At 39.1% G+C, this 57671-nt stretch carries 34 protein-coding genes and 1 tRNA gene (1 of these 35 running past the window's edge); 27 read left to right on the forward strand and 8 right to left on the reverse strand.

Annotation, left to right across the window (positions count from 1 at the left end; translation table 11 throughout):
* The first annotated feature begins 288 nt into the window (after positions 1-288).
* The 17 genes from ACTJKN_RS08545 to ACTJKN_RS08625 all read left to right on the forward strand — a co-directional run bounded on the left by ACTJKN_RS08545 (position 289) and on the right by ACTJKN_RS08625 (position 26198).
* A complete protein-coding gene (locus ACTJKN_RS08545) occupies positions 289-1584 on the forward strand; it encodes an esterase-like activity of phytase family protein (protein WP_440824078.1) in 1296 nt (431 codons plus the stop codon).
* 81 nt (positions 1585-1665) lie between these two features.
* On the forward strand, positions 1666-2154 hold the full coding sequence (locus tag ACTJKN_RS08550; RefSeq protein WP_440824080.1) for a LytR/AlgR family response regulator transcription factor: 489 nt from the start codon (positions 1666-1668) through the stop codon (positions 2152-2154).
* Positions 2151-2618, forward strand: a complete 468-nt coding sequence (locus tag ACTJKN_RS08555) for a hypothetical protein (protein ID WP_440824081.1) — start codon at positions 2151-2153, stop codon at positions 2616-2618. Before ACTJKN_RS08550 ends, ACTJKN_RS08555 begins: the two co-directional genes overlap by 4 nt.
* A gap of 150 nt (positions 2619-2768) precedes the next feature.
* The gene (locus ACTJKN_RS08560; RefSeq protein WP_440824083.1) at positions 2769-4544 is read left to right on the forward strand and encodes an aminopeptidase P family protein; all 1776 of its coding nucleotides are present in this window, start codon (positions 2769-2771) and stop codon (positions 4542-4544) included.
* Positions 4545-5273: 729 nt separating this feature from the next.
* Positions 5274-8039 (forward strand): DUF5695 domain-containing protein, encoded by a 2766-nt coding sequence (locus ACTJKN_RS08565; protein ID WP_440824085.1) that lies wholly within the window; start codon positions 5274-5276, stop codon positions 8037-8039.
* Between the two features lie 784 nt (positions 8040-8823).
* Positions 8824-10221, forward strand: coding sequence for an aminopeptidase P family protein (locus ACTJKN_RS08570; protein WP_440824086.1), 1398 nt, complete (start codon positions 8824-8826; stop codon positions 10219-10221).
* A 300-nt stretch (positions 10222-10521) separates the two neighbouring features.
* Positions 10522-12192: a M1 family metallopeptidase gene (locus ACTJKN_RS08575; RefSeq protein WP_440824088.1), complete on the forward strand. Its 1671-nt coding sequence runs from the start codon at positions 10522-10524 to the stop codon at positions 12190-12192.
* 331 nt (positions 12193-12523) lie between these two features.
* On the forward strand, positions 12524-13441 hold the full coding sequence (locus ACTJKN_RS08580; RefSeq protein WP_440824090.1) for a dihydrodipicolinate synthase family protein: 918 nt from the start codon (positions 12524-12526) through the stop codon (positions 13439-13441).
* Between the two features lie 14 nt (positions 13442-13455).
* Positions 13456-15042 (forward strand): aldehyde dehydrogenase (NADP(+)), encoded by a 1587-nt coding sequence (locus tag ACTJKN_RS08585; RefSeq protein WP_440824092.1) that lies wholly within the window; start codon positions 13456-13458, stop codon positions 15040-15042.
* Positions 15035-16036, forward strand: coding sequence for a 4-hydroxyproline epimerase (locus tag ACTJKN_RS08590; RefSeq protein WP_440824094.1), 1002 nt, complete (start codon positions 15035-15037; stop codon positions 16034-16036). The genes ACTJKN_RS08585 and ACTJKN_RS08590 overlap by 8 nt, the downstream gene beginning before the upstream one ends.
* 40 nt (positions 16037-16076) lie before the next feature.
* A complete protein-coding gene (locus tag ACTJKN_RS08595) occupies positions 16077-17318 on the forward strand; it encodes an NAD(P)/FAD-dependent oxidoreductase (RefSeq protein ID WP_440824096.1) in 1242 nt (413 codons plus the stop codon).
* Between the two features lie 786 nt (positions 17319-18104).
* Positions 18105-19007, forward strand: a complete 903-nt coding sequence (locus ACTJKN_RS08600) for an AraC family transcriptional regulator (protein ID WP_440824098.1) — start codon at positions 18105-18107, stop codon at positions 19005-19007.
* An 85-nt stretch (positions 19008-19092) separates the two neighbouring features.
* Positions 19093-20874 (forward strand): DUF885 family protein, encoded by a 1782-nt coding sequence (locus tag ACTJKN_RS08605; RefSeq protein ID WP_440824100.1) that lies wholly within the window; start codon positions 19093-19095, stop codon positions 20872-20874.
* Between the two features lie 42 nt (positions 20875-20916).
* Positions 20917-22365, forward strand: a complete 1449-nt coding sequence (locus ACTJKN_RS08610) for an APC family permease (RefSeq protein WP_440824102.1) — start codon at positions 20917-20919, stop codon at positions 22363-22365.
* Between the two features lie 76 nt (positions 22366-22441).
* Complete coding sequence (locus tag ACTJKN_RS08615; RefSeq protein WP_440824103.1) at positions 22442-24736, forward strand: DPP IV N-terminal domain-containing protein; 2295 nt, start codon at positions 22442-22444, stop codon at positions 24734-24736.
* 148 nt (positions 24737-24884) lie between these two features.
* Positions 24885-25376 carry a DUF6265 family protein gene (locus ACTJKN_RS08620; RefSeq protein WP_440824105.1) on the forward strand — a complete coding sequence of 164 codons (492 nt, stop codon included), beginning with the start codon at positions 24885-24887 and terminating at the stop codon, positions 25374-25376.
* A gap of 33 nt (positions 25377-25409) precedes the next feature.
* Positions 25410-26198: an NIPSNAP family protein gene (locus ACTJKN_RS08625; protein WP_440824107.1), complete on the forward strand. Its 789-nt coding sequence runs from the start codon at positions 25410-25412 to the stop codon at positions 26196-26198.
* A 422-nt stretch (positions 26199-26620) separates the two neighbouring features.
* Here ACTJKN_RS08625 and ACTJKN_RS08630 read toward each other — a convergent pair whose 3' ends face one another.
* Positions 26621-27019 (reverse strand): LytR/AlgR family response regulator transcription factor, encoded by a 399-nt coding sequence (locus tag ACTJKN_RS08630; RefSeq protein WP_440824109.1) that lies wholly within the window; start codon positions 27017-27019, stop codon positions 26621-26623.
* A gap of 560 nt (positions 27020-27579) precedes the next feature.
* On the opposite strand from ACTJKN_RS08630, the gene ACTJKN_RS08635 reads away from it, so the two are divergent.
* The 7 genes from ACTJKN_RS08635 (at position 27580) to ACTJKN_RS08665 (ending at position 45518) form a co-directional block, all read left to right on the forward strand.
* Entirely contained in the window at positions 27580-31470 is a 3891-nt protein-coding gene (locus ACTJKN_RS08635) for a TIM-barrel domain-containing protein (protein ID WP_440824111.1), read from the forward strand.
* Positions 31471-31651: 181 nt separating this feature from the next.
* The gene (locus ACTJKN_RS08640) at positions 31652-35776 is read left to right on the forward strand and encodes a hybrid sensor histidine kinase/response regulator transcription factor (protein ID WP_440824113.1); all 4125 of its coding nucleotides are present in this window, start codon (positions 31652-31654) and stop codon (positions 35774-35776) included.
* A gap of 226 nt (positions 35777-36002) precedes the next feature.
* The gene (locus ACTJKN_RS08645) at positions 36003-39179 is read left to right on the forward strand and encodes a SusC/RagA family TonB-linked outer membrane protein (RefSeq protein ID WP_440824115.1); all 3177 of its coding nucleotides are present in this window, start codon (positions 36003-36005) and stop codon (positions 39177-39179) included.
* Between the two features lie 5 nt (positions 39180-39184).
* On the forward strand, positions 39185-40891 hold the full coding sequence (locus ACTJKN_RS08650) for a RagB/SusD family nutrient uptake outer membrane protein (RefSeq protein ID WP_440824117.1): 1707 nt from the start codon (positions 39185-39187) through the stop codon (positions 40889-40891).
* Positions 40892-40906: 15 nt separating this feature from the next.
* Positions 40907-42430: a glycoside hydrolase gene (locus ACTJKN_RS08655; RefSeq protein ID WP_440824119.1), complete on the forward strand. Its 1524-nt coding sequence runs from the start codon at positions 40907-40909 to the stop codon at positions 42428-42430.
* Positions 42431-42562: 132 nt separating this feature from the next.
* A complete protein-coding gene (locus ACTJKN_RS08660) occupies positions 42563-44401 on the forward strand; it encodes a glycoside hydrolase family 35 protein (RefSeq protein WP_440824121.1) in 1839 nt (612 codons plus the stop codon).
* Between the two features lie 58 nt (positions 44402-44459).
* Entirely contained in the window at positions 44460-45518 is a 1059-nt protein-coding gene (locus ACTJKN_RS08665) for a cellulase family glycosylhydrolase (RefSeq protein ID WP_440824123.1), read from the forward strand.
* A 290-nt stretch (positions 45519-45808) separates the two neighbouring features.
* On the opposite strand, the gene ACTJKN_RS08670 is transcribed toward ACTJKN_RS08665, so the two are convergent.
* From ACTJKN_RS08670 to ACTJKN_RS08695, 6 genes are all read right to left on the reverse strand, one after another.
* Complete coding sequence (locus ACTJKN_RS08670) at positions 45809-46438, reverse strand: Crp/Fnr family transcriptional regulator (RefSeq protein ID WP_440824125.1); 630 nt, start codon at positions 46436-46438, stop codon at positions 45809-45811.
* Positions 46439-46825: 387 nt separating this feature from the next.
* Entirely contained in the window at positions 46826-49552 is a 2727-nt protein-coding gene (locus ACTJKN_RS08675; protein ID WP_440824127.1) for an MSCRAMM family protein, read from the reverse strand.
* 68 nt (positions 49553-49620) lie between these two features.
* Positions 49621-50634 (reverse strand): hypothetical protein, encoded by a 1014-nt coding sequence (locus ACTJKN_RS08680; RefSeq protein ID WP_440824129.1) that lies wholly within the window; start codon positions 50632-50634, stop codon positions 49621-49623.
* Complete coding sequence (locus tag ACTJKN_RS08685; protein ID WP_440824131.1) at positions 50627-51421, reverse strand: fimbrial biogenesis chaperone; 795 nt, start codon at positions 51419-51421, stop codon at positions 50627-50629. The genes ACTJKN_RS08680 and ACTJKN_RS08685 overlap by 8 nt, the downstream gene beginning before the upstream one ends.
* 91 nt (positions 51422-51512) lie before the next feature.
* Complete coding sequence (locus ACTJKN_RS08690; RefSeq protein WP_426328870.1) at positions 51513-52049, reverse strand: hypothetical protein; 537 nt, start codon at positions 52047-52049, stop codon at positions 51513-51515.
* Positions 52050-52484: 435 nt separating this feature from the next.
* A complete protein-coding gene (locus ACTJKN_RS08695; protein WP_440824133.1) occupies positions 52485-53363 on the reverse strand; it encodes a helix-turn-helix domain-containing protein in 879 nt (292 codons plus the stop codon).
* Positions 53364-54022: 659 nt separating this feature from the next.
* Here ACTJKN_RS08695 and ACTJKN_RS08700 point away from each other — a divergent pair.
* The 3 genes from ACTJKN_RS08700 to ACTJKN_RS08710 all read left to right on the forward strand — a co-directional run bounded on the left by ACTJKN_RS08700 (position 54023) and on the right by ACTJKN_RS08710 (position 57105).
* Positions 54023-54095, forward strand: a tRNA-Lys gene (locus tag ACTJKN_RS08700).
* A 1150-nt stretch (positions 54096-55245) separates the two neighbouring features.
* Entirely contained in the window at positions 55246-56268 is a 1023-nt protein-coding gene (locus ACTJKN_RS08705; RefSeq protein ID WP_440824135.1) for an SDR family NAD(P)-dependent oxidoreductase, read from the forward strand.
* A gap of 30 nt (positions 56269-56298) precedes the next feature.
* Positions 56299-57105, forward strand: coding sequence for an AraC family transcriptional regulator (locus tag ACTJKN_RS08710; protein WP_440824137.1), 807 nt, complete (start codon positions 56299-56301; stop codon positions 57103-57105).
* A 41-nt stretch (positions 57106-57146) separates the two neighbouring features.
* Here the strand turns inward: ACTJKN_RS08710 and ACTJKN_RS08715 are convergent, their stop codons facing one another.
* Positions 57147-57671, reverse strand: partial view of a GlxA family transcriptional regulator gene (locus ACTJKN_RS08715; RefSeq protein WP_440824138.1) — the 3' portion only. 456 nt of this gene lie beyond the right edge of the window; only the last 525 of its 981 coding nucleotides appear in the window; the start codon falls outside the window, past its right edge — the gene reads right to left on this strand; its stop codon occupies positions 57147-57149.

A 57671-nucleotide genomic window follows, 5' to 3' on the forward strand; every position in this document is an offset into this window, starting at 1 on the left:
TAAAAACCTTGACGAACTTTAATGTGCCGCTACCGTTTTAGGTAATCTGATTTATAATGTAAGCAAAGTAAATACTTGGTATCATTAAATAAAATATCAAAACAAATCTAAAGGACGACCTTTCTATAAGATTCTGCTGTTGGTAATTTTTTCAGAATGACAATCGAATTAACGCTATGCACTGCTCCTCTTAGAATGCTGAATTATTATTTGCAGCCTTAAAACTATTATTGTTATTGCCTTAACACAGGCTTCATATCTAGATCCTTGCTTTGTTCAAAAAAATAAATGAAGAAAAAATTACTCACGCTAACAGTAGCCATATCTATCGGTATGGTATCATGCAAGAAAAGCCATGAAGAAACCCCTGTAGAATTTAGTTATCCTGCCGTTGCAGAAGTTTCCGATCCTTCGGTGCTTTTCACAACTGCTGCTGGCATAAAAGTGTACAACGGAGGTTTTGGATCAGCAGTTGCCTCCGATCCCAGCTCGCCGGATGTTTTTTATATGCTAACCGATAGGGGGTCGAACGTGGCCGGACAGCTCGCAAACTCCATCATCATCGGAAAACCGGATTTTGATCCACAGATCGGAAAATTCAGATTGAAAGATGGTAAATTGGTGCTCGAACAAACCATCGAACTTAAAAATGCATCCGGTAACAAATTAAACGGACTTCCAAATCCTGCGGGAATGGGGGCTTCTGGTGAAACCGCTTATGACTTAAACGGACAAATAATTGCTCCAAGTGCCGATGGAATCGACTCAGAAGGCTTGGTAAGAGCAGCTGACGGGTCATTTTGGATCAGTGACGAATATGGTCCACATATTGCACACTTCGATGCCTCAGGTAAAACAATAGAGCGCATTAACCCATTTGGAACAGGAACAGGTGGGCGTACTATTCCAGCTGTATTTGCCAATAGAAGAGCAAACCGCGGCATGGAAGGTTTGGCCATTACCCCAGATGGAAAAACGCTGGTAGGCATAATGCAGTCGCCAATGTACAACCCGTCTAAAGCTGCAGTTGCCAATTCGGTGGTATTAAGAATTTTGACTTTTGATATCGCAAGCGGAGCAACCAAGCAATACGCTTACCTGATGGATAACACTACTTTAACAGGCGTGAGTGATATTGTTGCCGTTAACAGCACTACTTTCCTAACCATCGAGCGTGATGGATTGTATGGCGGCGCAGCAAGCAACCCGGCAACATTTAAAAAAGTTTTTAAGATAGACCTGAGTGGTGCTACTGATATTTCTGATTCCGGCAATGGTGCAACAGGCAAACTTTATGGCGGCAAAACCGTAGAGGAACTGAACAATGCAGCAGGTTTAAGCACAGCGGGAATTACCCCGGTAAGCAAAACCGTTGTTTTAGACCTGTTGAAAGATCTACCTTCCATTTATCCGCACGATAAAGCAGAAGGTTTAGCCTTACTGCCTGGTAATATCCTCGTAATTTCTAATGACGATGATTTTGGTGTGGTGGATAATGGTGCAAGTGGCTTTGCACAAAAAATACTGCCTTTAACAAATTCGGTCGATAGAAACCGTTTATACTTTGTTAAAATTAAACTTTAAAGCAATTAGCCGTGTGTCAATTGACTCATGGCTAATTTATATCATGAAATAAAGTGCAAGTTGATATATTGTCTCATTAATATGCCCATTACTACCGTACTTTTACCCTTTTTATGCCTGGCTATAGGAATTGAGGTGTACATTGTTAAGCTTTGTACAGCCTATCTTAATTTGCCTATGTATTACAGCTGTGCAATTGTTGATGATGAACAGCACGCGATTGACGTACTCCACGATTATATTGAAGGTATCCGTTTTCTAAAACTGTTCAGCGCCTTTAATAATCCCTTTGATGCCTTAAAAACAATTAGCGCGGGAGATAAAATTGATTTTCTTTTTTTAGATATAGATATGGATGGAATGAAGGGAACTGAATTATCTCAGCATCTCCGCTCAAAAGCCAGATTTGTGATCTACGCATCCGCCCACCTCGAAAATGAGGTAAGAAATATAGACTCTAGCTTTGAATGTTATCTTGGCAAACCGATCTCAATGAAACGTTTTGCTGGTACCATTGATAAACTGATACGACTTAATAATCTGCCGATAAAAAATGAAAATAGCTTATGATCGAACTTAATTACCTTTTTGAACAGGAATTTTTAGAAGATGTATCCTATCAGTTAATGCGGTCAGGCATGGAAGATCCATGGTTGGTGCTGTCTGGATGTAAAGTGTTGGGTATTATTGATGAAGTTGAAGGAGTCTGGACCCAGATTGTAGGTGCGGATATTCCGACAAACGCAGTTGAAGGGATGGGGGATTTGATTAACACACAACAGTTTAGCTGGTTGCCTAACCTGATTAAAAAACAGTGGCCAAAGTATGTGCTTGATGTGGTCGTAGAAAATGTAGAGCGTTATGAAATAATTTGCCATAAAGAGGCCTGTCCCAAACGTTTTAAACAACGTTTTACATTAGGTATCCATGCGCTGGCACAGAGAGAATCTGCGCTTGTTTTTAAAGTACGGTGCTTTCAGAAATCAGATTGTTATGAGGTGCTCAAAGCGCCTGCAATTGATCGGTACGTTTAATATTTGTCCTGAATATTTTTAAAAGTAAACACAGGTTCTAATGCAACCGAAATCTGCTGTGTTTTCAAAATTTACATTAATTGTTGTTTGTTTTGAGTGCTGATGTGAATGTAATATTTAAATTTGGCCCTACAAAAACTCTTCCTCAACATGACCTTTGTAGAAAAATTGCAGGCCTTACGCCAGTTAATGGCTGCTCAAAAAGTAGATGCTTATATTATAACTGCGGCAGATCCTCACATCAGTGAGTATTTACCAGCACATTATAAAGCTATTCCTTTTGCTTGTGGATTTACAGGGTCGGCTGGCACGTTGGTCATTACTCAGGATTTTGCTGGTTTGTGGACTGATTCGCGATATTTTACACAGGCAGTAACACAATTAAACGATACTGGTTACGAATTGGTAAAGTTGAAAATACCACATACGCCCGAATACATCGATTGGTTACTCCAGGTTTTGCCAAAAGGTGCAAAAGTAGGTTTTAACCACCAGCTTATTACGGTAGGTTTAGCCCTCGGGATGCAAAACAGTTTGACCCTGTGTGGAATTGAGATAACCGACGTTGATTTTATCAGCTCGATTTGGATCGATAGGGTAGGATTGCCAGAAGAAAATGCCTTTTTAATTGGCGAAGAAGCTGCGGGTCTTACCATTTCGGCTAAAATAAACAAGGTTAGAGCGGCTTTAAAAATAAAAGGGGCAGATTATCATTTTATTTCATCGCTTGATGACATTGCCTGGCTTTTTAACCTAAGGGGAAAAGATGTAGATTATAATCCTGTAACTTTAAGTTTTGCTTTAATTGCTCCTGCAGCGGTAAAACTCTTTATCGACAAACAAAAATTGTCGCAAACAGATATCGATACTTTAAATCAGCAGGGTGTAACTTTGCATCCCTATGGTGAGGTGGCTGAGGCATTAAAAAATCTACCAGAAGACACGCAGGTTTTTATTGACCCTAAGCGTACTTGTTTTGGCTTGTACCAGTGCTTGCCTTCTAGTACCAAAATTGTTTCAGGCATTAATCCAAGTACACATCTAAAAAGTTTAAAGAATAATACCGAGATTAACCACATTCGTAAAGCAATGCTAAATGATGGGGTGGCTTTAACCAGGTTCTTCAAATGGATGGAAGATCATTTAGGGAAAGAAAAGATTACAGAGTGGTCTGCAGCAGAGAAACTGGCCGGGTTTAGGGCAGAACAAACATCTTTCGTAGGTTTAAGTTTTAATACCATAGCTGGTTACAATGCCAACGGGGCTTTGCCGCATTATAGTGTAACAGAAGAAAGCAATCAGGAGATTTTAGCCGATGGTTTGTTTCTAGTCGATTCGGGAGGCCAGTATTTGTATGGTACAACCGATATTACAAGGGTAATGCCTATTGGTAATTGCTCATCAACCCAGGCCGATGATTATACCTTGGTGCTAAAAGGCCTGATTGAAGGTTCTAAACTGATTTTTCCAGAAGGTACCAAAGGTTATCAGATCGATTCCATCTGTAGAAAACCACTCTGGGAACATGCCATAAATTTTGGTCATGGAACGGGCCACGGTATTGGCTTTTTTCTAAATGTACACGAAGGACCTCAGAACATTAGTCCAGCCAATGTAGATGTTGCCTTTAAGCCTGGAATGGTAACCTCCATTGAACCTGGAATTTATCGGCCAGGAAAGCATGGTGTACGCATCGAAAACCTTGTTTTATGTATTTCTCAAGGAAAGAGTGAATTTGGCGATTTTCTCACTTTCGAAACCTTAACCTTATGTTTTATCGATACCGTAATTATCAATAAAACACTTTTGGCACCAGATCAAATCGAGTGGTTAAATCAATATAATCAAATGGTGTTTGAGAAGCTTCAGCCCCTTTTATCTGATGAAGAAGCTGAATGGTTGAAAGTGAAATGTCAGCCTGTTTAATAACTTTCTCAGGATTTCGTCATTGCGAGAAGGCTTTTTCAGCCGACGAAGCAATCTTTATAGCAGGGATCACTAGCATGAAAGATTGCTTCGTCGTTCCTCCTCGCAATGACGATCAATTTATTGAATGTACCATTAATCTTAGAGTTTGAAGATAGTAGCCCTCATTTCTATCGGGGATGCCGGTACAATCGCGTTTAGGCACCTAATGTAGTGCTAATGGGTTAGGTTTCCCCTCATGTGTTATTAATCTGCGTGCTTTGCGTAATCTGCGGGAAATAAATAGGTGGGGCTTCAACATAATAGTTGTCAGTCTGAGCTTGTCGGAGACCTTGTGCTATATTAGTAAAATAATCGCTTAAATGATCTTATATCTCTTATATGGCTATAATTTGATATAGGAAAGCAATTCCTGCATTTCAGTCCACGTCAGTCGCGCTTTCCGCTGTAGCCCTCATTTCATTCGGGGCTGCCGCTGCAATCACGTTTAGTTACCTAATGTAGTGTTAATGGGTTGGGTTTCCCCTCATGTGTTAACAATCTGCGTGCTTTTCGTAATCTGCGGGAACCTATTTTGTTCAGCATGCTTCCCGCCATCCGCTTCCCGCCCGACTCCCCATAAATACACCAATTCTTTACCGATTTTGCGCTATTTTTAAGTTCGGTGCCTGCTTTATCTTTTAAATTTTAATTTTGATTTAACCATATTCCTAAATTTCCTTTGTCATCATGATTATCAAACTAAAAAAGAAGAGAGTCTTATTCATAATAACTTTTAAAGCAATATTTTGCTGTGTTTTATCTTTTCTAAATATTGAGGTAGTTCTGGCCCAATCGCCTTGGATTGCTTTAGGCAAAAAGCCATCTACGTTGGGCCTGGAAAATGGATTTTCGACTTACAATGCCGGAGCATTCAATCTAAAGCTTGTCAAGTCATCGCAAACAGTAGCGGGCCTACAGCCTAAAATGGTAAAAGATTTCGATTTTGTACCCAGCGACAGCTTAAAAGTGCGTAGTTCTAATGGTTTATATCACCTGGGCGATATTAACCTGAAGTTACGTTATGTTGGCGAAGAAGCCTGGAAAAGCTACAGCACGGCCGCAAAAAGAAGCCCGGTGAAAAATATTGCTATGGGTAAAAACGTACTCGCTGCTGCCGATCTTGCTGCAACACTTCCGGCTGATATCCCGCTGCAGGTTAAACGGATCTGGGAAATGCTTAATGGAAAGCTTGTACTCCGCTTCGAACTAAAAAACAAGAGCAATAAAAACGTAGAAATCGGGGCTCTGGGTATTCCAATGATTTTCGACAATATTCTCGAAGGCAGAACATTGGAGCAAACCCATGCGAAAAATGTTTTTTACGATCCATACATCGGAAAAGATGCCGGTTACCTTCAGGTTACCAGATTAAGTGGTCATGCACCTTCTTTGCTTGTTACGCCGTTGGGGCATACACCATTTGAGGCTTACAACCCGCTTAATGACGACCGGACACCAAGAGGAATAGCTTTTGAAGGTTTTTACGAATGGATGGTTTATAGTAAAGCCTATGCCGAAAATGAATGGAAAAATGCCGAGCAGTGGAACACACCAACTTCAACCTCTTTAAAGCCAGGCGAAAGCCGAAGTTATGCCCTTCAGTTTATTCTTTCTGGAGCAGCAAAAGATACCGAAAGCAAACTGATCGAAAATAAACGGCCAGTAGCGATCTCAGTTCCGGGTTATGTTCTGCCTAAAAATGTGGAAGGGAAATTATTTATTAACTACCCTAAAAAGATTAAAGCTATTCAGGTTCAACCTGAAAATGCCTTAAAGGTAAGTGCATTAGGCTCGACCAAAAATGGCTGGAAAAGTTATACTGTAAAGGGAAATAGCTGGGGAAGAGCAAGATTGTCTATCACCTATGAGGATGGCTTAGAGCAAAGTATAAATTATAAGGTAATTGAAGCCGAAAGTGATGTGATTGCTAGTTATGGCAATTTTTTAACAACCAGGCAATGGTTTAATCAACCCGATCCTATTTTTAAAAGAAGTCCTTCAGCTATTACGTACGATAATGAAAAGCAACAGCAGGTAACGCAAGACAATAGGGCATGGATTGCGGGTTTAAGCGATGAAGGTGGTGCAGGTTCATGGTTAGGGGCAATAATGAAACAATTGGTACAACCCAAAAAGGAAGAGGTTGATAAACTCAAACAATTTGTAGATAGTGTAATGTTTGGAAGGATACAGCTTAAAAACGGTCCTCAGAAATATGGTGTAAAAAAGAGCTTGTTCTACTATGCGCCAGATTCGCTCCCTAAAGATACTTATGCTGCAAATATCAATTTTAAAACATGGTCTGCGTGGCCAAAAAAAGAAGCTGATAACCTGGGCCGGTCTTATAACTATCCGCATGTTGCAGCAGCCCATTGGGTAATGTATCGGTTGGCCCGTAATTATAGTGGCCTGGTGGAGGAGCAGAGCTGGAAACAACACCTTATCGATGCTGCTGAAACAGGCATGGCGATGGTTAATATTGCGCCTTATTACGCTCAGTTCGGTCAAATGGAAGGCACAGTTTTCTATCTCATCCTAAACGACCTCAAAAACGAAGGACTAACAGGTGAAGCAACCAGGTTAGAAAATGAAATGAAGAAAAGAGCCAACCACTGGCGTTCGCTACAATATCCCTTTGGTAGTGAAATGCCTTGGGACTCTACAGGTCAAGAAGAAGTTTATGTATGGTCGAGCTATTTTGGCTATCAGGATAAAGCAAGTGTAACGCTTGATGCTATATTAGCCTATATGCCTGTGGTGCCGCATTGGGCCTACAATGGTAATGCCCGTCGGTACTGGGATTTTCTTTATGGAGGCAAACTTTCGCGTATCGAAAGGATGATCCATCATTACGGTTCAGCACTCAATGCTATTCCTGTATTAATGGATTACCGTAAAAATCCCGGCGATTTCTATCTTTTGCGTGCTGGTTACGGTGGGTTATTGGGTTCAATTTCCAATATCACTCAGGAAGGTTTTGCACCTGCAGCATTTCATGCTTATCCTTCAACCTTAAAGAATGATGGCATTACCGGCGATTACGGATCTGGATTTTTTGGCTATGCGGTTAATACTTCATCGTATATCTTACAGCATCCTGAGTTTGGTTGGTTGGCTTTCGGTGGCAATCTGAACAAAACAGGTAATAACATCAATGTTAAATTAACTACGGCAGCAAAATCATCAGTTTACATTGCTTCTGTAGGGCTTTGGATCAGCCTTGATGCGGGTACCATTGATGAGGTAAATTATAATACCGTAAATGGCGAAATTCGCTTAAAACTGAGCGAAGCAAATGAATATACACCTAATGCCATCTTGAGGTTGTTACAGCCTGCAAAAATTAATGGCGTAGGTTCTTATGCTGTAAAAGGCAGTGTCGTTAAGAAGAGGGGAGGATACGAGTTTCCACTTTCAAAAGCGCATACCACTGAAATCATTCTTCAAAGATAATATCAATTCATCTACTGTCTCCGCCCCGTAAAGTAAAATTTATGGGGCTTTTTTGTTATTGTTTCATATTGATAATCAATTAAATAGAAGTCTTATCAATATTGTAAATAGATATAAGATATTTATATGATTTGTATTTCAGATTATTAAAGTTAAATATTGAATTAATTGGCGTGTTTTATAGATGGAAAATCATTGATTTTGTTTTGATTTATAGCTGAATAATTACTTCATATTAATTAGTTCAAAGTTTTGTACCTCAAAAAAATATATAATTTAATAATAATATAGTCCATTAAAATTGTTTAGATGAACTTCGCTGTCACAAATTTATTCCTCTGGAATAACGAGGATGGTGTGAGAAAGGCGATTTTTTATGAAATAAATTAAGCTTGTCATTGATAGATCCCTATAGAAAGTCGTCATTGCTGAGGTACGAAGCAATCTTACAACGATCGCTAACTGCGTGCGCATTAAGATTGCTTCGTCGGCTGAAAAAGCCTTCTGGCAATGACGATTCCTCACAGCTATCACTGCAATAAAAACACGCCGTGCCATCTATATCTCTGTAGCTAAAAATTGTTACTGCTATTATAAACTTTCATTAATCACCCCTACTTTGTGCAGATTTTACCCTTATTTTTCGCTAACCTGAAATTTATTGTGATTTTTGTGCCATAACCATAGCTTATAATTTGCAGATACCTCCCATATTTTAGCCATTCATTTCAATTCTGATGTAATGAATATAGCTTTTTTGGATATTTGCCTAACAATTGATAATATGTTTGAAAAGAAAGTTTACCTCCAAAGAAGAGCAGCATTAAAATCAAAGATAAATTCGGGAATATTACTCTTTTTGGGTAATGAAGAAAGTCCGATGAATTATAAAGATAATACCTACCATTTTAGGCAGGATAGTACCTTTTTATACTATTTTGGGATAAGTGAGCCATCGTTGGGCGCTATCATCGACCTTGATGAAGATCAGGTAATCCTTTTCGGTGATGAAATGGGAATTGACGATATCGTATGGATGGGCAGGCAGAAAACATTGGAAGAAAAAAGTTTGGATGCCGGCTTGACCAAAGTTCTGCCTCTAGCGCAACTGGATACTTATCTTAAACAATATCAAGACAAAAAGCGAAAGGTTCATTTCTTACCCCCTTACCGCTCAGAGAATAAGATTAAATTGTCCAGCTGGCTTAATTTGCCTGTCGATCAGCTTAAAGAAAAAGCATCGCTTAGCTTTATTAAAGCCGTTGTGGCACAACGATCGATTAAATCGGTCGAAGAAATTGAAGAGTTAGACCGTGCAGCAGCAATATCGGCCGATATTCATTTAATGGTTATGCAACAGGCAAAACCGGGCATGTACGAACGCGAACTTGCCGCAAAAATTCAAGGTGCCGCATTGGCTTCGGGCGGTAATCTGGCTTATCCGGTTATTTTAACTGTTCGTGGCGAAATTTTGCATAACCATTATCATGGTAATCAGCTTCAAGACGGACAACTGGTTTTGAATGACTCTGGTGTAGAAACAACTCTAGGTTATGCGGGCGATCTTACGCGTACTTTTCCGGTAGGCAAAAAGTTTAGTGCGGAGCAAAAAGATGTGTATGATATTGTACTGAATGCTTACACACATGGCAAAAATATGTTGGCGCCGGGTGTAAGGTATTTAGATGTGCATTTGGCTTCGTGTAAAATGCTGGTGCAGGGCTTAAAAGATATTGGCCTGATGAAAGGTAATATCGACGATGCAGTGCATGCTGGTGCGCATGCGATGTTCTTTCAATGTGGAACAGGGCATATGATGGGCTTAGATGTGCACGATATGGAAGATTTAGGCGAGCAATATGTAGGTTATACCGATGAACTGACTAAAAATACCACTCAGTTTGGATTGAAATCGTTAAGGTTGGGCAAAGCGCTCGAGGCGGGATATGTGTTAACGGTAGAGCCAGGTGTTTATATTATTCCCGAACTTATAGACCGTTGGAAAGCCGCCAACCAGTTTGCCGAATTTATTAATTACGATAAATTGGAGCAGTTCAGAAACTTTAGTGGCATTAGGGTTGAAGACGATTTTCTGGTTACCGAAAACGGAAGCCGGATGTTGGGTAAACATTTGGCCTTAACCACAGATGAAATAGAAGCGATTAGAAGTGAAGCTTATTAGCAAGGACGGTTATTTGGAATAATTTCTGTATTTTTTTTGGAGCGCAGGGCTTTCCGGTTTTTTAAAGGATAGTCCTGCCATCCGCTTTATCCCGATGAAAAAATCGGGATGCCCGCTCCTGTCAGGGCTAGAAAACTAGGATAGAAGCACAGAACCAGAGTTAAATAAACCTGATAGAACGGATGCTCCCGATCCTTTATCGGAGCAGGAGGGATAGCAGGACTGAACGAACCGATAAGTACTGCAATTGCTTTTCAAATTAATAATACGCTATTACAACATGATAACCAGCAAAAACATATGAAAAAATTAACCTTCCTAACCGCACTTTTCTTAACGTTTAGTGCCATGCTTTTTGCACAGTCACCCAAAAAGGTTTACACTTTGGCCGATACCCTAAGGGGAAGCTTAAATACCGAACGTACCTGGTGGGATGTGCAGCGTTACGAACTTTCTGTTAAGCCCGATTATAATGATAAAAGTATAGCAGGCTCGAATAAAATCGTATACAAAGTAGTGCAGCAAAATAATGGTAGTACGCGCATGCAGATCGATTTGCAGGAGCCGTTAATTATTGATAGTGTGCTGTACAACGGAGGTTCAAAGGTGAAATTCGAACATGTTGGCAGTGTTTGGTATGTGCATGTCCCGGCACAAAAAATATCAGCACAGAATAACGTACATATTTTTTACCACGGAAAGGTTCACCAGGCCAAAAGAGCACCCTGGGATGGTGGTTTTATCTTCACTACCGATTCGCTTTCGCGCCCATGGATGACGGTTGCCTGCCAGGGCTTAGGCGCTTCAGTTTGGTATCCGAATAAAGATCATCAAAGCGACGAGCCTGATCTGGGCGCTTCTTTAACGATGACGGTTCCCGATACTTTGGTAGCGGTAGGGAATGGGCGACTGGTATTCAAGAAGGATAACCACGATGGTACCACAACTTATCAGTACAATGTTAAAAATCCGATCAGTAATTATTGCATTATTCCTTACATAGGCAAATACGTAAATTTTAAGGAGAAATATGCAGGCGAAAAAGGTGCATTAGATGTGAATTATTGGGTACTTGATTACAATTATCCAAAAGCGAAAACTTATATGCCCGATCAGGTGCATAAAATGATGAAGAGCCTGGAGCATTGGTTTGGGCCATATCCTTTTTACGAAGATGGTTACCAGCTGATAGATGCTTCACATACCGGAATGGAACACCAATCGGCAGTATCTTATGGCAATGGTTATAAGTTTGGCTATAGAGGTAGAGACATGTCGGGCGATGGTTGGGGCTTGAAGTGGGATTTTATTATTATCCACGAAAGTGGTCACGAATGGTTCGGCAACAACATTACCACCAACGATCTGGCTGATATGTGGGTGCACGAAGGATTTACCAATTATAGCGAAACCCTTTTTGTAGATTACATTTTTGGCAATAAAGCGGGTAACGAATACAATTTTGGAATTAGAAAAGGTATCCGGAATGATAGTCCTATTATTCCCCCATATGGTGTAAATGCACAGGGCAGCGGCGATATGTATCCAAAAGGAGGAAACATGTTACACGCCATCAGGCATAGTTTAAATAACGACGAGCTTTTTAGATCGATATTGCGCGGGCTCAACCAAACCTTTTACCATAAAACAGTAACCACCGCTCAGATCGAAAATTATGTTTCTAAAAAGGCAGGTTACAATTTTTCAAAAGTTTTTGATCAGTACCTGCGCACGGTGCAAGTTCCTACATTCGAATATTACCTTAAAGGTGGTAAAGCTTTTTACCGTTACAGCAATTGCGTTAAAGGTTTCAATCTGCCTTTAAGCCTGAAAAAAGAAGGGATCAAAACGCTTAAAATTATTCCTTCGCAAAACTGGCAACAGGTTGCATTGGCTAAAGGTCAGGATGCGCTTTTTACAAAATCGGGTATCGAATTTATGTACTACCTGCAGGTGAAAAACACAAAGTAATTCATTGGAAGTGCTGTTGGATGTTGCCATCCGACAGGTTTTATCAAAGGTATTCTTTTTCGTAAGGATGCCTTTTTTGTTATATCTCATTTCTCCTACAAGAGCCTTAGCTTTTCCAAATCAATTCTGTCTGATTCAAATGGCGTATTTATAGCCAATATCGGTTAAAATCCAACAATATTACTGTTTAGCAATCACCTAACTTTGAATGTCGTTTAACGGATTTATTACCGATATTTAATTAAATGATAGTTTGCCCATTACCCGGCTTTTGAGTTAAACGGGCTGGATTAATTTTTTGAATCATAATTATTAAAAACATAATATTACAATGAGTATCAAATGGACTGGGGTTTTCCCTGCTGTAACTACAAAATTTACAGCAAACGATGAGTTAGATTTTCCGGCTTTCGATTTAAATATCGAAGCGCAATTAGAAGCAGGTGCTGAAGGGATTATTTTAGGCGGATCGCTTGGCGAAGCCAGTGTACTAACCGATGAAGAGAAGTTCGGTCTGTTATCGCATACCTTAACTGTGGTAAATGGCCGTGTACCAGTTTTATTGAACATTGCAGAGTCGACTACAAAAAAAGCAATCGAAGTAGCTAAAAAAGCCGAATCACTTGGCGCACAAGGTTTAATGTTGTTGCCGCCAATGCGCTATAATGCTGCTCCAGACGAAACTTTGGCTTTTTTTGGTGCCATTGCTGAAAGCACAAGCCTACCGATCATGATTTATAACAATCCTGTTGATTATAAAATCGAAGTAACCTTAGATATGTTTGAGGTTTTGACTAAATACGATAACATTCAGGCAATCAAAGAATCAACAAGAGATGTATCGAATGTAACCCGATTGATCAACCGCTTTGGCGACCGTTTCAAAATTTTCACCGGAGTAGATCCATTGGCGATGGAAAGTATTGTGATGGGTGCACATGGATGGGTTGCAGGTTTAGTAGATGCTTTCCCTAGAGAAACAGTTGCCATTTTCAGACTGGTTAAAGAAAACCGCATTGCTGAGGCGCTAACCATTTACCGTTGGTTTTTACCTGTACTTGAACTGGATATTCATGCGAAATTGGTACAGTACATTAAACTGGCTGAGGTAGCAACAGGATTAGGAACAGAAGCTGTTCGTGCACCGCGTTTACCAATAACTGGCGCAGAGAGAGAAAAAGTATTGAAAATTATTAACGATGCATTAGCTGTTCGTCCGGAACTACCTGCAGGTAGCTGGGGAAAATAGTTTAAAAACCAAATATGAACGGAAAAAATATTGTAGCAAGCACCTATATAGAAGTTAATGAAAAAAGCCTTAAAGCTGTTAATCCCGCAACGGGATTAACGCTTGATGGCGAATTTTTTAAAGCGAACGATAGTCTGGTTAATGATGCCTTAACGTCGGCAACATCGGCTTTCCAAAGCTATAGAAGCCTAAATAAAGATCTTAAAGCCGCTTTTTTAAATGCCATTGCCGATGAAATCGCTAATCTTGGCGGGGAGTTGGTAGAAAGGGCTTCAGCAGAAAGCGGCTTGCCTTTAGGTCGTTTACAGGGCGAACTGGGCAGAACAACAGGTCAGTTAAGGTTATTTGCAAATCTGGTTGCCGAAGGCTCCTGGGTTGATGCAATTATCGATACTGCACTGCCTGAAAGACAACCTTTGCCAAGGCCTGATATCAGACGAATGCTTATCCCAATCGGCCCGGTAGTAGTTTTCGGTGCAAGTAATTTTCCGCTTGCTTTTTCAGTTGCAGGTGGCGATACGGCATCAGCATTGGCTTCCGGTTGCCCTGTAATAGTTAAAGCACATCCTGCACATTACGGAACCAGTGCAATGGTAGGTGGCGCCATCATTAAAGCTGCCGAAAAAACGGGAATGCCTAAAGGTGTTTTCTCTTTGTTGTATGATGATGGTTATACCATTGGAGCTGGCTTGGTTCAGCATCCATTAACTAAAGCAGTAACATTTACGGGTTCGTTTAAAGGAGGAATGGCCCTGATTAATCTTGCACAACAGCGTGAACAACCTATTCCGGTTTTTGCCGAAATGGGAAGTATTAATCCGGTAATCTTTCTTCCAAAGGCCATAGAAAACCAGGCAGAAGACCTGGCTAAAAAATATGCTGCATCAATTACTTTGGGCGCTGGTCAGTTTTGTACCAACCCGGGTTTATTGTTAGCGGTTCAATCGCTGGCACTCGAAAATTTTAAAGCCGTTTTAAAAGAGGCAATTTCAACCGTCCCATCTGCAACTATGCTTACCGAAGGTATTGCCAATAATTATGGTAAACTTTCTGTTGAGGTCGTAAATGAAGGTGGTGTTGCGCTTTTATCGGCATCAACATTAAAAAATAGTGAACTTCAAAACCAATCAGAGGCGAAAATTGCTCAGGTAAGTGCTGCCGATTTTATCAAAAATCCAAAACTTCGTGAAGAAATTTTCGGCCCATATTCACTGTTGGTTGTTGCTCAGGATATTGCTGAACTCGAAAAAGCCATTGACGTGTTGGAAGGACAACTTACCGTAACCCTAATGGCTGAAAAACAAGAACTTCAGCATTATCAAACTTTGGTAAATAAGCTCACTGATAAAACAGGAAGGATTATTTTAAACGGTGTGCCTACAGGTGTAGAAGTTTGTGCAGCCATGCAACATGGCGGACCGTTTCCTGCCACTAACGATAGCCGTTTTACTTCAGTAGGTTCAACTGCAATCAACCGTTTTGCAAGGCCATTGGCTTATCAGGATTGGGAGCAGGAATTGTTGCCAGATGAATTGAAAGACGGGAATCCTTTAGGTATTTTCAGAACGGTTAACCAGATATTAACGAAATCTCATGAGTAAAACCTTTTTTTGTGTAGATGCACATACTTGCGGAAATCCGGTTAGGTTAGTTGCAGGCGGCGGCCCTCAGCTTATTGGCTCAAACATGAGCGAAAAGCGTCAGCATTTTTTGAAAGAATTCGATTGGATCAGAACAGGTTTAATGTTCGAACCACGCGGTCACGACATGATGTCGGGCAGTATTCTTTATCCGCCTCACGATCCAGCCAATGATGTAGCTGTGCTTTTTATCGAAACCAGTGGCTGCCTTCCAATGTGCGGCCATGGTACTATCGGTACCATTACCATTGCTATAGAGGAAGGATTGATTCAACCCAAAATACCAGGCGTGATTAGAATGGAAGCCCCGGCCGGATTAGTCTTAATTGAATATAAGCAGGAGGGTAAAAAGGTTAAATCGGTTAAGCTGAAAAATGTAGCTTCTTACCTGGCTGCAGAAAATTTAGAAGTAGAATGCCCGGATTTAGGTAGGCTTACTTTTGATGTAGCTTATGGTGGTAACTTTTATGCCATTGTAGACCCGCAGGAAAATTTTCCGGGACTGGAAAACTACACCGCTTCACAACTGATTACCTGGAGCCAGACCATTAGAAAACGCATCAACGAACAATATACTTTTGTACATCCTTTAGATCCAACGATAAATGGCTGTAGCCATGTGTTGTGGACAGGTAAAACAATCGACCCTACATCAACCGCCAGGAATGCAGTTTTTTATGGCGATAAAGCCATTGATCGGTCGCCGTGTGGAACAGGTACCTCAGCCCGCTTGGCACAGTGGTTTGCTAAAGGAAAATTAAAACAAGGAGAAGATTTTATCCACGAAAGTTTTATTGGTAGCAAGTTTATAGGAAGAGTAGAGGAAGTTGTAGACCTGAACGGAATTAAAGCCATTATACCAAGTGTAGAAGGCTGGGCAAAAATTTATGGCTACAATACCATTAAAATAGATGCAGAAGATGATCCATATGCATATGGATTTCAGGTAATTTAGTGAGTTTTTAAAAAGAATATCAGCAGTATAAATTAAAAGAATGTCGAGAGTATTAATTATAGGTGGTGGAATAGTAGGTTTAACTTCAGCGTATTATCTGCAGAAAAAAGGCTACGAAGTAACAGTTTTAGATAAAGGAGATATTACCGACAACTGCTCTTTTGGTAATGCCGGGATGATTGTGCCAAGCCATTTTGTCCCCCTGGCTGCACCGGGTATGATAAAGCAAGGTATCCGTTGGATGTTTGACAGTAAAAGTCCGTTTTATGTTCGCCCGTCTTTAAATGGGAACCTCATTAACTGGGGTTTGAAATTTATGAAACATGCTACGGCAAAACATGTGAGCCAATCGGCAGCACCTTTACGCGATTTATCGTTGCTGAGCAAAAAACTATATGAAGGCTTGGCAAAAGAGCCTGATTTCGATTTCGAATTAACGAACAATGGTATTCTGGCATTTTATAAAACAGAAAAAGCAGGAGAAGAAGAAGCGCATTTAGCTGCAAGGGCAATTGAACTGGGTTTGGATATGGCTGTGTTAACAGCCGACGAATGCCGCGCATTACAACCCGATTTAAAATTAGACGTTTTAGGCGCTGTACATTATCGTTGCGATGCACACCTTTACCCTACAAAGTTGATGAATGCTTTGCTTCAGTATTTATTAAACAATGGTGTTAAGATAGAACGTGGCAGAGCGGTTGATAAAATTGAAACTGCAGGCAATCGCATTATGAAGGTTTTTACAGGCAATACCGCCTGGGAAGCCGATCAGTACGTATTGGCAACTGGTTCATGGTCGCCTGCTGTGGCTAAAATGGCCGATGTTAAAATATCTTTAATGCCAGGTAAAGGTTATTCTTTTATGGAACCAGAACCTCAGCAGCGTTTAACTATTCCGGCATTGCTATGTGAAGCCAGAGTGGCCATAACACCAATGAACGGACAGATTAGGTATGGCGGTACAATGGAGTTAGATAAAATTAACACCCGCATTAATATGCAGCGGGTTAAAGGGATAGTGGAATCGGTTCCGGCATATTTTCCAGATTTAAAGCCCGCACTTCCAGCAGAAAAAGATATCTGGTATGGCTTCCGGCCGTCATCACCTGATGGTTTGCCGTACATTGGCAGAAGCGAAAAAAGAGAAAATCTAATTATCGCTACAGGCCACGGTATGATGGGTTTAAGTTTAGGGCCGGCAACGGGTTTATTGGTTAGCCAGATTGCTTCAGGCATGGCTACTGATCTGAAAATGGAGCCATTCGCTGTAGTTCGATAATATACTAAGGATTCAGTTATTTCGAGGAATGTCATCATTGTGAAGCCAATTTTGATTAGCTGAAGCAATCTATACCTCTGGTTGGAAAGATTGCTTCGCCGTTTCCTCCTCGCAATGACGCTCGATTTTACACATCCGTTACTGGTAAATGATTTGGAACGTAATCCAACAAGCTTTAATGGCTAAGAGGTTGTATCATAAAATGTAATTTACTTCGAATTTGTCACGTTGAGCCTGTCGAAACGCCTTGTAAGACATTTGAAACGGGGCCTTAGATTAGCTATCATTTGACAGACTCCATTAGAATGGTCGTCATCTCGACCGAAGCACCGCGGAGTGGAGAGATCTTTGAACGATGTTATTGAAAAAGATTTCTCCACTGCGGTCGAAATGACGATACTTCGAGACCATTCACCTTCTTCATCCATCTGCGTATTTATATTGATTCTATACAATAAATTATTCCTCAGGATGACAATCTATATTTATGATACATACTCTTAACTTAACTCAGTTTCTTAACAATTTCCCCAAAAAACATCGAAATAGGTTAGTGCTCTAGAAATAAAGAGCATCCCAAGTTTAGTTTAATCATTTTAGATCTTGCTTTACAATAGGTTAACTAAAAATATAGTGATTTACAAGCTGCAGAATTCATCATCAAATCCGTCATATATTATCAAAGTATAGCAGGATTTTAACCTTATTTAAGTTTTATTGGTTTATTTGAGTTAATATTTATACATTCAATTCGTAATCAAACTCAACCAACCAAACCAAAAAATTATGAAAGTATTACCATTTACCATGCTTGTTCCCGATGACAAGAGTGTGATATCGGAACATATTGAACTTCCATATTTTTACCAGTATCTGCACCGTCATGATGAATGGCAGATTACTTATATAGAAAAAGGAGAGGGTACGTTAATCGCAGGGAATGATATGCACGCTTTTCGATCGGGCGATATTTTTGTAATTGGGGCAAAACTTCCACATCTTTTTAAAAGCAACCCCGAATATTTCTCTGCTGATAGCAATAAAACAATTAAAGCATGTTCTATTTATTTTAATCCTAACGGTATTTTAGCTGCTTTGTTCAATCTTCCCGAAATGAAGATGGCAAGTGGTTTTTTAGCTAAACATAAACATGGCTTCAAAATTCCTGCTGCTTTTACTAAAAACATGGTAACCAAAATGTTCAATGTTCACCAGGCATCAGGAGTTGATGTGCTATTTAACTTTTTGAAATTGGTTAACAGTCTTCAGGATTTAAATGAGAATGTAGAATCGTTATGCTCAGATATGTATTCTTCTAACGTAACCGAAAATGAAGGGATGCGATTGAGTAAGATCATTAACTTTATTACCGAAAACTACAACAATCAAATTTCTTTAGAAGATGTAGCAAATGCTGCGTTTATGACTCCTCAGGCCTTCTGTAGGTATTTTAAGAAACATACCGGACACACTTTCGTATCCTTTTTAAACGAAGTTAGAATTAACGATGCCTGTAAAAGCCTTATTTCGGGTGAGAAAGCCGATTGCATTTCAGGTGTAGCCTACAAAGCTGGTTTCAATAGCATTACCAATTTTAACCGGGTATTTAAAAGCATTATTGGTCAGTCGCCAAGAGCATATATCGATACTTATAATAATGTAAGCAGGGTGAGCTACGTAGGCGCTTAAACAAAAACCACTTTTATTTTTTTAAAAAAGCTAGCCATTTTTTCAAATGGAGGCAAATGCTATTCGTCAAATTTAACCAAACCAGATGCAAAACAAATTGAAATTTTTTGCCCTTTTGTTAATGTTAAGCCTGTTATCAGGTACTTTTGTATTGGCCCAAACTTCAAACGAAAGTTTGTACGAACAAACCAGTGAAATGGGTACGCTGATAGTAGGTTATCAAAGGGATGTAGATGCCATTAACGATTTCTACTATCCTTATTCTGCAGGAGGTACTTATTCTTTTCCGATGACTACTTTTAAAAGCCCGGAACAAAGAAAACGTCTGCAAGACATTAATAAAGATTATTTAAGCAAGTTAAAATCAGCCAAATTTGAAGGCTTTAGCATTTATGGCAAAGTAGATTATATCCTCCTTAAAAAGCAGATAGAATCTTCTGTTTGGCTCTTAGGTAAAGAGGAAACAGAATATAATGCCCTGTCGAAATATTTCACCTTCGCCGATGCGATTTATGCACTCGAAAAACTAAGAAGAAGGGGCACTTATAAAGAAGGGTCTCTACTGGCTGTCCAGATGACCGAAATAGCGAAGCAGATTGATACCCTGAGCCAAAATTTCGCTAAGCAAACAAGCCTCAAAGCCGACCAGCTTAAAATGGCAACGGCCATAACCCAGAGCTTAAAACACCGTTTAAAAGGTTTTTATCAGTTTTATATGGATTATGAACCTGGTTTTACCTGGTGGGCACCTAAACCTTACGAAAGGTTAGATCTTGCTTTGACCAATTACGCTAAGTTTTTTAACGATAAAGGAGATCCTCTAGCAGCAACAAAATCAAACAAATCAGAAATTAAAGGAAATCCGATAGGAAGGGAAGAACTGATCAGGCAGTTAAATGCAGAGCTTATTCCTTATACACCAGAAGAACTGATCCAGCTTGCCGAAAAAGAATTTAAGTTCTGCGACGAAGAACTTTTAAAGGCATCGGCAGCAATGGGCTTCGGTAAAGACTGGAAAAAAGCGCAGGAAAAAATCAAGAATAGTTACGTACCCTTGGGGAAACAGCCTGAGTTGATTGTAAAACTGCAGGATGATGCCCTAAGCTTTATAAAAGCCAACAATCTGATCAATATTCCGGCGCTTGCTGAAGAAACCTGGGGTATGGTCATGATGTCGGCCGAACGCCAATTGGTGAATCCATTTTTTACCGGCGGGCGCGAAATCAGTATTTCTTATCCAACAAATTCGATGGAAGAAGATGATAAGTTAATGAGTATGCGTGGTAACAATCCTTATTTTTCAAGAGGAACGGTACAGCACGAACTCTTACCAGGTCATCATTATCAATATTTTATCAATAACCGTTATAAAAGCTATCGCGATCCATTTAAAACACCTTTTAGCGTAGAAGGCTGGCCATTATACTGGGAGCTTTTACTCTACGATAAAGGTTTTGCCAAAACTCCCGAAGAAAAAATGGGCATGCTTTTCTGGCGCATGCACCGTTGTGCCAGAATTCTTTTTTCGCTAAACTTTCATCTTGGTAAATGGACTCCTCAGCAGTGTGTCGATTTCCTGGTCGATCGTGTGGGGCATGAACGCGCCAATGCAGAAGGCGAAGTACGAAGATCTTTCAAAGGCGATTACAGTCCTTTGTACCAGGTGGCTTACCTTACCGGCGGTCTCCAGCTTTTTGCGCTTAAAAAAGAACTGGTTGATAGTGGTAAGATGAGCTTTAAAGCTTTTCACGATGCGGTGATTAAAGAAAACTTAATTCCTGTAGAAATGATCAGGGCTACTTTAACCAATCAGCCTTTAACCCGCGATTTCACTACCTCATGGCATTTTTATGGCCAACTTAAATAAATAAGCTCACCAAACCATTTGAACCACCAAGCAACTAAACACATGATTGAAAAAGAAACCACACAATTTAAACCCTCACTTAAATTGATGGATGCAACAATGCTTGTAGCCGGAAGTATGATCGGCTCAGGTATTTTTATTGTAAGTGCCGATATTACTAGGAATGTAGGCAGTTCTGGCTGGCTGTTAGTGGTTTGGTTAATTACAGGTTTTATGACGCTTACTGCTGCATTGAGTTATGGCGAATTAAGTGCCATGTTTCCAAAAGCGGGCGGACAGTATATTTATTTGAAGGAAGCATATAATCCGCTCATCAGTTTTTTATATGGCTGGAGTTTTTTTACAGTAATTCAAACGGCAACTATTGCCGCAGTAGGCGTGGCATTTGCCAAATTTACCGCATATCTCGTGCCTGCACTAAGTGAAGATTTAGTAGCCATCGATTTAGGTTTCTTTACCATTTCACCTGCTCAACTATTGGCAATCGGGGTGATTATATTACTTACCTATATTAACAATAGGGGGGTAAACGGTGGTAAAGTAATTCAAACAACCTTTACAGTGGCCAAATTGCTAAGTTTGTTTGGCCTTATCGCGTTTGGCCTTTTCTTTTTGGATAAAGGAATCTGGAAAACCAACTGGGAAAATATGTGGGTTTTAGGACCGTTATCTGCCGATGGAAATATTGGCTCTTACACCACTTTGGCGGCTTTTGGTGCTATTGCGGCGGCGATGGTGGGCTCGATATTTAGTAGCGACTCCTGGCACAATGTTACTTTTATTGCGGGTGAAATTAAAAACCCTGCACGCAATATTGGCTTGAGTTTAGCCTTAGGAACCATTATCGTAACAGTGCTCTACATCCTTACCAATGTGATGTATACCGGGGTACTTTCATTACACGATATCGCCTATGCTGATAAGGATCGGGTGGCGGTTTCTGCTGCCAACCATATTTTCGGTACAGCGGGTACGGTCATTATTGCATTAATGATTATGGTTTCAACTTTCGGCTGTAACAACGGTTTAATTATGGCTGGTGCCAGGGTGTATTATTCAATGGCCAAAGATGGGCTTTTCTTTAAAAAAGTAGGTACACTCAACAAAAATGCAGTTCCAGGTTTTGGACTATGGATTCAGTGTGTTTTTGCTTGTTTATGGTGTATCAGTGGAAAATATGGCGACCTGTTGGATATGATCTCGTTTGTGGTGGTGATGTTTTATATGCTCACCATTTTCGGAATTTTCATCCTTCGTAAGAAACGACCTGATGCCGAAAGACCTTATAAAGCCTTTGGTTACCCTGTGCTGCCAATCATCTATATGATAATGGGACTGGCCTTTTGCATATTACTGATTATTTTTAAACCTAATTTCACCTGGCCTGGATTAATCATCACGTTAATTGGTATACCGGTTTATTACCTGATTAAAGGAAGTATTGCACGCCAGGATTTGAAAGCAAAAGAAGCGGTTGATGTGAGCAGTTAAAATATTGATGTTATTCATCAAAATCTAAAGGAAATCAGAAAAGCCGTAACACTATATTTATCACAAAAAAGCTGTAATGACCATTTATCCAAGCGCTACAAAAGCAATAGCGATCATCTTATTAAGTTTTGTTTCCTTTCAGCTGCTGGCACAGCAAGCGGGTTTACAGCCCTATGCACCAAGTGCTGCTGAAATGGCAAATGCTTACCAATTATCTACTAAGTTGGATACCGCATTACGCAATATCCCAACCAACAATGATCTTGTTCCTTTCTGGAAAAAAGATGGGAGCGCATTTTGGTACAAAAAAAACCTTCCTAACAGAACATGGGAATATTATTATGTAGATGCTGCAACAGGTAAACGTAAAGCTGCGTTTGATAACAATAAACTGGCTGAAACTATAGAGAAGATAACGGGTAAAAAACAGGATCCATTAAAACTTCAGTTTGCTGAATTGTATTTCGCGGATCAGGGTAATATGGCAAAACTAAAAATACAGGATAAATGGTATCAATTAAACTTGAGCGATTACAGTTTAGCGGACACCAAAGACACTATAATTTATCGTTACAATGCCAAAAGACCATTGCAGCAAAGCAGATCGCGCTGGCAACGGAACCGAGAATCCAGAAAATCGCCTGATGGTAAAAATGAAATCCTCATAAAGGGTGGAAATATATTTGTGGTTGATCTGGCTACCAAAGCAGAAACCCAGTTAAGTACCGATGGTAATGCCGACAAACCATATGGCGAATTTGCATGGTCGCCCGATGGAAAAAATATTGTTGCCTATAAAATCGATCCGAAAGAGACTAAAAAAGTACATTATGTATTAAGTTCCGTGCCTGGTACCACGAGGGGTGAATTAAAATCAAGAGAATATGCACAGCCTGGCGACGATTTTACCGCTTATCAACCCTATGTTTTTAATCTAGCAGCTAAAACTGCCATTAAAGTAGATGCAGATCCGATAGATTTCTTTGGTGCACCAGAATTGCATTGGCGCGGTAATAACAGCAGGTATTACACCTATGAGAAAGTAGATCGCGGCCATCAACGTTTCAGGGTAATTGAAGTAGATGTGTTAACCGGCAAAACCAAAAACATTATTGACGAAAAAACAAAAACCTTCATTTATGAGCGGCGCATTTATACCCATTACTTACCTAAAACAAATGAAATATTGTGGACCAGTGAGCAGGATGGATGGCAACACCTTTATCTGGTTAATGGCACCACTGGAAAACAGAACCTGATTACCAAAGGCAATTGGGTAGTTAGGGATATTGATAGTGTAGATGTGGTTAAACGCCAGGTTTGGTTTAGGGCCAGCGGAATGAATGCCAGTGAAGACCCTTACTTTATCCATTATTATAGGATCGGGTTTGATGGAAAGGGACTGGTGAATCTTACACCCGAAAAAGGTAATCATAACCTCAGTTTTTCTCCCGATCGTAAATATTATATCGATACCTATTCACAGGTAAATGTGCCACCTGTTAGCGAGTTAAGGTTAACTGCGAACACCAAAAAAATAAGCGAAATAGAACATGGTCAAACAGCTGTTTACTTGGCTACAGGTGTTAAACTGCCTGAAGTGTTTGTATCTAAAGGAAGAGATGGCATAACCGACATTTGGGGTATTGTTTGCTTTCCTTCAAAAATGGATCCGAACAAAACTTATCCTGTTATCGAAAATATTTACGCAGGTCCTCATGATAGTTTTGTACCCAAAAGTTTCTTGCCTGCCAGTGAAATGCAGAGCATTGCCGAATTAGGCTTTATTGTCGTACAGATTGATGGAATGGGTACCGCCAACCGGTCTAAAACTTTTCATGATGTATGCTGGAAAAATATCGCTGATGCAGGTTTCCCTGACCGGATATTGTGGATGAAAGCCATGGCCGTTAAATATCCAAATGCAGATATTTCAAGAGTGGGGATCTATGGGACTTCGGCGGGTGGGCAAAGCTCAACAGGTGCGCTGTTATTTCATCCAGAATTTTATAAAGCTGCGGTTTCTGCCTGTGGTTGTCACGATAACCGCATCGACAAACAATGGTGGAACGAACAATGGATGGGCTATCCCGTAGGGCCGCACTATGGAGAACAATCTAACATTACCAATGCAGCAAAATTGCAGGGTAATCTATTTTTAATTGTTGGCGAAGCCGATGAAAATGTACCACCAGAATCAACCTATCGACTTGCCGATGCTTTGATCAAAGCAAATAAAGATTTCGATATTTTAAGCATTCCGGGTATGGGGCATAGCGATGGCGGTATTTATGGACGCAGGCGTAAACGCGATTTTTTTGTAAAACATTTATTGCATGCCGAACCACCGAATCCAAATCTTTCAAAATAAATTGGTTTATTAGTTCATTTGTCATTGGTTCATCGGTCATTAGTTCATTGTTTGCTGGTTATTTGTCATTAGTTATTGATTCATCCACTAATTCAATCATTCATTAATTCTCCAATTAAATTTTTATTTTAGCTACATGCGTATGGCTATGAAGAATAACATTTTAATAATTTCGTTTCTTTTGCTCTTTTGCTTTTCTGGCGCAGCACAGGTGAAAAAGGCTACAGTAAAAGACCTGGCATTTATGACTGGTACCTGGGTTCAGAAAACAGACTGGGGCGATTTGGAGGAATTTTGGAGTGCACCGGAGGGAGAGAGTATGATGAGTAGTTTCAGGTGTGTTAAAGATGGAAAAGCCTTATTTTACGAGTTTGTGGTGATTGAGCAGGATGGACATCTTCCGGTAATGAAAATGAGGCATTTTAATCGTGGAAGTATTGGTTGGGAAGATAAAGAAAAGCCATTGCTTTTTCCACTGGCAGAACTGAAAGGTACCTATGCTGTGTTCGAGTCAGAGAATAGAACGATCCGGTTGAGCTATCAATTAATTGGGAAGAATAAACTGAGCGTTGTATTAGAAGAAAAGGATAAAAGTGGTAAGCAAAAAAAAGATATTTTCAGTTTTACCCGAAAACTTTAAGTATTTTTCCCTTCAAAATCATGACCTCATACTATGTTACCAAAAATCAAAATATCCTGTCTGTTTTTATTTGTGCTGTTATCTAGCGCATTTGTAGCCAATGCATCGAAGATAGATTTTTATCAGATCAAAATTTACCATTTGAAAACTGATGCACAAGAAAAAACAGTAGATGATTATCTGCAGAAGGCATATCTACCCGCATTGCACCGCAATGGAATTACCAAAGTAGGCGTGTTTAAGCCAATTGTAAGCGATCCAGCTGCAGTTACAGAAAAGCTTATTTATGTATTTATTCCTTTGAAATCGTTCAATGGCGTTCTGGAGCTGGATGAAAAGTTAGCCAAAGATAAACAACATGCTATTGATGGTAAAGCCTACCTTGACGCAGCTTATAACGAGGCTCCTTACGATCGATTAGAATCTATTGTTTTAAAGGCTTTTGAGGATGCTCCTCATTTTATGCTTCCTAATCTAAAATCGCCGATGAAAGAACGGGTGTACGAATTAAGAAGTTACGAGGCACCTACTGAGAAATATTTTAAGAATAAAGTTCAAATGTTTAATAAAGGCGATGAAATCGGGTTGTTTAAAAGACTCAATTTTAATGCAGTATTTTATGGCGAAGTAATCGCCGGTAGTCGCATGCCTAATTTAATGTATTTAACCACTTTCGAAAATAAAACTGACAGAGACGCACACTGGAAGGCTTTCTCCGCGGATGATTATTGGAAAAAGTTATCAGCCATGCCTGAGTATCAGCATAATGTTTCTAAAAACGACACTAAATTTGTTTACCCAACAGATTATTCAGATTTTTAAGAAAGACTAAAGCTGAAAGACCAAAGCTCAAAGCTCAAAGCAAAAGGGTAAATTAACTCCGTGCAAATCTTTGGTCCCGTGGCAAAAAAATAACCAAAGCTGGATAGATCCTTAAGAGGACCGCTGGGACCGAGCTATGAAATCTTAACGTTCTTAACTGCTTAATGGTAAGAAAGACTAAAGCTGAAAGACCAAAGCTCAAAGCAAAAGGGTAAATTAGTTCTATGCAAATCTGTGCTTCCGTGGCAAAAAAACTAGCCGGAAAGATTCTGAAATAAATCTGATAGCTATCGGATCAGAATGACGCAATTTTTTAGAAGTGGAAATTTCAGGAGGACGACCGCTGAGACCATGTCATTAAATCTTAATATTCTTAACCCTTAATGGTGGAAAGATAAAAGCGAATATCATCAGCGAGTTACTCACAAAAGTATTTCTTTGTGCTTACGTTCAGTCAGAATCAACTGATTCACTGTGTCTTCAAATTTTTCAAAATCGAGGGGTTTAAATAAAAAACAGTTGCCCTTATCAAAGGTATCAATGGCCATATTGTCATCAGCACTTATAAATACAACAAATTTTACACTGTTTCGAAGCATTCTGGCTATATCAATTCCTGATATTTCCATTTGGATATCCAGAAATAGGAAATCAATTTTTCCGTAAGTCCAAAAGGCGGCCATGGCATCTATTGCGTCTGTAAAACTTCCTTTTAGTTGGAGTTTGTCTATTTTGGAAACAAAGTTTTCAAGTGTTTTTATACTCATTTGGCTGTCATCTATAATTACACAGCTATAGGATTGTGATAGAGGGGAATTCATTCGTAATAAGCAATTTTACAAACACTTACAAAATGCTTGCCATTCGATTTTTTTTTAAGTTTGTAATACAAAAACGCTTTGTTTAAAATATAACTAATCAATATTTTATGGCCGAGTAGTACTAAAAACAAACTATTCGTATGCTTTGTATTTTTTTTGATAGTATAGGTAAAATTATGCTTTATAAGGCCATGGCTAAAATACTTCACAACTCATAGAAAAGGCAAAAGCTGAAAGCAAAATTAAATTCCGTGTAAATCTGTGCTTCCGTGGCAAAAAAGCTGACTAGAAAGACCCTGAAATAAATCCTATAGCTATCGGATCCAGGAGGACGATCGCTGATTCTATTCTATAAAATCGATCTTCTACAACCTTAATGCCCTTAATTTCTTAATGATAGAAAACATCACTCTATCTGGTAAAAAATTAGATAGGCAAACGATTGCGCGGTTTTTATACCTATAAACGCACCAGTTCCTTTAATGTGTTTGTTAACTTTATCCCATAGCAACTAAATTATCAGCTTGCTTAACTTAAACACATAACCAAATCAAAATTTAATGACCCCGCATTATTTTTTTAAACATTTTAAAATAGCCAATCCCAAAAACCAACCTAAGCGTGTTGTTTTGGTATTTGCGTTGTTTTTAATTGCCGCTCCTTTTTTTGCTTCTGCTCAGCCAGCTGCTCAAAAAACCAATCAGGCAGCAGAAAAAGTTACCAAAGTGCTTGCTGCAAAAAAGATCAATACCACCACAGTAGAATTGTTGCTTTCTGATAATCAACGTTTAACTTTAGATTTTTATGGTGATCACATTTTTCGCCTTTTCGAAGACCCTACCGGAGGTTTTATACGCGATCCGGAAGCAAAACCAGAAGCCAGAATTTTAGTCGAAAACCCACGCAGACCAGTTTCAAAACTGGATATTAAAGATGAGAACAATCAACTGTTCATATCTACGGGTAAGATTACTGTTCTTTTCGATAAAAATACTTCCCTGATCAAAATTATCAACCTTGCTACACAAGCCGTTGCTGTGGAAGAATTAGCACCGATTCAGTTCGAAAAAGGAAAAGTAACACTTAGTCTGAAAGAAAATCCACAGGAGTATTTTTATGGTGGTGGCGTACAGAACGGCCGTTTCTCACACAAGGGAAGAGCCATTTCTATTGAGAACCAAAACAGCTGGACAGATGGGGGAGTAGCTTCACCAACACCTTATTATTGGTCTACCAATGGTTATGCTGTAATGTGGCATACCTTTAGTAAAGGGAATTATAATTTTGGGGCTAAAGAAAAAGGGTTGGTGAAATTGGCACACGAAACCGATTACCTGGATGCTTTTTTTATGATCAACGATGGTGCAGTACCTTTATTGAACGATTTTTATCAGCTTAGCGGAAACCCTATTTTGTTACCGAAATTTGGTTTCTATCAGGGACATTTAAACGCTTACAATAGAGATTTTTGGAAAGAAGACGAAAAAGGAACTTTATTTGAAGATGGCAAACGTTACAAAGAAAGCCAGAAAGATAATGGCGGTATAAAAGAATCGCTCAACGGTGAAAAAAACAATTACCAGTTTTCAGCACGTGCGGTGATCGACCGTTATAAAAAACACGATATGCCTTTGGGCTGGGTACTTCCAAATGATGGTTATGGCGCAGGTTATGGCCAAACCGAAACATTGGATGGCAACATTCAGAACCTGAAAAGTTTTGGCGATTATGCCCGTAAAAACGGCGTGGAAATTGGACTTTGGACACAATCCGATCTTCATCCCAAACCGGAAGTAAGTCCGTTATTGCAGCGCGATATTATTAAGGAAGCAAGAGATGCAGGTGTTCGTGTATTAAAAACCGACGTGGCATGGGTTGGTGCCGGTTATTCATTCGGGTTGAATGGTGTTGCCGATGTGGCCCAGATTATGCCTTATTATGGCAATAGCAGCCGTCCGTTTATCATTTCTTTAGATGGCTGGGCGGGTACACAACGTTATGCCGGTATTTGGTCCGGTGATCAAACTGGTGGTGTTTGGGAATATATCCGTTTCCACATCCCTACCTATTTAGGTTCCGGTTTATCAGGTCAACCGAATATTACTTCAGATATGGATGGTATTTTTGGTGGTAAAAATCTAACCATCAATACCCGCGATTTCCAATGGAAAACCTTTACGCCAATGGAATTAAACATGGACGGTTGGGGAGCTAATGAAAAATATCCGCAAGCATTGGGTGAGCCTATAACATCGATTAACCGCAATTATTTAAAGCTTAAATCGGAGTTGATACCGTATACTTATAGCGTAGCTAGAGAGGCAGTTACCGGATTTCCGATGATCAGGGCAATGTTTCTGGAATACCCAAATGCTTATACTAAAGGGACTTCAACACAATATCAATATCTGTACGGACCTTCTTTCCTAGTGGCGCCAATTTATCAGGCTACCCAATCAGACGAAAAAGGTAACGATATCCGCAATGGTATTTATTTACCAGAGGGAACATGGATTGATTATGTCACCGGAGAAAAATATACAGGGAACAGTATTCTCAACAGTTTTGATTCACCATTATGGAAATTGCCCGTTTTTGTGAAAAATGGCGCCATTATCCCGATGACGAATCCGAATAACAATGTTTCTGAAATCAATAAAGCAAACCGTATTTATGAATTATATCCTTTTGAAAAAACTTCATTTACAGAATATGATGATGACGGTGCAACAGAAGCCTACAAATTAGGAAAAGGCGTTTCTACTTTAATCGAATCAGTATTAGATCAGAAGAACAATGCCCTGATTACCATTCATCCTGCAAAGGGCGACTTTGATGGCTTTGTGAAAGACAAAACAACTGAATTCGTAATTAACGTTACCGAAAAACCAAAAAGGTTAACGGCAAAAGTTGGAAACAGTAAAATAAAATTATCACAAGTAAACTCAAAAGACGAGTTTTTAAAACAGTCTAACGTTTATTTCTACGATGCTGCACCAAATTTAAACCGTTTTGCTACAAAAGGAAGCGAGTTTGAAAAAGTGGCAATGGTTAAAAACCCTCAATTGCTGGTTAAACTTCAGTCTACTGATATTACCATCAATCCGGTAACACTTGGTATAGAGGGATTTAAATTTGAGCCTGCAGATAAACAACGCATGTCAACAGGAAAATTAACTGTTCCTGTTAATGCAAGGGTAAGTGATAAAAACAAAGGAGCCTATACGCTTACACCAAGCTGGACAAAAGTGAGCAATGCAGATTTTTATGAGATCGATTTTAACGACATGCATTATACCACTATCCGCGATACTGCTTTGTTGTTTGATGGTTTATTGGCCGAAACACCTTATTTATTTAAGCTGCGTGCTGTAAACAAAGATGGCTACTCGGATTGGACGGAAATTAAAGCAACAACCAAAACCAATCCGTTAGAGTTTGCTATCCAGGGTATTGTTGCCGAAACTACAGTAGAAAATCAAGGGGGCTCTGGTATCAGTAAATTATTCGATTATGATGAAGGTAATACCTGGCATACCAAATGGGGTGTTAAAGCAGTTCCTTTTGATATGATCATTGATCTGAAATCGATCAACCAACTGGATAAATTCCACTACCTGCCACGCACAGGAAGAGGGAACGGGATTTTATTAAAAGGTAAAGTATTTTATAGCAATAATAAAGAAAGCTGGACAGAAGCTGGCACATTTGAATGGGCTAATAACGACGAAATTAAAATATTCAATTTTACTGCACATCCTGCTGCACGGTACATCAAAATCGCTGTTACTGATGGTGTAGGCGGTTTCGGCTCAGGTAGAGAGCTTTATGTATTTAAGGTTCCTGGTACCGAAAGTTACCTTCCGGGCGATATCAATAACGACCGCTTAATTGATAAGAACGATTTAACTTCTTACATCAATTATACTGGTTTAAGAAAAGGTGATGCTGATTTTGAAGGTTATATCAGCAATGGCGATATCAATAAAAACAATTTGATTGATGCTTACGATATTTCAGTGGTGGCTACACAGCTTGAAGGAGGTGTGAAAAATGCTAAAATTGATAAAGTGGCCGGAAAACTGGAAATCAGTACCGCTAAACAAGCTTACAATAAAGACGAAATCATCGAAATCAAAGTAAAAGGAATAAACCTGAAATCAGTAAATGCTTTAAGTTTTGCACTGCCATACCATGCACAGGATTACGATTTTGTAAGTGTTCAGCCTTTAAACACCAAACAGATGGATAACCTGACCAACGATCGCCTGCACACCAATGGCGCTAAGGTTCTGTATCCAACCTTTGTGAACATTGGCAACAAAGATGCTTTAAACGAAACTTCCGATCTGTTTATCCTGAAATTTAAGGCAAAACGCAAAATACAGTTCGGGCTTAAGATTAGTGAGGGCATTATAGTAGATAAGTATCTCAATACAGTTAAATTTTAGTTAGTAGTAGTTAGTTTTGCAAAGAGGTCGGTTTTTTAATCGGCCTCTTTTTTATTGGCGCTCACCTGAACACAGAATAGATTCGGTAATAAGTTTGCAAATTGTATCTTTACAACTCGTCTATTTCGAAAGAGGCAGGGTTTAGCTAAGGCATTCTCCCATCAAATTTTGTTGTTCAACTATGAGATTAATTAGTCTAACTTGTTTTCTTCTACAATTTTTTTTCCTCTTTACTCATGTTAATGCGCAGGTATCCCATGTCGATAAACGGCCTGTAATAGCAGGCCATTATGTAATTAAAACATACGGCATAAATGAAGGACTCCCTTCAAAAAACACAACAGCTGCCTTAAAAGATAAAAGGGGGTTTATTTGGGTAGGTACCGAAAACGGTTTGTGTAAGTTTGATGGTTATTCTTTTAAAATTTATGTAAATATACCGGGCGATACCACCTCACTAACCAATAACTATATCAATGCTGTTGTAGAAGATAAGAATGGTGTTTTCTGGGTGGCTACCATGAACGGTTTAAATAGATTTGACCCTGTAACAGAAAAGTTTGAGCGTTTTTATCATAAAGAAAACAAGAGAACATCATTAAGCAATAATAAAATATGGTCGCTACTCATCGATAGGACAAATAAACTCTGGGTAGGTACTGATGATGGTTTTAATCTTTTTAACAAAAACTCAGCGTCTTTTACCGTTTATCAGCCCGACATTAAAAATCCAAATGCCATTAAAGGAAAATCGGTTAATGCCATCGCAGAAGATAAAGAAGGTAACTTATGGTTAGGCAATTGGAGCAAAGGACTAAATAAATTTGATCAAAAGACACGTCGCTTTACCAATTACCTGCAAAAGGAAGTAGCAGGCGAAAAAAATCCAAACGATATCTGGACACTTAGTATAGATGCCGATGGCATGATATGGATTGGTTGTTATTGGAAAGGCGATCTGTTCAGATTCGATCCGAAAACAGGGAAATTCAACACCTTCAGTAGTAAAGGTACTGGTAACGCCTCAGTATTTAGTGTATTAAGTTTAGGTGGAAAAAAAATGCTGGTTGGCGGAAATGCCGGATTATTTTGGGTAAACACCGAAATAAATAAATGGGAGAAAATAGAAGAGCTCGAATTTTTCGCCAATGGAGGTTTATACCGCGATAAAACAGGAATGATATGGGTTTGTGGTAAAAATGGTCTCAGTAAAATAGACTTTAACCAGTATAAATTTAATTTTATTTCCCTTCCTTTTGGGCAGGCCGACATCAAATCCATCATCAGTTATGGTAAGGATTTTTGGGTAGGCACAAACAAAGGTTTGTTTAAATATAATCCCGATAATCGTTCAGTAATTAAACTGCAGCATACCAGCAATGCAAATAGTTTATCCAGCTCTGATATTATTAACTTATCTACCGATTTAAATGGCAGGCTTTGGGTAATGGGCGAAAATGGTTTCGATCGTTACGAGGAGAAAGAGAATAAATTTATTCACCACCATCATCGTTCTGCACTTGGTAGTTTTTTTAATGAAGATGTTTTTAGAGATTTAATTGAGGTAAACAATAAGGAATATTATTTGGCTACCGATGCTGGTTTAAAGGTATATAACGATAAAACCCGCAGTTATACACATTACTTTAACGACCCTAAAAACCAGGCTTCGTTAAGTAATAACCATTTATACTGCCTTTTAAAAGATGCGCAGGGAAATGTTTGGATAGGGACATACGGAAGTGGGCTCAGCCGCTTTAACCCTAAAACCAAAAAGTTTAGCAATTACATGATCGATAATTCGAGAAAAGGTGGTATCAGCAATAATATTGTAAATAGCCTTTATCTGGATTCGCATCAAAATGTTTGGATCTGCACCCGAGATGGATTGAATAAATATGTAGCTAAAACAGATACTTTCAAAATATATTCAAAGCAAAACGGTTTTGCAAGCAACGTTTTTACTGATCTGGTAGAAGACAATAATGGCAGGTTATGGGTAACAACCGAACAGGGGATTTCACTCTTTGATCCTGTAAACAAAATGGTGAAAAATTACGATGAAAAAGACGGTGTTTATGCCAATGCCGCTATCTGTAAAAATGCAAAAGGAGAAATTTACCTGGCAGGAAGTAAAGGTATCGTTTATTTCAATCCACAACAGCTAAAATATAATAAAACGGCTCCGGCGGTTTATTTTTCCGATTTTTCTATTTTCAATAAATTAATTCTACCGGGTGATGATTCTCCATTAAAATTACCGGTGTACATGACTAAGGAGATTACTTTGCCCTACAGCCAAAGTGTGCTTTCTTTTGGTTTTGTAGCACTTAATTATACGCTTTCTGAAAAAAACAAGTATGCTTATTTTCTCGAAGGTTTCGATAAGAAATGGAATTACGGTGGCAGTGAGCATAAAGTTACCTATACCAATTTAAATCCCGGTAAGTATGTGTTAAAAGTAAGGGCATCAAATAACGATGGCATCTGGAATATGGAAGGCAACGCTATCGCAATTACCATTACACCGCCATGGTACAATACCTGGTGGGCTTTTTGTATTTATGGGCTGGCTTTCTTTGGGATGATTTATGCCTATCTTAAGTACCGTGAGCATCGCGCAAACCTCGAATTTCAGGTGAAGCTGGCCCATGTAGAAAGTGAAAAAGAGAAAGAACTCAGCGAGAAGAAACTTTCTTTTTTTACCAATGTATCGCACGAGTTTCGTACGCCACTTACACTAATTATCAATCCGGTTAAAGAGCTTTTATACAAGAACGATAAAAATGTTGATACTACTGATTTAAATATTGTTTACAGGAATGCAAAACGGCTTTTAAGTTTGGTAGATCAATTGTTATTGTTCAGGAAAGCAGATACCTATGGCGGAAAATTAAAAGTAGCTCCCGTAAATCTGGTAAGTTTGTGTAAAGAAGTATTTCTTTGCTTTGTGCACCAGGCCAGGTCTAAAAATATTGTATTTGAGTTTATATGTGCCGATGAATTGATCCCATTTTATGCTGATAGGGAAAAAATAGAGATTGTGTTTTTTAATCTCCTTGCAAATGCCATAAAATTTACGCCCGAAGGCGGTACGGTTAAAATGATTGTAAAAAGTAACCAGGAAAATATAAATGTGCTTATAGAAGATACAGGCTGTGGTATTACCAGCTTTGCAGGAGAAAAACTCTATGAAAAATTTTATCAGGATCCAGGAAATAAATCAGCAAAAGGAGGTTTCGGTATCGGTTTGTACCTGGCCAAGAATTTTATAGAAATGCATGGTGGAGCGATAAGTTATACCAGCGTTGAAAATAAAGGCACGGCATTTAATATTGCTTTATTAAAAGGAATAAGCCATTTTAAAGATGCGGTAATTTTGCAGGAGGAACTGATAGATACCGATTCATCGTTATTTAAAGAGTTAATAGAGGATGAAATAACGGCAAATAATATTGTAAAAGCAGCAGAAGAACCATTGATTGATAGTCAGCTTGCTGTGGATTTGAAAACACTTTTGATTATTGATGATAACATCGAGATCAGAGAATACCTGAAACAGGTTTTCAGAATGGATTACCACCTTTATGAAGCGAGCAACGGAGAAGACGGGTATGATATGGTAAAAGAACTATTGCCCGATATTGTGATATGTGATGTAATGATGGACGGTATAACCGGGATAGAACTTTGTAGTAAAATAAAAGAAGATGTCGCCGTTTCTCATATTCCTATTATCCTGTTAACCGCTATTTCTGCGCCAGAGGTTAAACTTAAAGGAATAGAAGGTGGGGCCGATGATTACATTAGTAAACCTTTTGATAAAGATTTTTTAAAAGCGAGGGTAGCCAGCATACTAAAGAGTAAAAATGCGCTGCAAAAATACTTTTATAACGAGATTACGCTCAATTCTAACAACACCAAAATCTCTGCAGAATACAAAGAGTTTTTGGATAACTGTATCCGTATCGTAGAAGAACACCTGATCGATCCGGATTTTAATATCGATATACTGACTACGGCTATCGGTATGTCGAGATCTAATCTTTACCGCAAAATAAAATCCATTTCAGGTCAGTCAGCCAATGGCTTTATCCGTTTCATCAGATTGAGGAAAGCTGCCGAAATTTTTATCAATACCGATAAAACCATTCAGGAAACTTCTTACATGGTGGGTATTAACGATCCGAAATATTTTAGAGAGCAGTTTTATAAGCTCTTTAACATGAACCCATCGCAGTACATTAAAAAATTCCGCAAGCCGTTTTCCAATAACATTAATACCACAGTTAAAAAAGGTAAATAGCAAGTAGCCATTCATCTATTTGTTTAATAATCGGCCCCAAAGCATTGTTTTGGGGTTTTTCGGTTTGTTTACCCCTCTAATTTGGATTGTTTGTACCCCATAGGAGTTGTTTGTTGACGCTAATTTAGCCTTCTATAAAGCAGTGCTATAACCGCGATTCCAATAGGGTTCTGTTGGGTAGGTTATAAATTGATCTGCTAACCAAATATTAAACTTGCAAACCAATATGAGAAGAAAAGTTCTGAAAGGATTTTTGCCAAAATCCTTTACAATTAAAACACTGGCATTTCTATTTATCGTATCCATCAGTTTACCGGCAATGGCATCTTTTTCTGTTACAACAGGGATAAAGAACAAGCTTAAAGAAATTGTGGTAACGGGGACCGTAACAAACGAAACAGGTGCTACATTTCCAGGTGTAGCCGTTAAAATTAAGGGTACAGAGAAGGCAGTACAAACCGATGCAAAGGGTAACTATAGCATTGCTGTTGCAGCTACAACAGATATACTCGTTTTTTCTTATGTTGGCTACACCAGTCAGGAACAAACGGTAGGAAACAGAACAAACATTAATGTTCAGCTTGGTTCAGAAGCTAAAACCCTAACCGAATTGGTGGTAGTTGGTTACGGCACCCAGAAAAAAGCAACCTTAACAGGCTCCATATCGCAGGTAAAAGGAAGTGAATTAATGAAAAGCCCACAACCAAACCTGTCAAACTCTTTGGCGGGCCGGTTTTCGGGGGTAATTGTAAATAACCGCAGTGGCGAACCTGGTGTTGATGGTTCTACCATTACGGTTAGGGGGCTTGCCACTACCGGGAGTAATAATGTACTCATTGTAGTTGATGGAGTTCCAGGTCAGATTGGTGGCCTTGAGCGTTTAGATCCCAATGACATCGAAAGTGTATCGGTATTAAAAGATGCTTCTGCAGCTATTTATGGTAACAGAGCCGCAAATGGTGTAATATTGGTTACCACCAAAAAAGGAAAAACGGGTAAACCATCTATAAGTTACAGTTTTAACCAGGGTTTTGGGTCGCCTACCAGATTGCCGAAAATGGCCGATGCAGCTACTTATGCACAAATTATGAACGAAATTAGTTTCGATTCAAATCCTGCCGGTGGACTTAATCAATCTTATACTGCAGATCAGATCGAGAAATTCCGCAATGGTTCCGATCCGCTCTTGTATCCAAATACCGATTGGATTAACGAAACACTGAAAAAGACCGCAGTACAAAGTCAGCATAGCCTTTCCGTTAATGGTGGCAGTGAAGATGTAAAATACTATGTTTCATTGGGTACAATAGCCCAGGATGGTTTATACAAAAATGGCGCAACAAAATATAATCAGTATAATTTTCGTACTAATGTTGATGCCAATATATCTAAATATATTAAAGTGGGTTTATCCGTATCGGGCAGGCAAGAGAATCGCGTATTTCCGCAGGTTGGGGCAGGTGATATTTTTAGATCTATCTATAGGGCAAAACCAATTGCCGCTGCATATTATCCAAATGGTTTGCCAACTACAGGGATAGAAAATGCAAACCCTGCAATGCAGGTAACCGATATAGGTGGAACCAATAAAAACCCTACACAGGTTTTAAATGGGATTTTAAGGGCTACGTTTATTATACCGGGTGTACAGGGACTTTCTGTAGATGGCTTTTTCTCGGCAGACAAATCGAATGTTTTTAGCAAAAGTTTTAACAAACCTTACCTGTTGTACCAGTATGATCAAGGCACAAAAAACTTTAACAGCGTAATTGTTGGTGGTAACAATCAAAAAGCAACATTAACCGAAAGCCATAAAAATGAATCGTTGCTTACTTCAAATATTAAGCTGAATTACGCACGTAAGTTTAACCTGCATGATATTAATGCCTTCGTGGGTTACGAACAAAGCGAAAATCATTTGGAATATTTCGATGCACAGCGTTTTAACTTTTTATCTACATCACTGCCTGAACTTTCGCAAGGTGGCACAGCAGCCACAGATTTTCTGAACTCGGGCTATAGCTCTAACTACAACCGCCGGAGTATAATCAGCCGTTTAGCTTATACTTATGATGATAAATATCTTTTTGAAGGCCAGTTGCGTGTTGATGGATCGTCTATTTTTCCCCAAGGCAAACAGTATGGTGTTTTCCCATCCGCTTCTGCAGGTTGGGTAATTTCAAAAGAAAAATGGTTTAACGAAAACGTTAAATTTATCGATAACTTAAAAATCCGTGCATCGTATGGTGCGCTTGGTAACGATAATGTAAATGGTTTCCAGTATTTCGATAACTATGTATTGGTAGGCAACGGGTTTGTGGCCAGAGATGTAACCAATTCGCTGACCATACAACCTGGCGTAAACCTGGTTAAATTGGCAAACCCGAACATTACCTGGGAAGTGGCGAAAAAACTCGATATCGGAATTAATGCTACAATATTTAAAAACTTTAGCATCGAAGCCATTTATTTCCAGCAAAAACGCTCTGATATTTTAACAACACGAAATGCTTCATTACCAGGTTCTTCAGGTATAGTTAATCCATTTGATGATAAAAGTCCCAATTATACACCGTTAGTGCCATCAGAAAATATCGGTAAGGTAAACAGCAATGGTTTTGAGGCTACCTTGGGTTATAACCATAATGGCGAAAACTTTAACTGGAATTTATCGGGAAACATTACCTATGCTAAAAATAAGGTCATATTTATTGATGAGGCCAGCGGTACGTTAGAATATCAGCGCCAAACAGGCAGAACGCTAAATTCTTACCTCCTATACAATAGTATTGGCATATTTAGAACGCAACAGGAGTTAGATGCTTATCCCCATGTAAGTGGTGCCAAAATAGGTGATCTTAAATATTTGGATTATAACAATGACGGAAAGATTACTGCTGATGATCAAACCAGATCAGCCTATAGCAATACCCCTCAAATTACTTATGGTTTAAATTTCGGAGCTTCATACAAGAATTTCGATTTATCATTCGTGCTGTCGGGACAGGGCCAGGTTAGCCAATATGTTTTGCCTGAAGCAGGAAGTGTAGGTAACTTTTACAGTAGCTGGGCCAATAACAGGTTTAGCGCGTCAAACCCGAATGGAACTTATCCAAGAGTTACCGATCGTGCCTCGAACGCCATCAGTGGCGGACAGTTTGCCAATAATTTTTGGTTAAACGATGCTTCTTTTTTAAGGCTGAAAAACGTAGAGCTTGCCTATAATTTAAAAGCGCCGTTTTTACAGAAGATAAATGTTTCGGGCTTAAGGTTTTATGCCAGTGCATTTAACCTGCTAACCTTTTCAAAAGTTAAAGATTACGACCCGGAAGGAAACAGTGGCAGTGGCCAATTCTATCCACAGCAACGCATTATTAATCTGGGCGCTAATATTAAATTCTAAACATCATGAATACTAAATCAATACATAAAATATTATTCGGCTTATCATTAATCGCTTTGAGTGTGGTGGGCTGTAAAAAAGATTTTTTAAATGTAGAACCAACAGACCGGATTTCTACCACTACTATAGAGAGCGATACGTCTGTTCTGGAAGCTTATGTAACCAACAGGTATATTGCCACCCGATTACAAGATAAAGAGGGTGATGGTTCTGCACCTGGGTTTGGCAGGGGCTTCGAATACAGTATGTGGAGTTCATACACAGACGAATCTGTTTACAATAACGATGATTTTACCTGGTTGATTCAAAGAGGCCAGCTGGCCCCTGAAAATTTAGGCAGCGCGGGTGTATATTGGGGCAGAAGCTACAAAAGCATAAGAGAATGTAATTATGCGCTTGGTGTGCTTGCTAAAATTGCGATGAGCCCATCGCATAAAAAACAATTGATCGCGGAGCTCAAATTTGTAAGGGCTTTCCGTTATCAGGATTTAATTCGAAACTATGGAGGCGTAGTTTTAATGGGCGATAAAGTAACCAGCCTGACTGATAATTTACAAGACCCGGCTTTATTTCAGCGCGCAACAATAAAAGAGAGCATTGATTATACTGTGACCCAGCTCAATGAAGCGGCTGCAGATCTGCCACTGGATAATAGCAGTAGCTGGATGCCGGGTAGAGCCACTAAAGGTGCTGCACTGGCACTTAAATCGCGTTTGCTTTTATATGCCGCTAGTCCATTGTACAATGCGGGTACATGGGAGGCAGCAGCAACAGCGGCGCAAGCTGTTATTGCCTTAAATAAATATAGTATTTTTAACGGAGGCTATGAAAACCTGTTCCTGAATGATCAGAATAACGAAATCATCTTTGCCAGATTATTTACAAAAAATGCCAACCATACACACCTGGAGATTGCCAACGGGCCAAACGGTTATGGCGGTTGGGGAGGAAATCTTCCTATGCAGAACCTGGTAGATGATTACGAAATGACCAACGGAAAACCGATTACCGACCCAACCTCTGGTTATGATGCTAACAATCCATATAAAGACCGCGATCCACGTTTTGCCGCAACTATTCTGTACAACGGAGCGGCTTACCGCGAACGTAATGTAGAAACGTTTATTCCTGGTGGGAAAGACAGTAAAGACGGAATTGATAACTGGAATACAACTAAAACGGGTTATTATCTTAAAAAATTCATGAACAATGCATATCCTTTACAAAACCCATGGGGAAATGCAGGTTTTCAACCTTGGATCTATTTTAGATATGCAGAAATTTTGCTTAATTATGCAGAAGCGGCAAACGAAGCTTATGGTCCTGATGCTGTTCCTGCCGGGGCAACAATGACGGCAAGGCAAGCGATAAATATGGTACGGGCAAGATCTGGTGTGAATATGCCGGCATTAGCTGTCGGACTTACACAATCACAAATGCGCGATGCAGTTCGTTACGAGCGTAGGGTAGAATTAGCCTTTGAAGAACATCGTTTTTATGATGTAAGAAGATGGAAAATTGCCGATGTAACAGAAAATAAACCTGCTGGTGGAATGATTATTACCAAAACAGCTAGTGGATTTACTTATACACCTAAGGTTGCTTTAGATGGACGCAAGTTTGAAACCAAACACTATTGGTTACCTATACCCAGAGCCGAAATTTTAGCATCAGGTGGTAAATTGGACCAAAACTTTGGTTATAATAAATAGAAATTAAAATTTTATATGATAAAGTCATATCAACACCTTAACTGTTTTTTTATCTGCCTGGCCATGTTTTTCTATGGCGAAACTGCCCTTGCACAAGAGGCTGTTGTAAAGATAGAGATCGATCCAGCTATTACATTCCAAACCATAGAAGGGTTCGGTGCTTCTGATGCCTGGACTTGTCAGTTTGCCGGATTGTGGCCTGCAGAAAAAAAGGATAAGATGGCTGATTTGCTTTTTAGTACCCAAACTACAAAATTGGGTCAGCCCCTAGGTATTGGCCTTAATATGTGGCGTTTCAGTATTGGTGGCGGCAGTGCCGCCCAAGGTAAGGCAAGCGATATTGGCGACGAATGGCGTCGTCAATACGCTTTTCTGCAACCAGATGGTAGTTATGATTGGAATGCAATGCCAGGACAAATCTGGTTTTTAAAGGCCGCTAAAACCCGTGGTGTAAAACAGTTTATTGGCTTTGTAAACAGTCCACATGTGCTTTTTACCAAAAACGGGAAAGCATATTCTACCGATGGTAACTGCAACCTGAATTTTGATAAACTTCCCGGATTTTCTGCCGATCTCGTAGCCACAATTAATGGAATAAAAAAAACAACAGGCATAGAACTGGATTACCTCAGCCCTGCAAATGAGCCACAGTGGAAATGGAATGAGCACAAACAGGAAGGCTGCCCATATAATAATACCGAATTGGCCCAGCTTTATAAAGGTGTAAATGATGCGTTCGCTAAAAATCAGATCAAAACTAAAATACAGATAGGAGAAGCAGGTCAGCTTGATTATTTATATGATAATGGTAATGAGGCCAAAGGAAATCAGGTTTTTCAATTCTTTAATACTGCATCTCCTAATTATGTTGGCAATCTTTCCAATATTGATCATTCGATTTCAGGACATAGCTATTTTACAACAAGCCCTGAACAAAAATTCATAAATACCCGTAAAAAAACAGCGGAAGCAGTAGCCCGGATACAAGGTTTAAGGTATTGGATGTCTGAATATTGTGTGCTGGGTGATGATGTGCTGAAAGGCGAAAAACGCGATCTGGGTATGGTAACCGCTTTGTTTATTGCAAAGTTAATCCATCATGATCTGGTGATATCCAACGCTACATCATGGCAATGGTGGCTGGCTGTATCAACAGGCGATTATAAAGATGGTCTGGTTTATATCGATAAAAATAAAACAGACGGAAGGGTGTACGATAGTAAAATGTTATGGGCTTTAGGCAATTATAGCCGTTTTATCAGCGTCGGTAGTAAGCGGCTTCAGGTTAAAACAATTGAAGAAAAAGTACCACAAGTGTATATATCGTCTTACTTGCAAAATAGAAAGCTCGTAACGGTAGCCGTTAACCCTACAGAAAATGATTTCGATCTGGATATCGATGTAAAAGGGAATAAGCAAAGTTTTGTACAAACCTATGTTACTTCTGCCGAATACAATTTATCACCCTATAAACAATATAAAGATACGAAACGAGTTCGTGTCCCTGCTAAATCTGTGACCACCATACTTAGTAATTAATTTTCTTAGTCTGTAATTATAAAGCTCCTTATTTTTTTATCTCAATCATTTTGTTTTGAGCTGAATAGCACTTTACAAATCGATATGGGAAAACTATGCTTTTAACTTTTTAAATATTAAAATATATCTTAAATGAAACCTATCCTCAAACTCCTGAAGATTACAGTAATTTTAATTACCTGGTTTTCCAGCTTTGGTGCTTTTGCACAGGCTCAGCACACTTTTAAACTTGCAGACGCTGTTTTTCTGCTTGATAATAAACCCTTTCAGATTATTTCAGGCGAAATGCATTACCCCCGCATACCTAGAGAAGCATGGCGCGATAGAATGAAAATGGCTAAGGCCATGGGCTTAAATACCATTGGTACCTATGTATTTTGGAATGTACATGAACCTCAAAAAGATAAATTCGATTTCTCGGGCAATAATGATATTGCCGAATTTGTACGTATAGCCAAAGAAGAAGGATTGTGGGTATTGCTTCGCCCTAGTCCATATGTATGTGCCGAATGGGAATTTGGCGGTTATCCATTTTGGCTACAGAACATTAAAGGTTTACAGGTAAGGAGTAAAGAAGCACAATATTTAAAAGAATATAAAGAATACCTTACAGAGATTGGTAAACGTTTAGCGCCATTGCAGATTAACCATGGTGGCAACATTTTAATGGTACAGGTAGAGAACGAATATGGTTCTTACGGAAATGATAAGGAATACCTGAAGATCAATGCCCAGCTCTTTAAAGATGCCGGTTTTGATGGCGTACTTTCTACCTGCGATCCTGTCCCTGCATTAGAAGGTGGTCATTTAGCGGGTTTGCTTCCTGGCGTAAATGGCATCGATAATCCTGCTCAGATCAGAACGCTGATCAATAAATATAACAATGGTAACGGACCTTACTTTGTGCCAGAATGGTATCCGGCATGGTTCGATTGGTGGGGTACAAAACACCATCAGGTAGATCCAAAAACGTATGCCAATAAACTCGACACCGTATTAAAAGGAGGCATTTCTATTAACATGTATATGTTTCACGGGGGTACAACCAGAGGTTTTATGAATGGGGCAAATTACAACGATTCTACTGCTTACGAACCACAGATAAGCAGTTATGATTATGATGCGCCATTAGATGAAGCAGGTAATGCAACGCCAAAATTTATGCTTTTCCGCGAAGCGATTAAAAAGAATTTGCCTGCCAACCAAACACTTCCTGTTGTACCCGCCGCCAAACCGGCAGCTGCGTTGCCTGTAATTACCTTTACCAAATCAACAAACATCTTTAACCTGGTTGGGAAACCTCTATTAAGTGAAAAACCATTAACCTTCGAAGCCCTTAACCAACCTTATGGTTTTGTATTGTACAACAGCACCATAAAAGGTGGGCGCAAAGGCGTAATTAAAATCAACGAGCTTCGCGATTACGGATTAGTATATATCAACAAAAAACTTGTAGGTGTTTTAGACAGGCGACTTTATCAAGATAGTTTAACGGTCGATCTTCCTGCTGGCAATGTACAACTTGATATTTTAGTAGAAAACATGGGTAGAATTAATTTTGGTCCTTACTTACTTAAAAATAATAAAGGGATTACCAAAAATGTAACTTTTAATGGTGAAGAGGTTAAATCATGGAAAATGTATCCCTTGCCATTTGATAAAATAGATGCCCGAAAAATACAGCCTAAAGTAAATAGCCAGTCTGCGGCGGTACTTAAATCGGCTTCCTTTAATTTAACCAAAGTTGCCGACACTTATTTAGATATGCGCCAGTGGGGAAAAGGACTGGTTTGGGTTAATGGCCATAATTTGGGTAAATATTGGGCTATCGGGCCACAACAAACCATTTATTTGCCTGCAGAATGGCTTAAGAAGGGAAAGAATGAAATTGTAGTTTTCGAACTGCTTAAACCTAAACAACATACATTAAGCAGCCTGGCTAAACCTATTTTGAATGAACTAAAAAAATAAATAACATTTCGATTTCTTCTGGTTAACGCCTCACTAACCAAATATTAAATCATTACCTATGAAAATTAAAACGTCAATTGCAACAATGGCCGTTATGTTAAGCGTGTGCTTAATGGGCTGTGAAAAAAAAGAATTAATTACAGAAACTCCGCCTGATATCGGAAAAACAGGTGTTATTGATGCTCAAAAAGCAGATTTAGAATCGGTTGGTGCTGCGGGTATTGCAGGTGTAAACTGGGCGGACGGTCGGGATAATTTTGTTGATGGCTGGGTAATCCCTTCAGGCTTAACCGCTGGTGATGATTACACCACGGTATCAGCAAAGGCAAATGCGATATTAACGGGTTTTCAAAATAACATGCCCGGTGTTAATACGGTAAGGTTACCAATTAACCCGCCAAGTGTATCCGATTCGTGGTGGAGTGCATATACTGGTGCAATAGATCGTGCACTAAGCAAGAACATGAAAGTGATTTTGGCTTGTTGGGAGAGTGCATCTTCCCATAATGGTACTATTGATGACACTACCCAGTTTTGGACCATGTGGCAAACCGTAGTTAATAAATATGGAAGTAATGCAAACGTGTATTTCGAACCCATGAATGAGCCCTATGGTTATACATTGGCCCAATTAACCACTATCTATGCCGAATGGCTTTCCCGTTACCCCAATGTAAGCAAAGGCCGGATTCTTTTAGGTGGTACAGGCTATTCGGAAAATGTAACAGCTGTTGGAGCAGATAGCCGCTTTTCGAACTGCCTCTTATCACTTCATAATTATGCATTTTGGGCTACCAGAACACAATCGGCCTGGGAAGCGGATTGGCGAAGCCGTTTTGGTAGTTACGCCAGTCGAACTGTCGTTACCGAATATGGTGCAGCCATGACTACGGGTAAAAACTATACCGGTTCGGTTGGTAGCGATAATGAAATAGCCTATATAGTTGGTTCTACCAATGTATTTAGAAATGATAAGGTTGCCAGCGTGTACTGGCCCGGGCTTAGAGATAACGACAGTTACAGTATTCAGAACCGTGGTGGAAGCGGAACAAATATTACCTTAACAACCACCAATCAATCGGGATTAACCCGTATCAGATATGGCTGGGGTTTATAATAAGATCTAAGAAAAAAATCCGTCTCCTAAATTATTTAAGAGGCGGATTTTGCTCTTTATTGTTATAAATTGCATTTATTTATTCAAAATCTCATCTGGAAAGGAACTGCTTTTCCGGGCGCTTTTTCTACAGGCATTTGTGAACCGCTGTATTTTTATCTACACTTTAGCTTTCAGGAAATCCATAAGGATATCACCCAAATTTTTATCCACTCTTCTACCAAACCGGCATGCTTAAAGTGTAAATGTTTGCTGCACAGCAGGGGAATTCATATCAGAAAGCTGGCATACTATTCTTTTTCATTAAGTGCTTTTTTCCTAATCCTGCTCAGTGTTTCGAGCCGCATGCCGATAAATGATGCAATATACTTAAGTGGCACACGGTTTATTAAATGAGGATAGGAAACCAGGAATCTTTGATAACGTTTCAATGCAGAGGGCAGCCTGCTTATATAAGCACGTTCAGTTGCTCCGAGGAAATAAATTTCTGTCATTTTACGGCCCACATAGTTGGCGATCGGAAACTTGTCGTAAAGCAGTTTCGACATTTCGTGCGGAATGGCAATTGCAAATACCGGATCGATCGTTTCTATATATTCATCAGAGATTTCATTCTCCCACAAATTTCTGATGGTTCCCGCCAGTTCATTTTCGGCAGCAATCCAGGTCGTAATTTTTTTGTTTCCCATTTTAAGGTAACCATGTACTGCTCCTTCCAAAATAAGGAAGATATATCGATTATGCTTTAATGGCGAGGCAATGTGTTTGTTTTTGGCAAAACGGATGGGAAAGGTTTGCCCGTTAATAATTTTTTCAATTTCATCATTAAGCGGATGATAAGATTTGAAAACTGTAATAAGTGGCGAAAAGCCTCCAAATGCAGCCCACTTATCTTCACCATAAGTATTTTCAATATTCATTAAGGGAATGGAAATATATCTGTAAAAATGAAAATTAACTTGGAAATAAAAAATTGATCATTACCATATACAACTATTGGGAATGTTAAACTTGCTTTGATTGGTGTTTTAACTGATCTTGATTTTATTTTTTACAAAATGTATCTAGCAATTAAAACATTTTCTGAAAGGAATTGTTATAAAACTTGGAAATTGAATTTCAATACTGGGGTTTCGTGTAAAGAAATAAGGGGTTGATGTAAAAAAAGTTTCGATAGGTTTTAAATAAACCATCTTTGCAGAGTTATTTCCGAAAGGTAAAATACACCTGAAAATATTTAAAGTCATATGTCAAACGCCGGGTTCCCTAAAAACCAATCCTTCAACTGACATATGATTTTTTTTGTCCTAATTTTTAAAACGCTTAATTTCAATCTTCTTTTCTTTGACCTTTAAAGTTATCGTAGGTATTATTGTAGCCATTGCTGATTTTACGGTAATCAAAGCTGGTTCGCCGTCAAAGTAAACATGTTCTGGCAGATGCATCACATCTGGATAAGCCTGATAGTTACCTTCTGGCAGATAAACAGAATAATCTCCGTCTTCACCTGTTTTAACGGCTCTGATCATACCATCCTTGCCTTTTATTAGAATATTGATACCTGCCAGCGATGGATCGATCTGCAGACTTCTGGTTTCGTTAAAATTAATAGCAATTCTGCCAGTTACATTTCCACTTTTCTGCATTGGAACATTAATTTTCATATTCTTCTGATCTATGGTGATATGCATCGGCATAATCTGATATCCGTTTTGCAAAGGCATGTTCAAACTGTAATCACCATAAGGTATTTTACTGTATTGGATGGTTCCGTTAGCCGGGATAATGAAAATAATTTTGTTGACCAATAAGGTACCTGAATTTGCAGGTTCATCACCAGCGTCGAAAATGCCATTTTGGTTGTTGTCTTTATAAATTAAGATGGTAATATTCCCTTTTTTACCAGGAATATGTTGCCTTGGATCAGCTAATTTTTGAGTAATGCCTGCCTGTAAGCTTCTAAATGAAGAATTTGCAAAACTGGTTCTGTACTGATACGCGTAAGAGCTGATGTAGAAAGCTGTTTTAGGCGTAATTTTATAATCTGCTTTACCGGTATAAGTAATATTATTGCCGAAAAAAGCATCGCGGTAAAAAATTAAACCTGCTTCTGCGCGTAGTTTTTTATTGAAGAAATATTGATGAAAAGATGGACTGATGCTAAACCGGTATATCTCTTGCTCCTTTAATCCAGTATTATAAGATTCGGCAAGTAAAAAACTTCCTTTTTGCAGATAGGCATTAAGGTTCATCCAGCTATTAGACCATGTGGCGTTTAAGCGGAGCTGAAGTTCGGTTTTCCCATTCATATTCTGCCCAAAACCATTGTCCATCGAGAAAAAGATATTCTGTCTAAAATCACTGCTGTGCCAGTTAATGGATTCATTTAAGCGGTATGCGGTTAATTTGTTGGTTTCGGTCTGCAAAAAGTTGTAATCTGATTTTTCCTGATCGCGTGAAGCGGTAAGCGTTAAATTTAAGTTCACCTTAACTGGAATTGCCCAACCTGCCTCCATGCGCTGTAACGAATAGTTTCGTTGGAATAAGAATATGTTTCTTTGATAGGCCGGATCAAAATTGTACAGGCTAAAACCGAGCCATGCATTGTGTTTTCCAAAGTAACGGCTAATCCGCTCATTTAACTGAAGTACACCCCGGCGTATACCTGGGTAATAGGCAGTAGAAAAGAAATTATTGCTGCTAAAATTTAATTTTTGCCAATTGCCGCTAAAATTGGTGCCCAACGCAAAAGAGGGTTTAATGTCATCCGGATTTAAAAGGTCCTGAGAAAGGCCGCCACCAAGGTTAACACTCATAACGAGGTTGCGTTTGTTTAGCAGAGAAACCGTATTGGCCGATAAAATACTCCTGCTTTGTTCTAACGGAGCGTAATCAAAAATAAACGAACTGCTGAGTTCATGCCCACTGGTGTCCTTTACATTCGCTTTTAGATAAGCAGAATACCCGTAGTTTAAATTGTCACCCAAAAGATTGTAAGACTTTTGTACAAATGCTGCTTCTACACCATGGCGGTCTTCATCGGCCCGGGTATAAATTTTTACGCCCCTTCCGTTAACAAAACTTTCGAGGTTTTCTGAAATATTTCCCACAGTGATCCCTTTTTTATCTCCTTCGTAGTTAAGCCAGGTATTGCTAATGAGCGGGCGGTTAGCCAGGCTGTTCCATTGATAGGCATCTACGCTAAAGCCGAGTATGCCATGCCCCAGTTGAGTGGCTCCGGTGCCATTAAGCTGCCAGGATTGCGAATCGCTAAAGAGGTTTTGGCTACTGAGCGAAATCTGATTGGTTAAATTTCTGTTTAATATGTTCTGAGGCATTTCGGCACTAACAAATTGCCTGTTGGCTGCCGCATTCTGCACATAGGCGATACCATTGCCAAAAAGTTCGCCGTTTTTGTAAATACCAGCAATGTTGACGTAAAAGTTATTGAGCTGGTACAGCTCACGGTTAATGATCTTTCCAAAACTTATCTGTTGCTCCATTCCCGGAGATAGTTTGATATCTTTTTGTAAAACATTTTTACCTTGCCCGTTGTCTGAGGGGAAAGAGGCGATCAGTTTTAATTCTTCAACCTGATTACCAGCATTGCGGATGAGCAGGTTAACTGTTAGCGAATCGCCGATCTGTTTTAAAAGAATACTTGGTGTAAGTACAATAAGCTCTGTAGCGCGTAAAGGCAGCATAGAAATGCTCGTTTTAACCTCGGCGCGTAAAGCATTGTTTAAGTCGTGGAGCTGAAATACCATTTGATTCGTTTTGGCAACAGCATTATTTAGTACAAGAAATTTAAAGGGGTAAAAGGTATGTGCTTTTTTTTGAACTTTCACCTTAATGGGCTGGTCGGCAAACAGGCCAAACCCTTTAGGTAAAACCGGCATAATATGGCCTTCAAAGTTCTGATCGCTATTGTTATCGATCCTGATACTTAAGGAAATTAATTTTTCGCGGCCGATATTGATCAGGCTATCAGTGCTGATCTTAATTTCGCTGCTGTTTTGTGCGAATGAGGGCATACTAAAGCATAGCACTAAAATGCTACACCATAAAAATATCCTTTGATGGAAAAATGCCATTTTAGTATTTACTGTGGAATAATCTCGTAGATTAATATGCCACTATAATTATTGGGCACCGCATTCATCAGCCTGTTATCGTTTGCTTTGGTAAAATAGCGGAGATTGTATCTGTAAGCCTGGGCAATGGTGGTACTGCTTCCGCCGGTGCCAATAGTCTGGCTGGTTTCTGATAATGCTACGGTGGTTCCGGCAGAACTGCCTGCGCTTAGCTGTAAATTTACAACCGATACTGGAAGGCTATTGTTACCGGCGGTGAAATTTGCACTGCTGGTTCTCACCTGAATAGCATAAGGGGTAGCTGCAGTTACGGTTAGTCCGTCTGCATAACTAACCGAAGCACCATTGGTATAATCGGCCATTGTTTTCAATTCCAGCAATCCCGATCTGGCATTGTTTTGAATCTGAATGCCATAACTTGCCGGCGTAGTATAATTACCATCCGGACGGATCTGCATACCATTTACGGCGCTAGAGCGGCCAAGCTCTGTTCCGTTGTTATCCAGCAGAACAAAAGCCAGATTAATGGAGTAGGCCTGCCAGGTTTTTAGCGCATCAAGATAGGAACCTCCCTCAAGGATCACATCAATAGTGATCACAATGTTTTTATAAAATTCATCCTGGTGATTTGATAAAGGGTAATTGGATGAACTGATCAATAAAGCTTGGATGCCAGGTGAATTTAATGGAACAGGGGTAGTGCCACTGCCGATCTGCTGAAAGGTTGCACCGTTGATGGCGCTCAGTTTTAACTTAATTTTATTGTATGCAAGCGTTTTACCCTCACTATTGGTAATCTGCTGATTTAAAACTGTAGCCAGGCTCCATTTAGGATAGGTTTTGTTGTTTCCTTCGAGCGAAATCTGAACCTGATAAGCATTGCTAAAGGTCTGTGTTTGCGAAGAACTTACCTGCATGTAATTCTGGTTGCTGGCAGCAATCCGTGGCTGTGCCATAGCCTGTTGTAGAAGGCCAGCCATCAAAATAATAATAGCAGTAAGCGAAATGCTGTTTCTATTCATGTTTAAACTCGAGTTCAGCTAGTTTTACGGTAGCATCATCGCCATAATTTAACACGGCAGAAGCTACGTATTCCCCTTTTTCGAGTGTTTGGGGAAGGGTAAAATAAATATCGCGTTTATCGCCTGGCAGAGAATAAAAAATAATGTCTTTCAAGGTCGTTTTTTTTCCGGTTTGCCTGTTTAGTAATTCGCAGCTGGCGGTGCCATCAGCCCAAACATTGCCAATATTGGCAAATTTTAGTACCAGTTCTTCTTTAACCTTTGCAAAATTTTCGATATCCAGATTTGCATTCCTACTAATCGGAAGCCTTTGGTATAATTTAATACCGGTACGAACAGCTACTTTAATATTGGTACCTTTCTGGCTAACATCATCAACCGGATTAAGCTGACTTACATAAAGCATGGCCGTATGCACCGCGATGCTATCTTTTAAGTTTGCTGGCGGTGCGAGCTGAATTTCAATATCGCGGTGTTCGCCCGGTGCAAGTGAAAAAAACGATGAAGGAAGAATGGCTACCCACTTTGCACATGATGTAGGCGTACTGCCTGCATTATGGATCAGATTGTTCCCTTTTTCATCATAAGACCAATCATTTAGTGAAATGCTTAAATCCAGTGTAGAAGTTTTGCTTACATTACTTACCGTAATTTTCTGACGCTGTGATTCTCCGGGCGCTACTGTGAAGTACACCCTTGGTGGAGTTACCGATAAGCCCGTTTGTGCATGCCCCACATTGGAAAGCATTAACATCAAAAGCGGCATAAAACAAAATATTTTTTTCATAACAGCGGCGGATGATTTTAGAAAGGCAAATATACAACAAAGGCAACTTTGAGTATCTCCCAAAATTGCCTCTGTGTAGATTTATTTATAACTAGTTTGCCTCAATAGTATAGGTCACAGTTGTAGTATATACTGTAGGGTTTTCAGTTTTGAAATATTTATCAACGTATTTCTGAGCACCAGCAGCTTTATAGGTAATGTTAAAGTTTTTGTTCACACTTCCGGTATTGCTCGAAATAATCATTTGGTCTGTATTGCTCAGGTTACGTGGAGTATAAGTAGCGTTAGCCAATTGGTTACTGGTACCAGCTAATGGACTAATAGTTACATCATTCGCATCAATATTTGCTTTTGCGCCAGTTAGGTTAGCCGATGCTGATTTTACTTTAACGACAAATGCACCAGTACTGTAAACTGTTAAGTGATCGGCTTCTGCTAAACTTACTCCATCAGTATAGTCAGCAGTGGTTTTGTAATCAAGGTTTACTGTTTTTTGGGTAGTGTTAACAGTAATGGTTTGAATAGGGTAAAGACGGATATTAAGTGTTGCGTTATCAGTTTGTGCAATGGCTACTTTTCCAACCAATGTTAATGCGATTACTGAGATACTTAAAAGGAATGATTTCATGATCTTTGATTAATTATTTTGCTTTTTAAAATTTTATGCTATTTTTGTTATACCAACCAAAAAGAAAGACTTGTTTCAGTCTGTAAATTTTATGTTACTTTCTCTGTTTGAATGGAGTGCAAAGGTATCGCTATTCCGAATCGAGAAAATATGAAAAATAACCAAAAACATATTAAAAAAAGCAGACAAGGCTGAATCTTTGTTTTTTTTAGATAATCATCTGATAATCAGTATTTTATTTTTTATATTTTAATGTTGATAATTGTCAAACATTTTCATCTTGTCTGTCTGGATAGTCGATACGAGGAGATTTTTGACTGTTTTTAGCGAGTACATAATGCGGCAAAACGCCTAAACTTGCGTGATAGTTTGATTTTTTTAAACCAGTTTTGTGGCCAGAGAAAAGAAATATAAATTTGAAACAGGAAGAGACTTCTATCCGGCGTGGATACTTAACTGAAGATTTCTGTATTTTTTTGGACTGTAACCAGAATGTTTAGTAAAAAAAGCGCTAAAATTATTTTCCTCTGTAAAACCCATACTGTAGCTAATTTCTTTTATGGTAAGTGCACTATGAGCCAGTTTACTTTTAGCTTCCTCAAAAATCTTTTCAGTTACCAGCTGTTTGGCAGAACGGCCATAAATATTTGTAATGGCTTGATTTAGTTTTCTCGGTGTGGTTTTTAAAGCATTGGCATAATAATCTAACTTCTTTTCTTTTTGATAATGAATGTGCAGCAGTTCGCGAAATCGGTTTGCAATATCACGGTCTTCGTTATTATTGTAGTGGATTTCAGGAGTTTGAAGTCCCTGCGAAAGAAAAGTAGATCTTAAAAGAATGGCCTGAACCGCATTGTGCATGATGTCGCTCATCAGGGGAACCATGGGTTGATTGGTCAGGTTTTCGAGAAAAACCATTTGAAGTTCAACATATTCTCCGATATCGATTGAAGGTTTGCTGATGTAAATTTTACTTAAATCAAAAAAAAGAGCATTATTCTGTATAAAATAGGCATCATTTGGCGTGCGCGCATAAAAGCCATAATCAAAAAATATAACCCAAAATTCACCCTCTTGCTCAGGAATAAAAGAATGAAAGCGATCTGGCCCAATAAAAAGGAAATGATTGAGGGGTACCGGGATTCTTTCATTTTCGATGCAATGCAAAGCAGGTTTCCCAATGGAAAAAAGTACAAAAAAATAGGGCCAGCGCCTAAGGCTACTGATATCCTTAAAATGAGATTTTAAGTTGGTTGAACGGCAAACATGGATATGATCTTTGGTTATAAAATCTATCCTTTCACTGATATTCATAATGAGATGACAATTTGTAAAGTGCCAGACTTTTAAAGTGACAGGCAATTGCTAATATATAGTTTTCTAGCTATAAAAAAGCTTGGTTGATGGCTAAAATTTAAAATAAATCTCCACCCATTAATGCCAGCAATACAATGGTGTTGTGCTCACTTATATTTTGAGGTATTGGCATTGCCACCCCAGCTTTTTATGCTGTCGGTCCGGCTAAAGTTAAGACTGGTTAGGTGGGGGTAGTTTCTTGGGGCGATGTGAAATCGCTTGCAGCCGGATGCAACGTTAAGCTTAATGTACTTTTGGTTTTTAGTATTGCCTGTACTGTAATGTTATTTGCGAATTAAGTTTAAAAGGAATACAGTATTGGTTGGAATTGATACTGGCTTGCTGTGCCATTGTAGCCAAATTGAAAAAATAAACAGGAAGCAAAAGATTTTTTTGAGCGTTAAAAAAGTAATTTTCGAGATATTTATTGATTTCTACAGAAAAAGTAGAGAAAAACAGATAAATTATGATTTTTTTATAGCGGTTTAACCGCATGAGCCATAAAGATTTAACCGTGTTCCATTTCGTTAATGTTAAGTTTTTATTAAATAGATTGTCTTTGTTCTTTGCAGGAATGAATTTAATTTCTAACTTCGCAGCCTCGAAAGGGACAAAATGATTCCGTAGCTCAGCTGGTAGAGCATTACACTTTTAATGTAGTGGTCCTGGGTTCGAATCCCAGCGGGATCACAGAAGACCTCACAGCAATGTGAGGTTTTTTTGTTTTATTCCCATTGGGATTCGAATAGAAGCGCTGGCCTGGGTTCAATTTGTAAAAGGCTCAGGGCCGAGTTCGGGATTTTGCAGGGCTGAGCCAATCCCAGCGGGATCACAAAAGACCTCACGGCAAAGTGAGATTTTCGCTAAAAACAGCCCTGGTTTCATCATCGCGACCAATTTTTTGGGCCTACTGGTCACTGCACTTCACGTTAAAATGGTCACTCGGCTCATTTTATTGGCTTTAAACTTCTGAAAAGCAGGGTTGGATTTTAATGGTCGTTTCGTTTGGAGAAAGGAAATGGAGATACGCTAATAGCCTTAAATCAAAAAAATGTATTTCTTATTCTGATGTGTTTTTTTAAGAGGGCTGATTTGCCATACATCGTCTACGACACAGGTCTAGACCAACAATACCTTACGATAGCCTTCTCTTTACATTTTATTTAGCTATTGTTAACACGCTGATCTAAAGCGACGCAAATCTTTGACCTACCAGATCTATATCAGGGCTATAACTCAACCCAAGCAAGTGCGAAGCAGTATGCAAGCAAGTAGCCGGTAAGCCATAAGCAAGCCTGGCCGGAAGGTGGCCTAAACGTGGGGTAAATGTGGCGTAAAGGTGGATTTTGGAATATTTTTTTTTGGGGATTTTAATCAGATGGATTGATTTGGGTTATCATCCCTTTTTGATTATCCTAATATACTAAAATTATGACTGTTTGGAATGGAATTATCAAATTAACGGGCAAACGGGATCTTGTCTTTTACAGTTTAAATCCTCTTTTGTGATAATCTCCATGTGCATAATAATTCCCTCCTTAAATTAATCTGTAATGTTTTGCATGATTTTAAGCACTTCACTTTTTTTGAAATACACACGCCTGTGCAAGCGCAAAAAGGCAAACCCTTTTTTGGCCGGATGACAAAAGAACAGATCGGTGTTTTTTCTTATAAACACACCGATCATCACTTAAGACAGTTTGGTGTTTAACTCTTCTGCTGCCGACTGCACTTTGGATGTTAAAAGTTGATATTTTAAACAAAGTAAGATTGGCGTTTTGAACAAAGCTAGACCTGTTGTTGTCCGTTATTTTTGTTGTGAAATAAAACAATAGAAAAAATGGAAAGTAAAAATAATTACAACGGTGCATTACAACAGCCAATAGGCTCAGGGTTTAATGCTACATCTACAACCACTGATGTGATAACTGGCATTAACCTTAAAGGAAAAACGGCAATCATCACTGGCGGTTATGCTGGTATAGGTTTAGAAACTACCAAAACATTTGTACAAGCAGGTGCTAAGGTAATTGTACCTGCCCGCGACATTGAAAAAGCGAAGCGGAATTTAGTCGGCCTGGCCAATGTAGAGGTGGAGGTTATGGATTTAATGGATTATCATTCAATTAATGCCTTTGCAGGAAAATTTTTAGCAAGTGGACAGCCGCTTGATCTTTTGATTAATAACGCGGGTATTATGTGGGTACCCCTGCGCAGAGACGCAAGAGGTTATGAGTCGCAGCTTTCTACCAATCATTTGGGGCATTTTCAGCTTACGGCTAAATTATGGACAGCGCTGAAAAAAGCTGATAGGGCCAGGGTGGTAAATGTTTCTTCTTATGGTCACCAGATTGCGCCTTTCAATTTTGAAGATCCTAACTTTGAACATCGGCAATATGAAACTTTACTGGGCTACGGACAATCGAAAACCGCCAATAACCTTTTTTCAGTCGAACTGGATGCACGTGGTGCAAAATCTGGCATCAGGGCTTATGCCGTACATCCCGGCTCGGTTAACCATACCGATTTAGGAAGAGAAGCACCTATGGAGCTTTTCCAACAAATGGGTACACATGATGCTGATGGTAATATTTTTCCAGCGGTAGAAAAGAAACTGAAACAACTTACACAAGGTGCTGCTACAACGGTTTGGTGTGCTACAAGCCCATTAATTAATGAAATTGGGGGAGTATATTGCGAAGATGCTGATATAGCGGAGTTAGATTTGGGTAATATTGAACACTTGATGTCTGAGCCATCAACCTTGCATGGCGTAAGGTCTTATTCGGTTGATGAAATAAATGCAAAACGGTTATGGAGTTTGAGTGAGGAAATGCTCGATATAACATTCAACGCCGATTAATTAAAACCAATTATTTGTATTTTAGCAACAATGGAGTTTCAAACAAAATATATCACTTCAGAGATTAAACTCTCTTGTTATGAAGACAAGTTGTTTAAAACTGAAGTGGTTTTCGACAATCATATGCTGATATGGTTTATCTCAGGAGAAACTAAAATTATTGAGGCCAATAAAGAACATGTGTTTAATGCGGGAGATATTTTTTTGATCCCCCGAAATCAACTGGCCACAATCATCAATTACCCAAAAGATGGGCTGCCGCATAAAACAGTGGTAATGCATTTATCGGCAAAACGGTTAAGGGATTTTTACGCAGATATAGAGGTGAAAAATAAAGTACAGGTATCACAGCAAATATTGAGTTTTAGCCATCATCCATTACTGAAAAGCTGCCTGGCATCTTTGATCCCTTATTTTGATCTTCAGGAAACTTTTCCAGAACATATTGCTGCATTAAAAATAAATGAAGCCATTAGTATTCTTCGGTTTATCGATCCTAAAATTGATAATGTGCTGTCTGATTTTCGGGAGCCTGGTAAAATTGATCTGGTTGACTTTATGGAAAAAAACTATATGTTTAATATGCCTCTGGAGAAATTTGGATACCTTATGGGCCGGAGTTTATCTACTTTTAACCGCGATTTTAGAAAAGCATTTAACCGTTCTCCACAAAGATGGCTAACTCAAAAAAGATTGGAACTGGCCCATTATCAACTTGTAGAAAAGCATAAAAAACCTGTTGAGGTATATATGGAATCTGGTTTTGAAGATTTGTCGCATTTCTCTTTCGCCTTTAAAAAAGAATTTGGATATGCACCTTCTACCTTAGTAAAGTAAAATATGATCATCAGGCAACAGGAGCGTATTGCCTGATGATTTTACATTACCATTTCCTTATTGTACCGATTTCGATATTCCAGTGGAGATATTCCTGTGATTTTCCGAAATACCTCTCTAAAGGCTTTTACATCGGCATAACCCACCTCATACATTACTTCATTAACGGTTTTTCTAGTGCATTCTAGAGCCTTTTTGGCCGATTCTATTTTGGCGCGTTGCAAATATTCTATTGGTGTGTTTCCCGTTGCCTTGATAAATCTTCTATCAAAACTTCTCCTGCCAACCGCAAACCTGGTAGATAAGTCTTCTACAGATATTTTTTGTTGCAGGTGGTTTTCGATATAACATTGTGCTTCTTTTACCATTTCATCGCCATGCAGTTTTTGCCCTTTAAAAATAATAAAGGTGGATTGGCTTTGTCTGTCCATTTCAATCTGGAAAACCTTTGAGCAGAAAATGGCCGTTTGTCTATCGAAGTATTTTTCAACCAGATAAAGCAGGAGGTTTAAGAAAGAATATGCTCCTCCATTGGTATAAATGCCATTTTCATCAGTAATTAGTTT

The sequence above is a fragment of the Pedobacter sp. 22163 genome (assembly GCF_052045595.1).
Classification (GTDB): domain Bacteria; phylum Bacteroidota; class Bacteroidia; order Sphingobacteriales; family Sphingobacteriaceae; genus Pedobacter.

Coding starts and splice junctions, on each gene's coding strand:
- ACTJKN_RS08545 (WP_440824078.1), top strand. CDS start 289: ATGAAGAAAAAATTACTCACGCTAACAGTAGCCATATCTATCGGTATG.
- ACTJKN_RS08550 (WP_440824080.1), top strand. CDS start 1,666: ATGCCCATTACTACCGTACTTTTACCCTTTTTATGCCTGGCTATAGGA.
- ACTJKN_RS08555 (WP_440824081.1), top strand. CDS start 2,151: ATGATCGAACTTAATTACCTTTTTGAACAGGAATTTTTAGAAGATGTA.
- ACTJKN_RS08560 (WP_440824083.1), top strand. CDS start 2,769: ATGACCTTTGTAGAAAAATTGCAGGCCTTACGCCAGTTAATGGCTGCT.
- ACTJKN_RS08565 (WP_440824085.1), top strand. CDS start 5,274: ATGATTATCAAACTAAAAAAGAAGAGAGTCTTATTCATAATAACTTTT.
- ACTJKN_RS08570 (WP_440824086.1), top strand. CDS start 8,824: ATGTTTGAAAAGAAAGTTTACCTCCAAAGAAGAGCAGCATTAAAATCA.
- ACTJKN_RS08575 (WP_440824088.1), top strand. CDS start 10,522: ATGAAAAAATTAACCTTCCTAACCGCACTTTTCTTAACGTTTAGTGCC.
- ACTJKN_RS08580 (WP_440824090.1), top strand. CDS start 12,524: ATGAGTATCAAATGGACTGGGGTTTTCCCTGCTGTAACTACAAAATTT.
- ACTJKN_RS08585 (WP_440824092.1), top strand. CDS start 13,456: ATGAACGGAAAAAATATTGTAGCAAGCACCTATATAGAAGTTAATGAA.
- ACTJKN_RS08590 (WP_440824094.1), top strand. CDS start 15,035: ATGAGTAAAACCTTTTTTTGTGTAGATGCACATACTTGCGGAAATCCG.
- ACTJKN_RS08595 (WP_440824096.1), top strand. CDS start 16,077: ATGTCGAGAGTATTAATTATAGGTGGTGGAATAGTAGGTTTAACTTCA.
- ACTJKN_RS08600 (WP_440824098.1), top strand. CDS start 18,105: ATGAAAGTATTACCATTTACCATGCTTGTTCCCGATGACAAGAGTGTG.
- ACTJKN_RS08605 (WP_440824100.1), top strand. CDS start 19,093: ATGCAAAACAAATTGAAATTTTTTGCCCTTTTGTTAATGTTAAGCCTG.
- ACTJKN_RS08610 (WP_440824102.1), top strand. CDS start 20,917: ATGATTGAAAAAGAAACCACACAATTTAAACCCTCACTTAAATTGATG.
- ACTJKN_RS08615 (WP_440824103.1), top strand. CDS start 22,442: ATGACCATTTATCCAAGCGCTACAAAAGCAATAGCGATCATCTTATTA.
- ACTJKN_RS08620 (WP_440824105.1), top strand. CDS start 24,885: ATGAAGAATAACATTTTAATAATTTCGTTTCTTTTGCTCTTTTGCTTT.
- ACTJKN_RS08625 (WP_440824107.1), top strand. CDS start 25,410: ATGTTACCAAAAATCAAAATATCCTGTCTGTTTTTATTTGTGCTGTTA.
- ACTJKN_RS08630 (WP_440824109.1), bottom strand. CDS start 27,019: ATGAATTCCCCTCTATCACAATCCTATAGCTGTGTAATTATAGATGAC.
- ACTJKN_RS08635 (WP_440824111.1), top strand. CDS start 27,580: ATGACCCCGCATTATTTTTTTAAACATTTTAAAATAGCCAATCCCAAA.
- ACTJKN_RS08640 (WP_440824113.1), top strand. CDS start 31,652: ATGAGATTAATTAGTCTAACTTGTTTTCTTCTACAATTTTTTTTCCTC.
- ACTJKN_RS08645 (WP_440824115.1), top strand. CDS start 36,003: ATGAGAAGAAAAGTTCTGAAAGGATTTTTGCCAAAATCCTTTACAATT.
- ACTJKN_RS08650 (WP_440824117.1), top strand. CDS start 39,185: ATGAATACTAAATCAATACATAAAATATTATTCGGCTTATCATTAATC.
- ACTJKN_RS08655 (WP_440824119.1), top strand. CDS start 40,907: ATGATAAAGTCATATCAACACCTTAACTGTTTTTTTATCTGCCTGGCC.
- ACTJKN_RS08660 (WP_440824121.1), top strand. CDS start 42,563: ATGAAACCTATCCTCAAACTCCTGAAGATTACAGTAATTTTAATTACC.
- ACTJKN_RS08665 (WP_440824123.1), top strand. CDS start 44,460: ATGAAAATTAAAACGTCAATTGCAACAATGGCCGTTATGTTAAGCGTG.
- ACTJKN_RS08670 (WP_440824125.1), bottom strand. CDS start 46,438: ATGAATATTGAAAATACTTATGGTGAAGATAAGTGGGCTGCATTTGGA.
- ACTJKN_RS08675 (WP_440824127.1), bottom strand. CDS start 49,552: ATGCCCTCATTCGCACAAAACAGCAGCGAAATTAAGATCAGCACTGAT.
- ACTJKN_RS08680 (WP_440824129.1), bottom strand. CDS start 50,634: ATGAATAGAAACAGCATTTCGCTTACTGCTATTATTATTTTGATGGCT.
- ACTJKN_RS08685 (WP_440824131.1), bottom strand. CDS start 51,421: ATGAAAAAAATATTTTGTTTTATGCCGCTTTTGATGTTAATGCTTTCC.
- ACTJKN_RS08690 (WP_426328870.1), bottom strand. CDS start 52,049: ATGAAATCATTCCTTTTAAGTATCTCAGTAATCGCATTAACATTGGTT.
- ACTJKN_RS08695 (WP_440824133.1), bottom strand. CDS start 53,363: ATGAATATCAGTGAAAGGATAGATTTTATAACCAAAGATCATATCCAT.
- ACTJKN_RS08705 (WP_440824135.1), top strand. CDS start 55,246: ATGGAAAGTAAAAATAATTACAACGGTGCATTACAACAGCCAATAGGC.
- ACTJKN_RS08710 (WP_440824137.1), top strand. CDS start 56,299: ATGGAGTTTCAAACAAAATATATCACTTCAGAGATTAAACTCTCTTGT.